The sequence below is a fragment of the Maribacter litoralis genome (assembly GCF_902506355.1).
Classification (GTDB): Bacteria; Bacteroidota; Bacteroidia; order Flavobacteriales; family Flavobacteriaceae; genus Maribacter; species Maribacter litoralis.
In genome coordinates this window covers 2,452,133-2,509,803 of sequence record NZ_LR733271.1, presented here as the reverse complement: position 1 = coordinate 2,509,803, position 57,671 = coordinate 2,452,133, and the positions used below count along the sequence as shown (strand labels likewise).

The window sequence follows — 57,671 nt, the reverse complement described above, 5'->3', positions numbered from 1 at the left end:
ACCTGCCATTATACTGACCACTTTTGGCACTACTATGACAGAGGCAAAAGATGATGTATCTGAAGTAAAAAGAATTTTAAAAAAACTGGCTATTCAAAATCACTATATTCATTGTGATGCTGCCTTGGCAGGTTCTTATGGACCATTTATTGAACCGCGTATTCCCTTCGATTTTCAAGACGGGGCAGATAGTATTTCCATTAGCGGCCACAAATTTATTGGGTCGCCATTTCCTTCAGGAGTAATTATTGCAAAGCGTTCCTTAAGGGATAGAATTGCACGAGGCATATCTTATATTGGTTCTTTAGACACCACCATAACCGGTTCTAGAAACGGCCATAGTCCTTTATTTTTATGGTACGCCGTTAAGAAAATGGGAGTTAAAGGATTAGAGGAACGATACCGCCATAGTTTGGAAACCGCTGAATACTGCAAAACAGAACTACGAAAAATCGGTATCAAAGCATGGACTAACCCTGGGGCTATCACCGTAGTTTTACCTAAGGTCGCAAATCGCATCAAAGAGAAATGGCAATTGGCTACAGATGATATTACACACGTAATCTGTATGCCCAATGTTACCAAGTCTCAAATCGATGAATTTATTAAAGACATCATTGAAGAGAAAGAACATGCTGATCTAAACACAGAAAACAAAGAACTTCAGTTTCAAGACTAAAAAGTAATTAGAAGATTATTTTTAAAGCGCCCTACCTTAGGAAGACAGGGTGCTTTTTTTATTGAATTCTTCTGCTTTCTAATTATAAAAAATCGCATATTGCCATCAACGGAAAACGATATATAGGTAAGTAAGTGCCACCACAAATTTATAAGTTTGATATTGAATTAATCTATAAATAACAGTAGATTAATACCGTAAAAAATTAAACGCTTCATCTTGCTAGTTCAACCAAAAACACTAGTTAAGATGAAAAAAAATGCAATTAAAATGATAGGTCTATTACTATGTGCAATCTTTTGCTCATGTGAATTTTTAGAAGAATATACAGGCGGTAACATTGGTAACGACCCCAACCAAATAAAAGAAATTTCCTTTATTGACGAATTCGTAATTGCCGATGGAATGCTCTTTGAAAATACTTTGATCGGAGGCTTATCTGGAATTGACTATGAAAACGGAAAGTGGTATTTAATAAGTGATGACCCCACTGCACCCATTCGTTTTTATACCGCTAATATTGAATTTAACGAAAGTGGCTTTAGAGATGTATCTATCAACGGTGTTACTGAATTAAAAGATAAAAATGGCAATTCTTTTTCAGAAGACACTGTTGACCCCGAAGCAATACGTGTAGCAGCTAACGGAACCATTGTATGGACCAGCGAAGGCAATATCAACAACGGTATAGATCCATTCATAAGATTTTCTGACCAAGCAGGTAATTTTCTATCTGAAGCTTTAGTTGCCCCCAAGTATAAGTTCAACACAAATGAGAATATTGGACCTGTGCACAACGGAACTTTCGAAGGATTATGCAAGGCTTACGGTAGCAACGGATATTGGGTCAATATGGAATTGCCCTTAAAACAAGATGGTGTTGAGCCAACTATTGAAGATACCGAATCTCCCATAAGAATTTCATACCTCTCTCAAAACGGAACATTTGGAAAGGAGTTTGTATATGAATTAGATCCAGTAGTAAGAAAAGCATCGGAAACAGCATTTACCATAAATGGTGTTGTTGAAATACTGGAATACAGCACAGACCAATTCTTATTCTTAGAAAGATCCTTCTCTACCGGATTTACAGATGGAGGAAACAATGTAAAGATTTACAAGGTTGACGCATCCAATGCTACCAATGTAAGGAATATGGATTCTTTGGAAGGAGAAACATATATAAAGGCTACAAAAGAACTTCTATTCGATTTTGAATCTATTCGAGGAGAACTGACCGACGGTATTGTTGACAATATCGAAGGGATCACCTTAGGCCCGGTATTGGAAAATGGAAACCGTTCTTTGGTTTTGGTGGCCGATAATAACTTTAGTGCCTTTGGACCACAGTTAAATCAATTCATATTGCTAGAATTGATAAACTAGTATCGATTGAAAATAAAAATGCCATGGTAATACATGGCATTTTTTTACCTAAGCACTTAACTTTTTAATTGGTGGTCAATTCGATTTTTTCAAAAAAATGAAGCTTTATAAAATAATGCAAACAAAATTTGGAATAACCATTCCAATCAATGTACATTTGCATTGTGAATAAAAAGGAATCTATCATATCATCAGCTTTACAATTGCTAACTGAAAAAGGAGTACACAATACACCAATGTCAGCCATTGCAAAAGCTTCGGGTACGGGAATGGGAACTATTTACAACTACTTTCCCAACAAGGATGCTTTGATCAATGATATTTACACTAAAATTAAAAACGAAGAAAAAGATGTCTTTTTGAATTTTGAATCGGGAAATCCTATCAAAACTCAATTCGAAAACTATTTTACTTCAGTCATTGCTTTTTTTGTACAAAACCCCTCCTATTTTCAATTTATGGAGCAATTACAGGCTTCACCTATAATTACCGCCGAAAGTAAAGAAGTAGGTAAAATTGCGATAGCACAGGTTGTTGAACTTTTAGAAAAAGGCAAGCAAGATCGCATTATAAAAGACATTGAGGTAGAAGAATTACTAATGTTCATTGGCGGAGCTATTCTTTCTTATTTACGTTATTATTTTAATCAGTCGCAAAACACCTCTCCAAAGCATCAAATGAAAATGGTTTGGGATGCTATCAAAGAATAAAAAAAATTATTTAAGAATTGGAATGAACATTCACTCCAAAAATAATTCGATATCATGAAAAAAAATGTATTAATTACCGGAACCTCAACGGGAGTAGGCTTTGAAAGTGCCATCTTATTCGCCAACAACAATTATAAGGTATACGCTACCATGCGTAATCTTAACAAAGCGGATAAACTGAAAGAGAGAATAGCTCAAGAAAGCCTTGATATAGAGATTTTATCGCTAGATGTTACAAAAATAGATTCCATCAAATCTGCTGTGGAGACTATTATCGCAAAAGATGGAAAATTAGATGTATTGGTCAACAATGCCGGTGCAGGTTTTGCAAAAACCACCGAACAAGCCAGCGAAGAAGAAATCAGGTGGGTAACCGAAGTAAACTACCACGGTGTAGTTTTTTGTACTCAAGCGGTATTACCTTATATGAGGAAGCAAAAGAGCGGACAAATTATTAGTATAACTTCAGTTGGTGGTCTAGTTGGCCAACCATTCAATGAATTGTATTGCGGAGCCAAATTTGCAGTAGAAGGCTTTATGGAAGGGCTTGCCGCCTATGTAAGCGATGCCTTCAAAATTAAAATTAGCTGTGTAGAACCCGGGGGGATATCTACTGAATTCATGACCTCAGCTATAGAAAAAACAGCCGTAGAAGGTCAGTTTACAACAGGAGAATACTTACCCATATTTGAAAGATATATGGCAGGCAACCAAAAACGTGCAAGCGAAAGCAAAGAATCTGTTTACCAAACCGGTCTAGAAGTTGCTCAAGTAGTTCTAGACGTTGCTAAAAATGAAAATCCGCCTTTACGTATACGTACTTCTCAATGGGCAGAGAAGTTTTGTGAACTAAAAACAAAAGCAGATCCAGATGGCACAAAACTAGTACAACAGATTAAGGAATCTTTCCTTTAATCTCTGCCTGTTTAAAGGTTATAAATCAAAAAGCACAGACTATTTTGGTTTGTGCTTTTTAGTTATAAATTATACTCATGCATTATATCTGAAAATCTTAAGAAAAAGCTTTATGGTAAAACTGCGTTGAACTTAAACATTTTGCCAACTACTTTTTAGTTCCAAATAATAAAAATCAGCCCTAAAAAGCCGTGGAGGAATTAGGAAGAATCACTGAAAACTTAGTACCCTTGCCCGGTGTACTTTCTATACTTAACCTGCCGTTGTTTTTCTTCAAGTAATCAATGCAAGCATTTAAGCCAAACCCCGTGCCTTTCTCGTCGGACGTTCCTAATTGGGTAAAAAGTTTTTCTCCCTCAAATATGGTATCTATTTCTTCCTTGTTGAGTCCCACACCGGTATCTTTTACAATTGTATGTACCTCGTTTCCCTTAACTTTTAAACAAATATGGATTTTTCCATTTTTAGGAGTAAATTTAATTGCATTGTGCAGAAGATTACGAATTACAAAGGCGTAATTCTGTTTATCGGCATATATAGCACTGTCCAAATCGCCAATAGTAAAATCAATTTGTTTTTCCATCAACAAGCCTTCAAACAAACCTCCTACTTGAGTTAGTATATCATTGCATTTAAAAAGGGTGAAATTAACCGGTTTATTCTGAATTTGATCTTGAGACCACTGTAGTAAATCTGTCAAAAACATATCGAGATTGGCAATATGTTTAGATAACTGCCCTAAATATTCCTTTTCGGTTTTTCTATCAAAATCATTGAAAGCCATAGAATATACCAAACTCTGCAATGTTGCAATAGGACTTCTTATATCATGAGAAATCAAAGTGAAGAGCTTTTTATTGATTGTATCCAACTTAACAAGTTCTTGCTTTTGTTTCTTAATTTTTTGCGTGTAACCAATTACAACCAATGATATGGGATAAGATATGATAATGGGTAGTATTATAGACATACCTAAACCGTATCCAAAATTGGCAACCTTAAAAAAGAAGGAAGAAATTAAAAAGAGAAGAACTGCCATCAAAACGGCAACAACAACTATTCTATGTGGTTTACTTAATAAATTTTCTAATTTTTCTATTGGTTTAGGCATTATATATTATGTTTCAAAACACTAAAATTAATCGCATAGCCATGCAAAATAGAAAATAATGCGTAAATGAAATATGACATTGACTCAATTCTTCAAAAAACCACCAAGTATACCATAAACTTACCTGTTCTCACTAACCGAAAAGTAGATTACACTCATTTTTCATTGTATATAAAATTACCTTGGCACAGTTTTGTATTGTAATTTTACTATGATGAAAAAACTATATTTAATTTTAACCGTATTCATGTTTTCACAATTTGGTAATGCCCAGCAAAATGATTCTTATGATCAACTTTGGAAGCAAGTTGATGCACATGAGCAGGAAAAAAGAACCAAATCTGCCTTAAAACTGGTAGAAAATATATTTACCCAGGCAAAAGAGGAGAGCAACAGTGTACAGACCATTAAAGCGTTACTTCACAAGTCTAACTACGCCATGACGCTTGAAGAAAATGCCAAATTAAATATCATCAATGAATTCAAATCTGAAATTGAAATTGCAGATTCGCCTACTAAACAAATTCTACACAGTCATTTAGCTAATTTATACTGGCAACATTTTCAAAACAACAGGTATAGGTTTTACAATAGAACAACTACAGAAAACAAGGTAGATTCCGTAGATTTTAGAACCTGGGACCTAAATACAATATTTAAGGAAATAGATGTACATTTTTCTGCATCGTTAGATGATGCGGAGAAAACCCAAAGTTTACCAATTTCAGATTTTGATGAAATACTAAATACTGAAGAAGAAAGCAGAATATATAGACCCACCCTATATGATCTATTGGCACATACCGCTTTAAAGTTTTATACCACTAGCGAAAATAGTATTAACAAAGCTGCCAATGCTTTTGAAATTGAAGACGAAGCGATTTTATGTGAAGCATATACGGCTAGTTTTTTAAGAATTGATAAAACGAAAACACTATCGCTACAAGCAAAAGCATTAAATATTTACCAAGCATTAGTGGCATTTCACTTTGGCAATCCAGATATGAATCCTTTAGTATTCGTTGATATTGAAAGGCTAAATTTCATTCATAGTAATGCAACATTTGGTAATAAGGACAGCCTGTTCTTAGAGGTACTTGAAAACTCCGCAGAAAACATTAAGCATAGTCCGCTTTCTGGGTTATACACCTATGAAATTGCTAAATACTACCAAAAATTAGGGCAAACTTATGAGCCTTTAACCCAAACGGACCATCAATGGAAACTTAAAGAAGCCGTTGATCTTTGCGATAGTGTCATTGCACGTTTTCCCAAAAGTTTAGGAGCTGAAAAATGTATGGCTTTAAAATCTCAAATTCAAGAAGTATCAATACATCTAAAAGCGGAAGAACATATACCAACACAAACTACCAGCAGGCTTTTGGTCAATTACAAGAATATTGAAAACCTGAGTTTAAATGCGTACAAAATCACACAGAAGCAACTTAAATCACTAAATGAGTTGTATCCGAACGCCAAAAGGGAATCCTTTATCAAAAAACTACCGGTATCCAAATCATGGTCTGCAGACTTAAAAACAGCGCATGATTACCAATTACATAGTACAGAGATCAAGCTTCCTGCTCTAGAAAACGGAGTATACATATTGGCAGCTGAATCTACAAATGAGAAAAAACCGGTTTTTAGCTACACTACGGTACAAGCAACTGATTTCGCCATTGTAGAAACCCAAACCAATACACATCAATATTACCAAGTAATCGATAGAAACAATGGAAAACCTATTGCCAATGCCGCCATACAATTAAGCTACCGTAAAAACTATCAAGACGGATTAAAAAGTGAATTTTTTGTATCTGATAAAACAGGATTTATTTCAATTGAAAAAAACAATAACAATTGGAACAACGTAAACATCATTGTCAAAAAAGATAAAAACACTGCATTTTTTGGCGATTACTATATTAGAAGAAACTATGAACAGAATAGAGCCAACATAAATTATTCTTGTTTTCTATTTACCGACCGCAGTATTTATAGACCAGGTCAACCCGTATTTTTTAAAGGAATAGCCATTAGTCAAAATAACGGGAAATCCAGTATTTTAGAAAATACCAATGTTCAAGTAACATTGAGTGATGTAAATGGTCAAGAAATTGAAACACTTCAATTAATGACCAATGAATATGGTTCTGTTTCAGGTGAATTCATGCTCCCAACTTCCGGACTAACAGGTCAGTTTTCAATTCGCGCATATTCAAATAAATTAAATGTTAACGGATATACCAATATATCTGTAGAAGAGTATAAACGACCAAAATTTGAAACGAATTTTGAGCCGATTACAGAGACATACAAAGTAAACGACAGTATCAGTGTAAAAGGTAAAGCAACAGCATATGCAGGTAGCGTTATTTCAGATGCCAAAGTAGTTTACCGTGTAAAACGTGTGGTGAATTTACCTCGCTGGTATTATTGGTCCAGACCATATTTTAATGGTTCTTCTCAAGAAATTGTACAAGGGGAAACAGTTACAGATGCATCCGGTAATTACGAAATCACTTTTAAGGCGATACCTGAAAATAGTATCGAAAAAGAACAACTACCCACATTTAACTACGAAGTTACCGCCGATATTACCGATATCAATGGCGAAACACGAAGCACCGTTACCAATGTAGCCGTAGGTTATCATGCATTGAACGTAGATGTAATAGTCCCCAATACAATAGACAAAACTCTAAAAAATAACGGCTTCAACATTGAGAGTACAAATTTAAATGGACAATTTGTGCCAGCCAATGGCGAAGTAAGTTTATACAAGCTACAGGCACCAGATCAGGTTTTACGCCAAAGACCTTGGGCAGCACCAGACTATGCCGGTTTTACCCAAAAAGAGTTCAAAACCCTTTACCCACATGACGCTTTTAAAAACGAAGACGACCCTAACCAGTGGGAAAAAGGAAAAATGGTCTGGTCATCTAAATTTAATACAGGCGAATCAAAAGAAATGAGTTTCGGGAAAACCAAAAATTGGGAGTCTGGAAAATACAAGCTAGAACTGACCTCAAAAGATAAATTTGGACAAATAGTGAAAGATGTTGCCATCATTACTTTTACCGGTAATGAAAATACCCTAATAGATAATCAATTGTTCCATATAAAAACGGATAAGCAGCAATACCAAGTTGGAGACAAGGCACAGGTAACCTTTCTTTCCAGTGCCGATAACCTGAATATTACCGTTGTGGTAGAAAAAGACCATAAGGTTTATAAAGAGAAAGTAATTACACTCAACGATAATTCCCAAACCATTACTGTACCTGTTACAGAAAACGATTTAGGCGGATTCTTGGTGTCCTATAGCTATGCATTTGCCAATGACTTTGAGGCGAGCAATTATATGGTTGCCGTGCCCTACCCTTCCAGCGATCTTCAAATAGAAACCATGACATTTAGGGACAAAATTGCCCCTGGTGCAGAAGAAACTTGGTCATTTAAAATAAAAGGACCTGAAGGCGAAAAAGTAAGTGCCGAACTATTAGCAAGCATGTACGATGCTTCTTTAGACCAGTTTAAACCCCACGCTTGGTATTTTAATCCTTTAAGCAAGCCAAATTATTATACGCAAAGAAGAGCTAATGCCAATAGAAGTTTTTCCACTATTGACTTTCAAACATTTGCACAAAATACCAACCATAACTACCCAAGCATACAATTTGATGCCTTCGATATGTTCGGACTAAATTTTGGGAGTTTTGGATATTTCAATGAATCACGAAGATTGTATAAAACAGCCGCACCAACGGCTATGATGACGGATAATGCCATGTTAGAAGAAGTGGTTACTGTTGGTTATGGAGCTAATGATATTGAAAGTGAGTTATCCGGAAAAGTTGCGGGGATTGAAATTACTGATTCCGAAGCAGAAACAGAAGAAACAGTACAAACAGATTTTGAATCAGTAAAAATTAGAAAGAATCTTCAAGAAACCGCTTTTTTCTTTCCACAATTAAAGACTGATAAAGAAGGAAATGTTTCGTTCAGCTTCACTTCTCCCGAAGCATTGACCCGTTGGAACGTACAACTTTTGGCGCATACCAAAGAACTGGAAAGTAGCATTACCAACCTGAATACAGTAACCAAGAAAGAGTTAATGGTCATACCAAATGCTCCTCGCTTTTTACGTGAAGGGGACACCATTACCATAAGCACCAAAATTTCCAATTTAACACAAAAATTATTATCCGGTCAGGCAAAGTTAGAACTGACAGATGGACTAACAGGTACAGATATTACTAAAGAATTGATGGAATCGTCAGATATTCTTAAAGCAAAATCCTTTGAAGTAGACACTATGGGAAACACCCAAGTTTCTTGGCGTCTTAAAATACCTGAAGGATTGCAAACTGCTCAATACAAAGTCATTGCAAAAGCTGGTGATTTCTCCGATGGTGAACAAAATATGTTGCCCGTTTTGTCTAACAGAACATTAGTAACCGAAACCTTACCCATGTGGGTTCGTAGTAATCAAACCAAAACGTTCACTCTTGATAAATTGAAGAACACGAATTCGGCGTCATTAAAACATCACAAACTGACTTTGGAGATGACTTCCAATCCTGCGTGGTATGCAGTACAAGCCTTGCCTTACTTAATGGAGTACCCTTATGATTGCAACGAGCAAACGTTCTCAAGATACTATGCTAATTCACTAGCAAGTTATATAGCCAATAGTAACCCAAGAATACAAGAAGTGTTCGATCAATGGGCAAGTTCTGATGCTTTATTGAGCAATCTTGAAAAGAATGAAGAATTAAAGTCTTTATTAAATCAAGAAACACCTTGGTTACGAGATGCACAATCTGAAAGCGAGCAAAAGAAAAGAATAGGCTTGTTGTTCAATATGAACAAAATGAAAAACGAGCAGCAATCGGCTTTGAACAAGCTTATTCAGAATCAGAATTCAAACGGAGCTTGGGCATGGTTCAACGGTGGACCAGATAACAGATATATTACCCAACATATCGTTACGGGCATGGGGCATTTGAACAAATTAACTACCTCTGAAGACACCAATACAGATGATTTATCAATTTCATTCAATTCTAAATCAGAAATGATTAAAAAAGCAATTGACTATCTCGATAACGAATTCGTAAAGGAATATGAAGTAATGAAGAAACATACCTCTAATATAAATGATGATCATTTAAGTGCAAATCAGGTTCATTACTTATACATGAGAAGCTTCTTTAAAGACATTGAAACGTCTAAAAATGTGGACAAAATCATTGCTTATTATATTGAACAAGCCAAAAAATACTGGACAAATAGAGGTTTGTACGCCCAAGGAATGTTAGCGTTAACATTACAAAGAATGGATGATACAAAAACAGCTTCAAAAATAATTCAGGCTTTAGAAGAAAATAGCATTACCAATGATGAATTGGGCATGTACTGGAAAAGTAATACCAGTTCTTGGTTTTGGTATCAAGCACCTATAGAAACACAAGCTTTATTGATCGAAGCATTCTCCGAAATTCGTCCTACCGATATTGAGACTATAGATAATCTTAAAATCTGGTTATTAAAAAATAAGCAGACCAACCAATGGAGCACCACCAAAGCAACTACCGAAGCGGTGTATGCATTGCTATTGCAAGGAAGCGATTGGTTATCGGTAACCGATGCAGTCGATGTCTTGATTGGAGGGGAACAATTGGAGTCTTCTACATTAGAGGATGTTAAAGTTGAAGCAGGTACAGGATATTTTAAAACTTCTTGGAATACTGCCGAAGTAACCCCTAAAATGGGCGAAGTACAAATAAGTAAAAAAGGAAACGGTATAGCTTGGGGCGCATTGTACTGGCAATATTTTGAGGATTTGGACAAAATAACCAGTGCCGAGACTCCACTACAATTAAAGAAAAAAATCTTTTTGAAGAAGAATACCGATACTGGCGAAGTGATTTCCGAAGTAACGGATAATACTGCTTTAAAAGTAGGAGATTTGGTTAAAATAAGAATAGAGCTACGATCGGACAGAGATATGGAGTTTATACATATGAAGGATATGAGAGCGGCAGGTTTTGAGCCCGTTAACGTAATTTCTAGATATAAATGGCAAGACGGATTGGGGTATTACGAAAGCACGAAAGATGCCAGCACCAATTTCTTTTTTGACTATTTACCAAAAGGCGTCTATGTCTTTGAATATGATGTACGGGTAAACAATTCAGGTAATTTCAGTAACGGTATTACAACAATTGAAAGCATGTACGCCCCAGAATTTACTAGTCATAGTGAAGGAGTACGAGTTTCTGTAGAAAATTAACGTCATTACGAACGTAGTGAAGTAATCTGTTTGTTAACTGACTAAAAATTTATTCTTGACCATTAACAGACAGATTGCTTCGTCGCGAAAAACTCCTCGTAATGACTAACTAAAACAAAAAAAGGGCGCTACAATGTAGCGCCCTTTTCTATTATACTAAAAATAGTTTACCAAATATGAACTCTCTTTTCTGGAGCAAGGTACATTTCATCACCTTCTTTGATATCAAAAGCATCGTAAAACGCTTGAATGTTCAATAATGGCTGTGTAGCTCTTACCATACCAGGAGAATGCGGATCAGTTTTGATCTGTGTTCTCAAAGCCTCGTCTCTACTTTTTGTTCTCCAAACCGTAGCCCAAGACATAAAGAAACGCTGCTCTGCGGTGAAACCATCAATATCCTCCGGACGACCGTTTTCTTCATAGTATTTCTGTAACCCATCATAAGCACCTAACAATCCGCCTAAGTCACCAATATTCTCACCTAAGGTAAATTTACCGTTCACGTAAACATCTGGCAATACCATAACACTATCGTATTGTACAGCTAATGCATCAGCTCTTTCTGTAAAAGCTTTTAAATCCTCTTCTGTCCACCAGTTTTTAAGATTTCCATCAGCATCGAAACGAGAGCCACTATCATCAAAAGCGTGAGAAATTTCATGACCGATAACAGCACCTATACCTCCATAATTTACAGCTTCATCAGCGGTATAGTTATAGAAAGGAGGTTGCAAAATTGCTGCAGGGAAAACAATCTCATTGTTCAATGGGTTAAAATATGCATTTACGGTCTGTGGAGACATTCCCCATTTAGTTTTATCAACAGGCTCACCAATTTCTGAATAGTTCTTTAATTCGCCCCATTTACTAACTGCAGTCATATTTTCAAAATAAGACTTATCTCCAGATACTTCCATAGTAGAATAATCTTCCCATTTATCGGGATATGCAATTTTAACGGTAAACTTATCTAACTTTTCAATTGCTTTTGTTTTAGTAGAATCGCTCATCCAATCCAAAACAGAAATACGTTCCTTAAAAGCATCTATAACGTTAGCGATCATCAGCTCTGCCTTTGCTTTTGCCTCTGGGGGAAACTTGGCATCAACATACAACTGTCCAAGTGCTTCACCTACAGTACCATTTACCGTAGCCAACGCACGCTCATCTGCTGGGCGTTGTTCTTTAGCACCTCTTAAGAACTTGCTATAAAACTCCCAATTGGCAGTTTCAATATCTGTTGTTAACCTACCGGCAGCATTGTTGAACGTATCCCATCTAATCAAAGTTTTAATATCCTCGATCGGAGTTGTTTTTAAGAACTTGTCCAAATACTCCGTATATCTCAATTGCGTTACCAAAAGCGTATCGAATTTTTTAGTGATTCCCAGGTCAGAAATCAACTTATTCATATCAATGGTAGACAACATTTTATCAACCTCGGCAATAGTTCTTGGGTTGTTGTAATTTCTAGCATCTCTACGCTCAACCTTGTTTAAACGTGGTTCTGCCAATTGTGTTTCCAAAGCAAGAATTTTATCGGCTGCCTTAGTAGCCTCTGCTTCAGAATCTCCAAGTTTCTGCAACATTCTAGATACGTGCTTCTTGTATTCTTCACGAATTTCTACAGATTTTTCATCTTCATCAAAGTAGAAATCACGATCTGGCAATCCTAATCCATTCGCTCCTAAATACACGGCGTTCATGCTACTGTTATTTAAATCTGCACCTGCACCAATACTTATAAACGGTGTAGAAACTGCAGCATTTTTAGCGATAACAGTTTGTAGGTCATTTAAATTTTTAACAGAAGCGATAGCCTCAAAAGCCTCATCTAACGGAGCAACACCAGCTTTATTTCTAGCAGCAGTATCCAATTTCGTATCAAAAATTGCCAATGCCTTGGCTTGATCGGTATCTGCGGCGTAATTTCCACTTTCCTTTGCCGTGGCTAAAATCTTCAATACATCGTCATCCGTAGATTTACGAAGTACGCTAAAACCTCCCCAACTGGTTCTATCATCTGGTATTTCTGTAAACTTCATCCAATTTCCATTCACATAATTATAGAAATCTGATTTCGGGTTTTGAGTGGTATCCATATTGGCGAGAACGATACCAGGAATTTTTTCTGCCTCGGCAGTTGGTTTAGCCTCTTCTTTACAAGAAGCCAAGGCTACCAAACCGGCAGCCAATAAATAAACTTTTTTCATTTGTGAGTTAATTTTAAACGTGTCGGTCTATATGACGCTCGTTTTGAGTTTTGTTACAAAAATAACAGGATTTTATTCTAAACATATTTATTTCACTATTTACCACCATCCTTAACCTCTGATATTTAATCATTTGCATCCAAAATAATTGACCAATAAAACAGCACTATATGTTGTTAACTCACTGAAATCACTCATTCACTCATTTTTCATTTTAAAAGACCGGGTTCCAACATACTTTAGAGATATAGATATAAAACCATAACATTATGAAAAGTACATTCACCCTTGTCGTAAAAGAACCATGCAAAGAAAAATTTAGTAATTTTAGTAAAACCGAAAAAGGAAGATTTTGCCAAAGCTGTGAAAAGGAAGTTATAGATTTCACCAAGTTATCTGACCCTGAGCTTATAAAGCATTTGAGCTCTAATAAAAATACTTGTGGCATGTTCAAGGCATCACAACTTAAAACGTATGAAACTAACGCATTACACACTATGAACAATTCTATACTACACAAAGGAATAGCAATGATGGGCTTTTCATTATTGGCACTTAGCGCGACGAATGTATCGGCACAAGAAATAGTAAGCACTGAAACACCGATTGAAATAACCTCTTCTAATATTATGGGCGATATCTCGTATGTTGAAACCGTACAGAAAAAATACACTGTAACAGGTAGCATTGTAGATGAGGCGAACGAACCCTTACCCGGTGTAAATGTTGTTTTAAAAGGAACAGCCATTGGTACCCAAACCGATTTTGATGGTAAGTTTGAATTTCCCCAACATTTGGCAGAAAATGACATTTTAGTCTTTAGCTTCATTGGTTACGAAACCAAAACATACAAGGTAGAAGCAAGCGGAAATTCAAACATTGATATCAATATTTCCTTTGACACTTACGATGTGGAGTTAATGGGCGAAGTTGTAATTACAGGAGCTTACACCAGCAAAAGAAACATTTTTCAAAAAATCGCAGACATTTTTAAAAAATGAAAATTGTTCTCTTAGCAGCATTATTAATTTCAATTTCCTGTTTTGCCCAACGATCAGATTTCCCTGAAATAGATTTTAAAAAAGCGGATAGTATTGCACAGTATTATACAGGTGCAAGCCTAACAAACTTACCTGTGCTTACCTATAATCTAACAGCATCGTTACCAACCGATGTTGAAAAAATAAGGGCTATTTATACTTGGATCGGCACTAACATTGAAAATGATTATTCGTCTTACCAAAAAATAAGCCACAAAAGAAAAAGGCTTGCTAAGGACCGGCAAGCTTTTTTAAATTGGAATACAGACAGAACTCCGAAGGTATTTAAAGCTTTATTGGAAAATAAAAAAACGGCTTGTACAGGCTATGCCTACTTGGTAAAGGAAATGATAAATTTAGCAGGATTTGAGTGTGATATTATAGATGGTTATGGACGAACGCCTACAATACGTTTAGAAGAAGATAGTGCACCCAATCATTCTTGGAACAGAATAAAAATCAACAATACTTGGTACTGGTGCGATGCAACTTGGTCTGCAGGAGAAACTGTCATCTTAAACGCTGAGCCCATGTTCAATGCAGATTACTTTGACGGCTATTTTCTTGCGGATCCTGCACTATTTGCAAAAAACCATTTTCCAATTGAGAAAGATACTACCCACAGCGCTAACGATGATGCATTTAAGACTTTTATCAATGCACCGGTAGTTTATAAGGAAGCATTTTTAGAGCCTATTATTCCTGTAGCACCAGAGCGCATGCATCACCAAATTACAAAAGGAACTGCGGTAACGTTCAAATTAAAAGTCCCTGATACGTTCAATGATGATATTCATTTATTACTAAATAAGGGAGGCGGTCAAAAAGTGGTTACCCCTAAAAATAGTAGAAAAAAGAACGAGATTAGCTTAGCGCAAACGTTTACTAAAAAAGGACTTTATGATGTTCATATTTCGACCAAAGACCATCTTATAGCCACTTATGTCATTAAAGTAAAGTAAACCTATTCAGGTGGGTATTTGCTAAAAATCTTATCAACTACAGCTCTTAGTTTTTCCGATTTTTCTTGTGGAGTATCCCCTTCACGAAATGGGCTTTCGCTTATGGCTTGCCATATAAGCATGTCTTTATTGGCATCTACAAAATCAATTTGGAGTTCACGGGTCAATTTAGGTCCACCAACAGGAATACCAATTGATACTCCGCCACCAACATTACCTCCGCCACCGCCGAGTCCTACTCCAACATTATTACCTCCTTGAGATTGAAAAACAGTGCTTTTAATATTAATGAAAAGATCGGGCTCTTCGGCAAACATATATCCCTTCTCCCCAAGAGTGGCATCTAGGGCATCCATAAGTCTTTTCTCGTCCAATTCACTTAGACCGGTTTCCATATCGGCATAATAATTAAAAGTGGAGTAAGAAGAGAAATCGGTTTTGCTATCATAATCATAATTGACCCTTGCCACACCGCAAGAAGACAATACAACCAACAAAGCACCAATTAAAAATGTTCTCATAACAACGTATTTTCTTAAAATTAAAGAAAATCTAAGAGTAAACTATGTTTTTACAAAGGTATTCGACTAAGCGTTTAGCATAGCCCAAAGTTTATCTTTTAGTTCTACTATACCCATTTGGGCAACTGAAGATATGAACATAAACGGAGTATCGCCAAACTCACTATTGAGCTCTGCCTTCATTTCATCCATAAGTTCCTCGTCTAGCATATCACTTTTTGATATACAAATAAGTCGTTCCTTATCTAACAATTCCGGGTTATAACGACGTAGCTCATCTAACAAAATCTCATATTCTTTACTGATATCCTTACTATCCGCAGGAATTAAAAACAACAAATTGGCATTACGCTCAATATGTCTTAAGAAGTAGTGCCCTAAACCTTTGCCTTCTGCAGCACCTTCTATAATACCAGGAATATCTGCCATCACAAAACTCTTAAAATCTCGGTATTCTACAATACCTAAGTTCGGTTTTAAGGTTGTAAATTCATAATCGGCAATTTTAGGTTTTGCAGAAGTAATTACACTTAGCAACGTGGACTTACCTGCATTTGGAAAACCTACAAGACCAACATCTGCCAGTACTTTAAGTTCTAAAAGAAACTCTCCTTCCAGACCGTCCATACCAGGTTGTGCGTACCGTGGTGTTTGGTTTGTGGCCGTTCTAAAATGCCAGTTACCTCTACCGCCCATACCACCTTTAAGCAGTATTTTTTCCTCACCATGTTCGGTGATTTCAAAAAGAACCTCTTTCGTTTCAAAATCTTTTACAACGGTACCTAACGGCACATCTAAATAAACATCTTCACCATCTGCCCCGGTACTTCGGCTCTTACTACCGTGCGCACCATGACCGGCCTTAAAATGTTTCTTGTATTTGAAGTTTACTAATGTCCACAGATTTTCATTACCACGAACTATAATATGACCTCCACGACCACCATCTCCACCATCAGGACCACCTTTGGTAATAAATTTTTCACGGTGCAAATGCACAGATCCCTTGCCTCCTTTACCAGAAGCCAAACTTACCTTAACGTAGTCTACAAAATTCCCTTCGGTCATTATTTTCTATTCAGTTCAAAAATTTACATCAAAACTAGTTGAAGCAAACTTTATATTATTTTAAGCCTTCGATTACTTCGGTTAGGCGTTCGGTAATTTCGGCAATAGTACCGATACCGTTTACACTATAAAACTTATTTTGAGCCTCATAAAATTCTTTAACAGGAGTAGTTTTCTCATTGTACTCATCAAAACGATTTCTGATTTTGGCTACGTCTTGATCATCTGTTCTACCACTAACTTTACCTCTTTCCAAAAGACGTTCTATTAAAATTTCATCGTTTGCTTCTAAAGCGATCGTCGCATTAATGCCCATGTCCTTAGATTCCAAGAAATTATCTAGAGCTTCTGCCTGTGCAGCCGTTCTTGGAAAACCGTCAAAAATGAATCCGTCCGCATCAGGATTCTTCTCCACCTCTTCTTGTAACATTTTTATGGTTACCTCATCTGGAACCAACTCCCCTTTATCAATATACGACTTAGCTAGCGTACCTAGCTCCGTACCGTTCTTGATGTTGAATCTAAAGACATCTCCAGTAGAAATATGATTTAAATTATATTTTTCCTTTAGGAATTGTGCTTGTGTGCCCTTGCCGGCTCCTGGCTTACCAAAGAGTACAAGATTGATCATATGTTTTTGGTTTAATTGGTATACTTCTTTTAAATTTCTTCCCTGTTCGTTGTAATCCAGTCCGTAACCCACAATAAAATTATCGGGTATTGCAAGTCCAAAATAATCTATGGCATATTCCCCTTTGTAAACATCTGGCTTATAAAAAAGACTGGCTATTTTAAACTCCTTCACCTTCGTCTTAGAGAATAGATGCACAAGTTGTTGCAAGGTACGCCCAGTATCAATGATATCCTCTAGAATAATAACACTGCGACCTTCAATATTTTCTGGTACATCTAACAAGGTTTCAACAATGCCCGTTGACGTAAGGCCTTGGTATGAACTCAATCTTACAAATGACACTTCGCAAGGGTGCTGATAAGCTTTTAACAAATCTGAAACAAACATAAAAGACCCGTTCAATACACCAACAAAAATAGGTGTCTCATCTTTATAGTCTGCCGCTATTTTATCGGCAACCGATTTAACCGCCTGTAGAATTTCAGACTCGCTTAAAAAAGGTTTAAAAAACTTATCGTGAATTTGTATCAATTGTCATGGATTATCAAGGTTTGCAAAGATAAGGTATTGCCTTGTGTTTTTGAATAGAAAGGAATTGGTTTCTAAGATTTAACCGTATTTTTGTAACACTTAAGGCATTTTTTCAACTGCCAAAAGCAACAATTATATGGATTATTTTTCTTCAGATTTTAAATTAGGCATCTTAGGAGGTGGTCAATTAGGCAAAATGATGCTTTACGAAACCCGAAAATGGGATGTCTACACCAAGGTTTTAGACGCTTCGCCAGATGCACCAAGTAGCATGTCATGCAATGAATTTGTACAGGGCAGTCTTTTAGATTATGATACGGTCTATAACTTTGGTAAAGATGTAGACATACTAACGATAGAGATTGAAAATGTAAATTTAGATGCGTTAGAAAAATTAGAAGACGAAGGGGTAAAAGTGTATCCGCAGCCAAAAGCACTACGCATTATTCAAAATAAGGCAAAGCAAAAATTGTTTTATGTTGATAACGATATACCTACCGCAGATTTTCAGCGGTTTGCCTATTTGAGCGAAATTGAGGATAGTATTGCAAACGGCGGATTAAAATTTCCTTTTGTTTGGAAAGTAGCACAATTCGGGTATGACGGGCAAGGCGTTAAAGTGGTTCGTAGTTTAGCCGATTTAGAAGGATTACCTACCGGCGAATGTATTGCAGAAACCATGGTGCCGTTTAAAAACGAATTAGCCGTAATTGTTTCTAGAAATGCGGAAGGTGAAATAAAAACCTACCCTGTGGTAGAAATGGAATTTCACCCTGAAGCCAACCAAGTGGAATATGTAATTTGCCCGGCACGTATAGATGATAAAGTGGCTGAAAAAGCAAGAGCACTCGCATTAAAGGTAGCGAATAAAATAGGACTGACCGGGTTGTTAGCCGTTGAAATGTTCCAAACCGAAGACGATCAAATTTTAGTGAACGAAGTAGCGCCAAGACCACACAATAGCGGTCACTACAGTATTGAAGCTAGTTACACCAACCAGTTTGAACAGCACATACGTAGTATTCTAGGATTACCTTTAGGAAGAACAGATAGCAAGGTTGCCGGTGTAATGGTAAACTTGGTGGGTGCCGAAGGACATACAGGTAATGTTGTCTACAAGAACATTAATGAAATTTTAGCGATGGAAGGTGTTACTCCGCATATTTACGGAAAAGCTCAAACAAGACCATTTCGTAAAATGGGTCATGTAACCATAGTTAACGATGACTTAGGCAAGGCAAGAGCCATTGCCGAAAAAGTAAAAGAAACAATACAAGTGATTTCAAAATAATAAACATGAGTAAAGTAGCCGTAGTAATGGGTAGCACTAGTGATATGCCCGTAATGCAAGACGCCATAGATATTTTAAAAGGTTTTGACATTGAGGTAGATGTAGATATTGTATCTGCCCACAGAACACCTGAAAAACTTTTTGATTTCAGTAAAAATGCACACACCAATGGTTATTCAGTCATTATAGCAGGTGCCGGTGGGGCAGCCCATTTGCCGGGTATGGTAGCATCAATGTCTCCGTTACCCGTTATTGGGGTTCCTGTAAAAAGTAGCAATTCTATTGACGGATGGGACTCTGTACTCTCTATACTTCAAATGCCAGGCGGTGTACCGGTTGCTACCGTAGCATTGAACGGAGCAAAAAACGCAGGAATATTGGCAGCTCAAATTATAGGTAGCTCAGATAAATGTGTTTTAGACAAGGTTATTTTGTATAAAGAAGGTCTAAAGCAAAAAGTTATCGATGGCGCTAAAGCTGTAAATGGCAAATAATCATCTACAAGAAATTTCAATTCTCAAATCTAATTTCTCAATAATAGAAATATGAATCCATTATTATCCCCTTTTGATACTGCTCCATTTTCACAAATTAAAAACGAGCATTTTAAGCCAGCATTTTTACAATCTATAGAAGATGCAAGAGCAGAAATAGATTCTATTACGAATAATACGGAAGCACCAACTTTTGAAAACACCATAGAAGCATTAGAATTTTCAGGTCAGCAATTAGACCGAATTTCAAGTGTGTTTTTTAACTTGAATTCTGCCGAAACCAATGAGGAGATTCAGAAAATTGCACAAGAAATTTCTCCGTTATTATCAGAATTTGGTAATGATATTACCCTAAATGAAGATTTGTTCAAGAGGGTAAAAGCAGTTTATGACCAAAAGGATAAATTAGACCTTACCGTAGAGCAAAATACCCTTTTAGATAAAAAATATAAGAGCTTTAGCAGAAACGGCGCTAATTTATCCGAAGAGAAAAAGAAGCGATTACGTGAGATAGATGCTAAACTGGCAAAGCTAAAATTAACATTTGGCGAAAACGTACTTGCCGAAACCAATAAATTTCAACTACACCTTACGGATGAAGCAGATTTAGACGGATTACCAGAAGGTGAAAAAGAAGCTGCCGCACAATTGGCGATTTCAAAAGGCAAGGAAGATGGTTGGATGATTACCTTAGATTACCCAAGCTATATACCCTTTATGAAGTATGCTAAAAACAGAGCATTACGAAAAAAGCTTTCATTGGCTTTTGGAAGCAAAGGGTTTCATAATGATGAGTTGGACAATCAAGAAAATGTTCTTGAAATTGCTAAACTACGTTTTGAAAGAGCCAACTTATTAGGTTATAAAACGCATGCCGATTTTGTATTGGAAGAGCGTATGGCAGAGACGCCAGAAAAAGTACATTCTTTCTTAAGTGAATTGCTAGAAAAAGCGAAACCAGCCGCAGAACGTGAGTTTAAACAACTAGAAGATTTCGCTAAAAAAATAGATAATATTGACCGTTTAGAAAAATGGGACAGTAGTTACTATTCTGAAAAATTAAAGCAAGAGTTATTTAATTTAGATGATGAGAAACTGAAGCCATATTTCAAGCTTGAAAATGTAATCAATGGAGTTTTTAAAGTTGCCGAAAATTTATTCGATTTACAATTTGAAGAGGTTCATGACATTGAAAAATATCATGACGAGGTAAAAACCTATAAAGTTTACGATGCCGATAAAAACTTTATTTCATTATTCTATGCCGATTTTCACCCAAGAGCAGGTAAACGCGGTGGTGCTTGGATGACCTCCTTTAAAAGTCAATGGAAAAGAAATGGAGAAAATGTACGTCCGCATATATCAAACGTGTGCAATTTTACTCCGTCCACAAAAAGCAAACCTTCATTATTGACTTTTAATGAAGTTACGACCCTATTCCATGAATTTGGACACGGTTTGCACGGTATGCTGGCAAACACCACTTACCCTAGCCTATCCGGTACATCTGTATTTTGGGACTTCGTAGAATTACCTAGTCAGGTTTTAGAAAACTGGTGTTATGAAAAAGAAGCGTTAGAATTATTTGCCAAACATTACGAAACCGGAGAAATCATACCAATGGAATTGGTTAAAAAGATAAAGGAATCCGCCACTTTCCAAGAAGGAATGCAAACGCTACGACAGTTGAGTTTTGGATTATTGGATATGTCTTGGCACGGAATTGACCCAACGAGCATCACCAATGTGAAAGCACATGAAGATGAAGCTTTTAAAGACACCAGTCTTTACCCAGAAACTCCAGAAACCTGTATGAGCACCGCATTCTCACATATCTTTCAAGGAGGTTATTCTTCTGGGTACTACAGCTACAAATGGGCAGAAGTGTTGGATGCAGATGCCTTTGCCTATTTTAAGGAAAAAGGAATTTTCAATAAAGAAGTAGCAACCAAATTCAAAGACAACGTGCTTTCACAAGGTGGCACTGAAAACCCTATGGTACTTTATAAAAGATTTAGAGGTGCTGAACCTAAAGTTGAGGCTTTATTAGAACGTGCCGGTTTGCTTACTAGCTAATATAGATAGAGCTTGAAAGCAATTGTAGGAGTTTAAATAGGCGGTAATCAAAATCAAAGATTACCTCTTACACGGAGATTGAATTATTGGAAAACTAATAGTATTGAAAAGCTAAAAGCTATTCCACTAATTAAATAGGTGATCATTAAATTTTGAGTCAAGAAAAGCATTCAATATACTATTAGTGACGTCACTTTTTATCGGTGTTTTTCTTGTAGCTCATTGTTAAAAATAACATTGCAAAAAATCAAAATTAAAACGTGAAAATCTTATTTAGGCGATTTTAATTTTCAAAAACCTACTGTCAATCAAATATTTAAACATTATATTGTAGTAATATAACTACAGCACAAACCATTACAACTAGTAGTTTATTCTTTCTGCCTTTGGCGTCAATCATTAAACACTTTTGACTATGGAAAAAGGGAATACTCTTTTACATCATGATCAACTATTAGTAACAAGCAATAAGGTTCCATGCATTGGTATATTTCAACTAGACATCAAATCCAACCATATTTATTGGAATAGCGATTTAAAAGAAATTCACCAAGCACCTTTGAATTTCACACCTCGAACAGAAGATTTATATGGCAATTGCGACAACTTAAATCAGAAAGATTTAATTACTAAAGCTCATAAGAAAGCAATAAACGAAGGCATTCCATTTGAGCTAACTTACGGCATTCTAACCCAAAAAGGTGAAAAACGTATAGTAAGAACTACGGTGCAACCTGCTTTAAAAAACGGATATTGTACTAGGCTTCATGGCACCACTATAGAAATTTCGCAGTTTAACAATTCACAAGTTGAAACAGTACAGCAACTAGAGCAATTAAATGCCGCAGAAATTCTGGCAAATTCCGGATCATGGAAATGGAATCTTATTACCGACAAATTAATATGGTCCGATAATTTCTATAACATTTTTGATCATGACCCAAATAGTCCAATCTCTTATGAAGTTTATTTAAATTATGTTCACCAAGAGGATAAAGAAAAAATTGCCGCAAAATTTGAACGTGCATTAAAAGATAGAATATTTCCAGAATCTGTTTACCGTATTCAATTATCCAACGGCACTATTAAAACCCTAAGGTCTTCGGGCAAGGTTATTATCAATGATGAAGATAAAATTGTTTCACTAATGGGAACTTGCCAAGATATTACAGAGCAAGTAGCAAAAGAACAAGAGCTGTTTGAAAAAAAACAACAATTAGAATTATCCGAAAGTATTAATCAAGCAGGTTCATGGCAATTTTCACTTGTAAATGGAGAATTCAAATGGTCAGATAATCTTTATACCATTTTCGACTTAGAAGTAGGTGTTCCAATGAATTTTGAAAAATTCAAAAAAATCATTCATCCAGCCGATGTTGAGCTCGTAAATAAAAAACTTGAAGAAATAAAGAGAGAAAAGAAATCTCACACTTTTACACATCGCGTCCTGTTAGAAAATAACACTACTAAAACGGTAAGAGTCGTCTCCGATGCCATAACAGATTTAAACGGTAACGTTATTGAGTTAATAGGTACGACTCAAGATATTACTAAAAAACTGGATATTGAAATAGAATTAACGAAGAAAAATCAACTTTTAAATTTTGCGGAACATTTAACCACCATGGGGTATTGGAGGTACAAACCTGCCACAGATGAAGTGTTTTGGTCGGATAACGTTTATATCATTTTTGACCACCCAAAACACAAAAAGATAACTTTTGACACTTACTTTCAAAAAATTCACCCAGAAGACAGGGAGGTCACAAAATTAAAAATAGATCAATCTAGAAACGACCACAAGCCCTACAATTTTACACACAGAATTATTACGGACAATAATGTTATAAAAATCATTCAAATTATCGGAAAGGTCACGTATAACAATGAGGATGGTCTACAAGAACTTTTAGGCACCTGTTTAGACATTACCGAAAACCAAACCAAAGAGTTAGAACTTGAGCAAAAAAACCATCAATTGAACAGCGCCGAAAAAATGGCGATGATCGGTTATTGGCAGTGGAATACCGCGACCAATGAAGTTTTTTGGTCAGATAATTTACGTGCCATATATGGTCATGACAAAAACAAACCGCTAACTTTTGAGACGTACATAAATTATATTCACGAAGACGACCGCCAGACAATTACCACAAAACTCTCTAATGCTATGCAAGAGGGTGATTTTCCTAGTTCCACGTATAAAATTCAATTGGATGACGGTACAATTAAGATAATAAAATCCATCGGTAAAATTGTAAGAAACAGCAAAGGGGAAGTTGTTGAAATGTCTGGTACTTGTCAAGATATCTCAGAAGCCAGACATAGGGAACTAGAGCTCATACACAAAAACCATCAATTAAGTTTAGCCGAAAGAATGGCCAATTTAGGTTCTTTTCAATGGCAACCCAAAAATGAAATTTTCAAATGGTCTGATAACCATTACAGAATATATGGCTATGAACCCGGGGAACATATTGATTTAGAAAAATCTTTGGCAAAGATTTATCCACCAGATTTAGAAAAAGTTAAACAAGTTTCAAGTGAAATAGTAGAAGGAATAGAACACAATCATATAAATTATCGCATTCAATTAGACAAAGATACTATTAAGACATTAGAGGTTAGAGGAGTCACTAGTATTAATGAAGATGGCGATTTAGAAATTACAGGAACAACTCAAGATATTACCAGCCGAGTCAAAACCGAGCAAGAAATCAACGAAAAAAACCACTTACTTTCCGTATCCGAAGAAATGGCGATGATGGGATCCTGGAAATGGAATCCTGGAACCGGAGTTTCAACTTGGTCAGATAACCTTTATAAGATATATGGGATTGAATTACACACTCCTATTACTATTGAGGTGTTTTTATCTAAAGTACACCCTGATGATGTTGATTATGTAAATAATCAAATTAAAAATATTTTAGACTCCCACAAAAGTGATGAAACACTAGCATTTCGCATTTTAAGAGATGACGGCTGCATAAGATCATTAGAATTACTGGCTGAAGTTATTGAAGATCAAAATGGAAATATTGTAGAATTAATTGGCTCAACTCAAGACGTAACCGAAAAGGTAAAAGCCCGCGAAGAAATTAAAGAAAAAAACCAACTTCTATCCTTCGCAGAAGAAATGTCCAATATGGGGTCGTGGCATTTAGACATAGAAAGTGATATTTTAAAATGGTCGGATAACTTATATAAAATTTTTGGTTTTAATGTAGGTTCTGTTATCAATATGGATAAGTTTTACTCACTTATACATCCTGGTGATATCGAAAATGTAAAAACCCAAGTTAAAAAATCAGTTGAAGGGGACGACAGTATAAAATCATTGTCTTTTCGTATCATTTTAGACGATGAATCAATTCGTTCTATACAATCACGGGCAGAATACAAAAAAAATCATTTAGGAAAGGTTATCGAATTAGCCGGTACAGCGCAAGACATTACCGAAAAATTAAAAATCGAAAAAGATATATTAGAGAAAAACCACATGCTAAATCTTGCTGAAGAGCTGACGATGATAGGATATTGGCAATTAAATGTCTCTAATGGTTCTTTTATTTGGTCTAATAATATGTATCGAATTTATGGGTTTGATCTCGGTATTGCCATGAATTTTGATTTATTCCTCACCCATACGCATCCAGACGATCGAGAATTTTTAATACACAAAAGAGAAAACGCCATTATCACCAAAAAGGTCGATAAATTCACCCAACGCATTTTACATGAAAATGGTGATATACGCTTCTGCGAAATTGTCGGTAAAGTAATTACCGACAGAAACGGAAATGCCACAAAAATTATTGGCTCTAGTAGAGATATTACAGAAGAAATTCTATCAAAGCAAAAGATTTTAGAAACTAATAAAAACCTAGAGAAATCGACCAACAAACTAACATCACAAAACAAACAATTAGCAGAGTTTAATCAAATTACCTCTCATAATTTAAGATCACCAGTAGGCAATTTAAATGCGTTACTTCAAATGTATAAAAATGCTACTTGTGAGGATAAGAAAGTAGAAATATTTGATAAGTTTGAAATAGTTATTAAACACCTTAACGAAACATTGAATGCCTTGGTTGAGATGATTACCATAAAGAAAAATGGTGTTGAAATAAAACCTCATTTAGATTTCGAAGACGTTTTACTGAAAACAAAGCAAACATTAGCTGCGGAATTAATAGAAACAAAGGCTATAATTAATTTTGATTTTTCCCAAGTAAAAAATGTAAATTACAACCCTATTTATTTAGAGAGTATATTTCTGAATTTAGTTAGCAATGCCATAAAGTATAGATCACCTGATAGAGTACCGAAAATTTTCATTTCTTCAAAACAAGAAAATGAGAAAACACTATTAGAATTTAAAGATAACGGGGTGGGTATTGATTTAAAGAGTCATGGTCATAAACTATTCGGGCTCAACAAAGTATTTCATAAACACCCAGAAGCTAAAGGTATTGGGCTATTTATTACAAAAGCGCAAATATTGGCCATGGGCGGATCGATAACAGTAGAAAGTGAAGTTAACGTAGGATCAACATTTTTTGTAACCCTAAATTAAAACAAGATGAACAACAATATTAATGTTTGCATTATAGATGACGATGATGTTTTTCAATACACTATTCTACACACCTTACAAGTTCATAAATCTGTAAATAATATTATACCGTTTACCGATGGAGCCGAAGCAATGACCTTTTTAAAAGCCAATATCAATAACGACCATGTATTGCCCGATATCATTTTCTTAGACATAAATATGCCCGTTATGGACGGTTACGGGTTTATGCAGCAATACGTAAAATTAATTCCCGAAATGGTCAAAAAGATAACCGTGTATATTTTATCATCTTCGGTAGATTTAGTAGATTTTGACAAAACAAAAGAAATAAGCGAAGTAAAAGATTACATAGTAAAACCAATAAGAGACAACCAATTGACCAAAATTCTTGCTGAACTTTAGAAGCAATCCCGTAATTCGTTTTAAAATGAAAACCGATTAATGCTTATTTAAATAAGCATCATAACCTCCTTGTAAGTCAACAACATTAGTAAAACCTAACTCCGCCAACCTTGCTTGAGATTTTAAGCTTCTACCACCTTTCTTACAAAAAACATATACTTTTTTATCTTTATCCAGCTTTGCAACCTTTTCATTAAACTCATTGGATAGCCAGTCAATATTTATTGCCCCATCAATACTACCTTGATTATATTCTTCGGGAGTTCTTACATCCAACAATAGCTCACTAGCATCATCAAATCCTTTAAATTCAGTAATTGGTTGTGAATCCATTTGAGCTAAAGCCAACTGACCGCTAATAATTAAAACAAATAACAGTATATTCCTCATGAGTAAAGTGTTTGTTATCAAAAGTAAACATAATACCTAAAATTAAATTACTTTTGAAATGCAGAAAAAAAATGGAAATACAAAACCTCAATCCAGACAAGTGGGTAGATCTGTATGCAGATTACCTTTTTAATTATGCCGTAACTAGGGTAAGTGATGCAGAAATTGCAAAAGACCTTGTACAGGATACCTTTATTGCAGGATTAAAATCTGCTAAAAATTTTAAGGGCGACGCTGCCGAGCGCACATGGTTAATCGCTATTCTTAAGCGTAAAGTCATTGATCACTACCGAAAAATAAATTCAAAAAAAGGAAAAGCAGAAGTACGTATGAGCTATAGCTCGCAGACCGACGCCGAAGGAGATTGGCTAGAAGAACGTATAGCAGACCCTAATAGCAATTTCGAAAATAGCGCTATTGAAAATGAAGAATTAGGATTGGCAATTCAAAACTGCATATCAAAATTACCCAAAAAACAAGCTCAAGTTTTCACTATGAAAACAATTGAAGGAATGGAAACTGAAGATATTTGTAATGCTTTAGGAATTAATGCGTCTAACCTTTGGGTAATGATACATAGAGCTAGAACTAGCTTAATGGGTTGTTTAAATCAAAATTGGTTTTAATTATGATGATTTCATGTGAGAAGGCTGCAAAAATTTGCGATAAGGCCCAGTACAAAGAAGCTTCTTTATGGGAAAGGATAAAATTGAAGTTTCATTTATTTATTTGTAAAACCTGTGCAAAACACAGTAAGGACAATACAAAATTAACATCGCTTTGTAATCAAGCCAGGCTAGCTGTTCTGTCTGATGAAGAAAAGAAAAGGATGAAAGAAACTTTTAACAAAGTTAAATAGTTAATTTCAAACTAATAACGAACATCAACCACCATAATAAAGGTATCGCCTCTACCCAAAAAGATGAGAAATATTTTCCTTGATCTTTTTTTGTATTGTATACCACTATAACTAAAAATAGACTCAACAAGGTTTTTACTACAATATGCTGAATATTAAAATCTGTTTTTAAGAACGTTGCGGCATAGAAAAGTACTATCCATCCATATCCTATATTTTTTGCACCTTTTACACCCACTCTTTGTGGTAAAGTTTTAAGAACTAAACTATCATATTTTAAATCCCTAATTTCAAAAGGCACCAAAAGTATAAGTACAAAAAGAAATCGCTGAACCGTTTCTACCTTTACGTTCCAGGTTATGGCGCCAAGCTCAGAAAGAACAGGTAAAATTACCGTAGTGCCAGCCCAAACGGCTGCTACAATCAAAATTTTCAAACCGCTAAGACTTCTAAAGTTTTTGTGTTTAGGCAAAACCGGAAGCGCGTACAAACCAGTAATTGCCGCTAAAATGAGTAACCCGAAAAATACTCTTTCCGACAAGAACAGCAATTGGTAACCAGCAACGAGCAAACATCCCAAGCTAAAAAATTGAATATTCTTTTGATATGTATTGGTAACAAGAAAATACTTCTCTGCCTCTACCCCAAACTTTACGAAGTTATAGCAGGCAATAGACCCAAAAAAGATAAAAAAATAAAGCTCCTTTGGTACATTAATGTTTAATGTCAACGCTGTAACGTGCGCTAAACTGAATATACCTAAAGACACGTGAATACTGGCATCCAAGTAAAAATCAAAAATCTTTTTGATTACGGTCATTAAACAAAAATAGGTAAAGTGTTTATAACCCCTTGTTTTGGTTAAAAACTTTCATCAATAGGTACCTTGGCTACCATAAATTAAACACATAAAAGTGGTAATTTTGCACTTTATATAACAATCGTATCTATGAAGACTGACGTGTTTGCTCTACGCCATATCGGCATAAGGGAAGAAGATTTAAACAGTATGCTCAACACGGTAGGTGTTGAAAATTTGGAACAACTTATTTTTGAGACCATACCAGATCATATTCGTTTAAAAGAGCCTCTACAACTTGATCCTGCCATGAGTGAGCATAAGTTTCTTGCCCACACGGAGGAGTTGTCAAAAAAGAACAAAGTTTTCAGAACTTACATCGGTTTAGGGTATCATGAAAGTTTGATTCCTTCGGTGATCAAAAGAAATATTCTAGAAAACCCAGGTTGGTATACTGCATACACGCCATATCAGGCAGAAATAGCACAAGGTAGATTAGAAGCACTTCTAAACTTTCAGACCATAGTTTCAGATTTAACAGGGATGGAACTGGCAAATGCTTCGTTGTTAGATGAAAGTACAGCTGCTGCAGAAGCTATGACCATGCTTTTTGATGTTAGAAGTAGAGATCAGAAAAAAAACGGAGTGGTCAAATTTTTTGTTTCTGAAGAAATATTACCACAAACATTATCCCTTCTTAAAACACGCTCACTTCCTTTAGGTATAGAATTGGTAATTGGCAACCATGATGAGTTTGATTTTGACTCCGGGTTTTATGGTGCACTTTTACAATATCCTGGCAAATTCGGACAAGTATACGATTATTCAGGTTTCGTTGCCAAAGCAAAGGAAAATGACATTAAAGTGGCGGTTGCCGCAGATATTATGAGTTTGGTCTTGTTGACGCCACCAGGGGAATTTGGTGTTGATGTAGTTGTGGGAACCACGCAGCGTTTCGGAATTCCATTAGGCTACGGAGGTCCTCACGCAGCCTTCTTTGCAACCAAAGAGCAATTTAAAAGAAATATTCCCGGTAGAATTATTGGTGTTACCAAAGATACCGATGGTAAGCCTGCCTTAAGAATGGCACTACAAACTAGGGAACAGCATATAAAAAGAGATAAGGCTACCTCAAACATTTGCACCGCTCAAGTTTTATTGGCGGTTATGGCAGGTATGTATGGAGTATACCACGGTCCAAAAGGACTTAAATATATCGCCTCTAAAATTAATGCTACTGCCGTTACATTGACAGATGCACTTGAAAATTTGGGGCTTTACCAACTGAATACTGCTTATTTTGATACAATTACCGTAAAAGCAGATGCAAAAAAAGTACGACCAATTGCCGAGGCAAACGAGGTCAATTTTTACTACGTTGACCATGATACCATTTCAATAGCGGTAAATGAGGCAACTTCTATTAAAGACCTCAACCAGATTATTGAAATCTTTGCCGAAGCTTTAGGCAAAAAATCATCTGAGGTAACGGAATTATTGAATACCACTTCTATACCAGAAAACATTGAACGTTCCAGTTCATTTATGGAGAACAAAGTATTTAATTCTTACCACTCGGAAACGGAATTAATGCGCTACATTAAAAAATTAGAGCGTAAGGACTTGGCACTGAACCATAGTATGATCTCTTTGGGTAGCTGTACCATGAAATTGAATGCAGCTAGTGAAATGTTACCTCTAAGCTCAGCAAATTGGGGCAATATACATCCCTTTGTACCGGTTGACCAAGCGGAAGGCTACCAAATAATACTGAAAGAGCTTGCCAAAGACCTATCTACAATTACAGGTTTTGCCGACACATCATTACAACCTAATTCAGGAGCTCAAGGTGAGTATGCTGGGCTTATGGTTATTAGAGCTTATCATGAATCTAGAGGAGAATCAGAAAGAAATATCTGTTTAATACCTTCATCTGCACATGGTACCAATCCTGCTTCTGCAGTAATGGCAGGTATGAAGGTTGTGGTTACAAAAACCGATGAAAAAGGCAATATTGACGTTGCTGATCTAGAAGAAAAAGCAAAACTACATTCAGATAAGTTAGCTGCGTTAATGGTTACATACCCATCTACCCATGGTGTCTTTGAATCATCGATTAAACAGATCACCAAAATAATACATGATCATGGTGGTCAGGTTTATATGGATGGTGCAAATATGAATGCACAGGTTGGGTTGACCAATCCTGCAACTATTGGGGCAGATGTTTGTCATCTAAACCTACATAAAACTTTTGCCATACCTCACGGTGGTGGCGGTCCAGGCGTTGGCCCTATATGTGTTGCTCCTCAATTAGTTCCTTTTTTACCCTCAAATCCGGTAATAGAAACCGGAGGTGAAGATGCTATAACGGCTATTTCAGCAGCCCCTTGGGGAAGCTCATTAGTTTGCCTTATTTCATACGGATATATTAAAATGCTAGGAGAACAAGGCCTGACCCACTCCACAAAAATCGCAATTTTAAATGCCAACTATATCAAACATAAGCTTGAAGGTAAGTTCGATGTTCTATACACAGGGGAAAAAGGGCGTGCAGCACATGAAATGATTTTAGACTGTAGACCATTTAAGAAAAATGGCATAGAAGTTACAGATATTGCCAAGCGCCTTATGGATTATGGTTTTCACGCACCAACCGTATCTTTTCCGGTAGCAGGTACAGTGATGATAGAGCCTACAGAAAGTGAAAATCTTGCGGAATTAGATAGATTTTGTGAAGCTATGGCGTCCATTCGTGCAGAAATAGATGAATCTAGTGCAGACGAACCCAACAATGTACTTAAGAACGCTCCACACACCTTAGAGATGACCACTACAGATGAGTGGAATTTTCCTTATTCAAGACAAAAAGCATCTTTTCCATTACCCTATGTAGCCGAGAATAAATTTTGGCCTTCGGTACGAAGAGTTGACGATGCATATGGAGACCGTAATTTAATTTGTACATGCGCTCCAATTGAAGCCTACATGGAAACGGAATAACCCGGATAAACCCATACTACAAAGCCTTTTCAGCATTTTGAAAAGGCTTTTTTATTTCAAATAATTCAAAGAAAACCGTATTGAGCATCGTAAAATTTATTATGCATGCATATAAAATAATTTTCAATTTCACTACATTTCGATTACAATACAATTTTTTAAAATGAGCATATCAATTACAGGAACAGGAAGCTATATTCCCGAACTAAAAATTTCCAATAAAGATTTTAACGACCATCATTTCTTAAATCTTGACGGTACTGCATTTAAGCAAGATAATGAGGTTATTATAAAGAAATTCAAAGCCATAACAGGTATTGAAGAAAGAAGATATGCCCCCAAAGAGTATAACACATCCGACCTTGCTTACTTTGCCGCAGAAAAAGCAATCGACAATGCACAGTTAGACAAAGAAACCCTGGACTATATCATTGTAGCCCATAATTTTGGAGACCTAAAAGACGGTTATATTCAAGGGGACACACTGCCTAGTTTAGCCACAAGGGTTAAACATAAATTGCAGATCAAAAACCCTAAATGTGTCGCTTATGATTTAATTTTTGGTTGCCCAGGTTGGCTAGAAGGTATGATCCAGGCCAATGCTTTTATAAAAAGTGGTATTGCCAAAAAATGTTTGGTTATAGGTGCCGAAACATTATCTAGAATAGTTGATGACTATGATAGGGACTCCATGATTTATGCTGATGGTGCAGGTGCTACCATAGTTGAAAAATCTGATGATGGCGGTGAAATTATTGCGCACGAATCTGCCACTTTTGCCAATGATGAAGCAAACTTTCTATTCTTTGGCGATACATATAACAAAGAGGATGAAAAGAAAGCCTATTACATAAAAATGTTCGGTAGAAAAATTTATGAATTTGCCGTAACCAACGTACCGTCGGCAATGGCATCTTGCCTTGATAACAGCGGAGTAAAAATTGACGAGGTGAAAAAGATATTTATTCACCAAGCCAATGAAAAAATGGACGAGGCCATTGTAAAACGCTTCTACAAAATTTATGACAGGGAGATGCCAGAAGGTATTATGCCCATGAGTATTTCAAAGCTTGGCAATAGCTCGGTTGCTACTATACCCACTTTATTCGACATGGTAAAAGAAGGTAAATTAGAAAATCAGGAAATTAAAAAGGGAGATGTTGTTATCTTTGCTAGTGTTGGCGCCGGAATGAACGTCAATGCAATGGTATACAGAATTTAAACATGTACGAAAACAGCTTTCCGAACAAACGCTACAAACATACGCTTCAGTTTTTACGAAAACATATAAATACTTCTGAGTCAATTTTAGATTTAGGAGTAGAAAATCCGTTTACGGATATAATGCGACAAGACGGTTATAAAGTAAGCAATACCAATGGTGAAGATTTAGATTTTGATTTCAGCGCTGTTACCTCTACCGATGCAGAAGTGCTAACCGCCTTTGAAATATTTGAACATCTTTTAGCCCCATTACATCTTTTATCTAATACAAAATCTAAAAAATTAGTGGCCAGTATTCCTTTAAAACTCTGGTTTTCCCCTGCATATAGAAGTAAAACCGATAAGTGGGATAGACATTACCATGAATTTGAAGATTGGCAGTTTGATTGGCTTCTAGAAAAAGCCGGTTGGGAAATTCAAGACACCATGAAATGGACCAATCCTGTAAAGAAACTTGGATTTAGACCGTTTTTAAGATTGTTTACACCAAGATATTATATTGTATACGCTACCAGAAAATAATGTATCTATAAGCATATGGATTACTACGTAGTTATTCCCATACACAATGAAGAGGACTTTCTGAAAAACACCTTAGACTCCATTCTGGAACAAACATTGGCACCGAAAAAAGTAATTCTTGTCAATGACAATTCTACTGATAATACCGAGAACATCATAAATGAATACGCCATTAAAAATAGTGTGTTCAAAAAACTAAATTCAATATCATCTACTCAGCATATGCCCGGAAGCAAAGTTGTAAATGCCTTCAACAAAGGGCTTGAACTGCTTGATGAAAATTTTGATTTTATAGTTAAACTTGACGCCGATTTAATTTTACCAAAAAATTATTTCGAAGTGATATCATCTCATTTTAGCAATGATAAATTCTTAGGAATTTGCGGTGGATTCATTTATGAACAGAATAGCCATGGTGAATGGATCCTCAACCACCCAATGGACAAAGACCATATAAGAGGAGCCATAAAAGCATATTCAAAAGACTGCTTTATAAAGATTGGTGGATTAAAGAGCGCTATGGGCTGGGATACCGTAGACGAGCTTTTAGCGAAGTTTCACGGCTACACCACACATACTGAAGACCGACTTAAAGTAAAGCATTTACGCCCCACAGGAAAGGCTTATAACGCAAAAGCTAAAAGACTACAGGGCAAAGCAATGTACAGCATGCGATATGGCTTTATTATAACCGCTATAGCCTCTTTGAAGATGGCCATGAAGAACAAGTCTATCAAATCTTTCTGGAACAACATGACCGGCTTTCTGAATGCAAGTCATAATCAAGATGAGTACTTGGTTACCGAAGAAGAAGGTAAGTTTATCAGAAACCTAAGATGGACAAATATTAGAAGAAAAATAGGGATATAAAAAAAGCCATCTAAATTAGATGGCTTTTATTTATTATCATGGTTTCTATTTAGAAACCTAATTGCTTTTTAACATCTGGTAAAAGATCTTTACCTTTTGCAACGATCAAACCACCACCAGCTTGCGCATCAATAACATAATCAAAACCTTGAGCAGCCGCTACTTGTTCAATAGCCGCTTTGGCCTTTTCTGAAATAGGAGCAAACAACTCAGCTTGTTTCTTTTGAAATTCTTGTTGAGCTCTTTGTTGAGCCTCACCAATATTCTTTTCGTAACCTTGCAATTCTATAGCTCTTTTTTCATTTTCTTCTTTAGACTTAGATGCTGCTTCATTTTGGTACTGCGTGTACTTGTTACGCAATTCTGTCATTGAACCTTCAATATCGGCATTATAAGTCTCTTGTAATTTTTTGAGCTCTGCTTCTGCTGCCTTCATCTCAGGCATTGCAGATAATAATTTAGTAACATCTATGTGAGCTACTTTACTTTGGGCATTTACAAAACTTGTCGTTGCTACAAACAACAATAAGGCTACCACAATTTGTTTTACTTGTTTCATGAGTGTAATTTTAATTCAATTTTGAGTGTTAATGTACGGTCGTTAAACCTATTTAAATAGTACCGTTATCATCTTTTTCGGTATCGCTATTTTCTTCTTCGTTATTATCTTCTTCTTTACTTTCGTTTCTTTCTTTCAATTTCGCTTGCCTTTTAGCTTCACGCTCCTCTAGTAATTTCTTTCTTCTTTCCTCATAAGCCTTCTTACGCTCTTCACGTAATTTTAGCTGCTCTGCTTTAGCATCTGCAGCACTTTTCTCTCTAGCTTCAGCTGCTTGATTTGCTTTATCTAATCGCTCTTGTAAGGCTTCACTTACCACCTCTTCTTCTTCACCTTCAAAATCATCTAATCTACTACGATCATTTGACTTTTTAGCAGGTTTGCTAATTTTTCTTGTTCTAGCAATACCCCTAAGCACTAAATCACTAATGTCGTGCCTTTTTTCGGAATACAACATTACAACATCCGCAGATTTATCAAAAATAAAATCATACTTTTTATTCGCTCCTATTTTTTGTACTTCATTGAACACCTGATCCTGTATAGGTTGTATCAGCCTTCTTTTTTGCAGTACTAGATCACCTTGCGGTCCGAAACGATCTTGTTGATACTCGATCATTTCACGTTCCAAAATCTGTATTTCTTCTTCACGTTCTTCTATAAGTTCTGGAGTCAACAACACTTTTTCAGCCATCAAATCCTTTTTCATTTGCTCAACGATACTTTGTTTTTGTTCAACTTCAATTTTCCAACGCTGTACTTTAGTTTCCAGTTGTTCGGTCGCATCTCTATATTCCTCGACATTTTCTAAAATATACTCCATGTCTACATAAGCCATTCTCACCCCTCTTTGGGCCAACCCTTGTAGTGTCATAAAAATGACCGAAACCAATAATAGAACTTTTGCTTTTGTACTCATTGTTAATGTCGTTTAATCCTATAGAAAATATCGTGCCAAAATTACTAAATCTTTTAAAATTAAAGGATTAGCATATTGAACGATTGTAATAATTCAATGAAAATTAAAACTGTTGACCAATGATGAAGTGTGTTTGCCATCCGCTTGGCCCTTGCCCTGCAGAAGTTGGTACAAGATCCTCGTCGAACCCATAACCAAAATCAATACCCAACAAACCAAATGCTGGCATAAAGATACGCAGCCCCACACCGGCCGATCGTTTTAATTCAAACGGATTAAACTCTTGAAAATTGTTGAAGGCATTACCACCTTCTAAAAATGCTAGTCCATAAATAGATGCAGAAGGTTTTAATGTTAACGGATATCTTAACTCTAAAGAGAATTTATTATAAATTAATGCACCATCGGGTGAAGTTGCTCCATCTGAATACGGAGTTATAGATTGGTTGTCGTAACCTCTTAATTGAACAACATCCCTACCATCTAATGTAAAGTTACCTAAACCGTCACCACCCACGTAAAACCTTTCGAAAGGCACATCACCAACGGCACTATTATAGTTACCCAAGAAACCGAATTCAGCATTACTACGAAGAACTAATTTATCTACCAAAGTAGTATACCAGTCTCCCTTAAATTTCACCTTATAATATTCTAACCATCTAAATCTCTCTTGATCTAAATCTTCTAATTCAGCTTGCTCAACTGATGTTAAACCAACAGAATTCTTTTGATCCTCTAACTCATCTGATCTATCTTTCAATTCTCTATAATCCTTATCACTGAATAAAGACCATGGTGGCGTAAACTTGGCACTAATCTCAAAATTAGAACCACCTCTTGGGAAAATTCTACCACCTTGTGTGGCGTTTCTTGAGATACCAAAAGTATACGCTAATGAATTTGCCTTACCATCACCAAAGTTGAATAGACCAATATTATAGTTCCTAAAATCATATAACTGGTAACTTAAGGAATGTGAAATGGTAAAGAAATCATCTGGCCATTGTACACGTTTTGCCAAACCAGCAGTAATACCCGTAATAGAAAATTGTTGATCTTTTTTAACATCTATATCTCCACTACTATCATATTGAGCAGCAAATTGCTGTGTTCTAGACATACTAAGGTTAAAACGTACCGGCTTTTTACCACCCAACCATGGCTCAGCAAAATTTAAGCTATAGACTCTATACGTTTGACTTGCCTGTAAACGCAGTGCAAAGGTTTGTCCATCACCCATTGGTACCGGTTTATACTTTTCACCATTAAATAAGTTCTGAATAGAGAAGTTACTGAATGACAGCCCCAAAGTACCAATGAAGCCACCGCCACCATAACCACCTTGTAGTTCAATTTGACTTGATCCAGATTCTACCAAGCTCCAAGCTAAATCTACAGTACCTTCATTTGGGTTGGCATTCAATACATCTGGTGTAATTTGTTCCGCATCGAAAAAGCCTAACTGACCCAATTCACGAATACTTCTAATTATATCTGCCTTATTGTATTTTTGACCTGGTCTTGTACGAAGTTCACGATAGATTACGTGGTCATTGGTTTTATCATTTCCGGAAACAGTTACGTGATTTAAAAATGTTTCTTTACCTTCTATAATCCTAATTTCAAAATCAATAGTATCATTAGCGGCAGAAATTTCTACAGGATTAATGGTCGAGAACAAATAACCATTATTTTGATACAAACTAGTGACATCATTAGGGTCCGGTTTAGAATTATCGGCAATTCTTTCACGCATTAATACACCGTTATATGTATCGCCCTTTTTAATACCAAGCACTTGGTTTAATTGACGATCAGTGTATACGGTATTACCAACAAAATCAATATCACCAAAGTAGTATTTATCACCTTCCTCTACTGTTATCTTTAAATCGATATTATTTTCATCTACCCTTATTACAGAATCTGATATAACACGAGCATCGCGATAACCGTTTTCAGCAAATTTATCGATCAACAAATCAAGATCCTCTTCATAGTCCTCTTGAATGTATTTCGATTTTTTCCAGAATCTACCTAATTTCTTCTGCTTTGTATTTTTTAATGCTTTGCGTAATTTCTTGTCGGATAATTGTTCGTTACCCTCAAAATCAATACTTCTAATTTTTACTTTATCACCCTTTTTAACATTAACAACCATATATTGGGTGTTATTACCTGTCGTATCTTTAGAAGTGGCAATATTAACTTCGGCATTTAAGTAGCCTTGTTTTTTGTACTTATTGGTGATGTAGTTTTTAGAGTTGGAAATTAAGCTTTCAGTGATCTTTTTTCCTTTTTTAAGGTCTGTATCTTGAATAAGACTCTCAAGCTTACCTTTTTTAACCCCATAAAACTTAACATTACTAAGGGTAGGTCTTTCTATAATATTCAGTTCTAAGAATACAGTATTCTCCTCAATATTGGTAATAAAAATGTCTATTTCACTAAAAAGTTCAAGACCCCATAGTTTTTTAATGACCTCACTAATTTGTTCTCCTGGTAAAGTAATTGGTTGCCCTACTCTTAAACCTGTGTAAGTTTTAACCGTTTGTTCGTTATAACTTTGAAGACCAGTTACATCTAACCCTCCCAAAATATAACTTTTGCCATCTTCATAGGAATCCTGTGCAGCGGCGATAAAGGTGGTTAAAAATAAAAGGGTGGTTAAAAATTGGTTCAAGGATATGAACCTAGTCATATCTTTAAGTGAGTTGTTCGCTAGTTTTTCCAAATCTTCGTTCTCTGTTCTGGTAGTTCTTGATGGCCTCCACTAAGTGATGCTCTCTAAAATCAGGCCAATATACATCAATAAAATATAACTCCGCATAAGCTATCTGCCATAATAAAAAATTACTGATCCGATGTTCTCCACTAGTACGGATAAGTAAGTCTACGTCTGGCAAATCATGCGTGTAAAGATGGCTATTTATAATGTCTTGGTCAATGTTTTCAATTGAAATTATATTATTTTTAACTTTGGTACTGATCTCTTTCACCATAGATTGCAGCTCTTCGCGAGCCCCATAACTAAGGGCAAGAGTCAATGTCATCCCTGTGTTTTGCTTAGTCTGTTCCATTACATCAACCAACTCTTTATAAGCTTTTACAGGCAAGGCATCTATATTACCAATGGTATTTAAACGTATGTTATTTTTGTTAAAAGTTTTAAGTTCTTTCTTTAAAGATGAAACCAAAAGGCGCATAAGTGTTTGCACCTCTACCTTTGGTCTGTTCCAATTTTCAGTTGAAAAAGTATATAATGTAAGAAAATCTATTTTTAATTGAGCGCATTGTTCTACAACAATTCTAACGGTTTTTACGCCATGCTCATGACCAAAAACCCTAAGTTTACCACGTTCCTTTGCCCATCTACCATTACCGTCCATAATAATAGCAAGGTGCTTTGGAACATTCAACTTATCAATTTCGTTACTATCGCTCATCTTTATAATTACTCAAAACAATCCATACAAGGCTTTCTGCCAAAAGTATAGGTTAAGGTTAAACCCGAAAAAACATACCAGTCATCACTAAATATGTTTCCAAACTGGAATTCTTCAAAGTTAGAACCTTCTGGATTACTACCATCTAAGTTATCCGTAAAGGTATACCTAGCCCCTATTTCGCCACCAAAAATAAGAAACTGATTGATACGATACTTAAAACCGACCGTCATTGGTACGGCAAAGCTTCCTTCTTTTTGATTAATTTCTTGTAACACCCCACCATTAAAATACTGGTAATCATACCTAAAATAGGTAAGACCCGTATATAAGTATGGTGTAAATGCAGGACCTAGTTTATGTAAATTATATTCAACAAAATTAAATTCCAAACCTACCGAGCCTTCTAAAATAGAATTATCGACCACATACCCTCTTTGCTGTCTTGCTGTAGAGCTAGATTTGTTGTCATCTGCGGTAAATTGCCCATAAGTTAGGCTACCCCGCCACGCATATCTTTTACTAATATTCCATTTGAACAATCCCCCAAAAGCAATATCAGAAGGTAAAATATAGTTAGTTCTACCCACATCGCTAATAGTATTGGCTCCACCTGCAAAAATACCCACTTCATATGTCTGCGCTTGCAAACCGGAAAATAAAAAAAGTAGTATTAATAACGTTATATAACGCATAGAATAGATTTTATAATTAACGGCACCAAAGCTTTAAAAACCGGCACAGTAATTTTTGTGTTCTCAAAGGATAAACAGCGATTGAAGTCATTTATTGTTTAAAAGCGGACTCAATTTCTCCTATCCTCACCCCAAAGAAGCTTATTTCTTAAGGTCTTTAAAAAACTTTCTGAAGTATATTCTATCATTTTTATAGTGTAGGGAGCCTTGCTAATGGTAATCTCCTCTCCATTTTCCAAAGAAGCAATTCTTGAGTCTAACGACACCAAATGATTATCTTCTCTTCCTGACACTTTTAATCTAATTTCCGTATCATCTGAAATAACCAATGGCCTCGCATTTAAATTATGTGGTGCTATAGGTGTCAACACCAATGACTTTGCCGTAGGAACAATAACCGGACCCCCACAACTTAGTGAATAACCCGTTGACCCGGTTGGGGTAGAAATTATAAGTCCGTCTGCCCAATACGAAGTAAGGTATTCATTATTCAAATAGGTTTCAACCGTAATCATAGAGGTCGTTTCCTTTCTACTTACTGTAATTTCGTTTAGCGCAAAATTCAAATCACCAAATTCCGCATCCAATTTCTCGGTATTCAGCTGAACCAAACTACGCTCAACAACGGTATAGGCACCTTGTTTAAACTCTTGCACCACCTTACGAACATCTTCTTTTTTAAAGGTCGATAAAAAGCCTAGTCTACCGGTATTTACACCGACAATAGGAATACCTAAATCTCGAACAAAAGTTGTAGCTCTTAATATAGTACCATCACCACCAAAACTAACGAACATGTCAAAAGTGGAATCCAAACCCTGGTTCAATGTAAAAACCGGAAATATCTCTGAGTTATCCCTAACGCTGTAGAGTTCGTAAAAATCTTTCTCTATAAAAACTTTGGCAGATACCTTTTTTAACTCATCTAACAGTTCAATGAGGTATTCAATAGCATTATCTTGATAAGTTTGACCGTATACAGCTACTTTCATATTATACATTAAGGTATTTATCCAAGTAGTCCGATCGTTTTTTTAGGTCTTCAAGAAACTCGTCATCACTATTACCGAATAAAATATGATAATTGTAACGTCTAAAAGTTTGCACTACCTTATTATAGTTATTCGTCGTAATCTTTAAGGTTACTTGAACTATATCATTTTGGGTATCGGTAATAAAACCACCGATTAGCATTGCATTATTACTTTCTACAATCTGTGCAATCTCACTAAAGGAATAATCTTTAATGCCCGTTGCTACAACTAGTATACTACCTGGGTCGGTAAAAAAAGGTGTATCAATAAACTCTGCAACAATATCGGTAAGACAATAATACCCTACCACCTCTTCTTTCTCGTTTAAAATAGGCAACAAATTAGCTTCATTGCGTGCAAAAACCTCTAAAACATCTAACCAATTGGTCTCTCTACGAGCAAAGAAACTTTGAAGCTCATACCTAAAATCCTCTATTTTCGAGTCAGGCATAAGTCCGTCAGCATCAATCTCTGAGAACAGCCCCAAAAATCGCCCTTCTTCTAAAATGGCAATATGGGAATAGGTAGTATCGTGAAAAAATTCCAATATTTTTTCAGAAGTATCCTTAATGTCGAATACCGGTAAGTTCGTAATGATATGTTCTTGAATATGCATAAGCCTATTTATAACGCAAAATAACAATTAATAATATCAAAAGGTGTGCCTTATTTGTATTTTTGAGGCTCTTAAAAGCTAAATAAGACATAATGACAAAACTTAGCGTAAACGTTAACAAAATTGCAACACTTAGAAATGCCCGCGGTGGTAATGTTCCAAATTTACTTAAGGTAGCTACTGACATAGAAAGTTTTGGAGGACAAGGCATAACCATACACCCAAGACCCGATGAAAGGCACATAAGGTATCAAGATGCCAGGGACTTGAAGAAAATTGTTAAAACGGAATTCAACATAGAGGGTAACCCTATTTCAAAATTTATTGAGTTAGTACTTGAGGTCAAACCAGAACAAGTAACCTTAGTACCAGATTCAGTTGATGCAATAACCTCAAATGCAGGCTGGGACACTATAGCACATAAAGAATTTTTAACCGACGTTATTAAAACTTTTAAATCTGCCGGAATTAGAACCTCAATTTTTGTAGACCCAGACCCGAAAGTGATCGAAGGAGCTAAAGCTGTAGGCACCGATCGTATTGAACTTTACACCGAAAGCTACGCCACCGATTATGAAAATGACAAGGAAAAAGCTATTCGACCATTTATTGAGGCCGCAAAAAAAGCAAACGAGCTAGGTTTAGGCATCAATGCAGGTCATGACCTTAGCTTGGACAATATTAAATATTTTGCTCAAAACATACCTAACTTACTAGAGGTTTCCATTGGTCACGCATTAATTAGTGAAGCTCTTTATTTAGGATTGGACAATGTGGTAAACATGTACTTACAACGATTAAAATGAAACAGATCTTACATTCGGTAATTTTAGGGCAAGGAAAACCACTGTGTATTTTACACGGGTTTTTAGGTATGTTGGATAATTGGAAAACTTTAGGCGCACAATATGCGGAACATGGTTTTTGTGTTCACTTAATAGACCAAAGAAATCATGGTAAAAGTTTTCATTCTCCAGATTTTAATTATGACATTTTAGCCAACGATTTTCTAAATTATTTAGACGCACATAATATTGAAAGCACCGCTATAATTGGTCATTCCATGGGGGGCAAAACCGCCATGCAATTTGCTTGCAGTCATCCCGAGCGTGTAAATCAATTACTGATTGCAGATATTGCACCTAAATATTACCCGCCTCATCATCAAGACATCATCAATGGCCTAAATGCCATTGACACCACCAATTTAAAATCAAGAAAAGATGCCGATGAGCAGTTAAAAAAACATCTATCAAACCCGGGAATACGTCAGTTCTTATTAAAAAATCTTGATAGGGATGAAAATAAAAAACTGCGCTTTAAATTTAACCTAGAGGTGTTAAGTGAAAAAATGGAAGATATTGGCGACAATATCAACAGTACGGATAGTTTTGACGGACCTACCCTATTTTTAAGAGGAGATAAATCTGAATATGTAACTCAAAATGATTTTGAAATTATTCACAGACATTTCCCAAAGGCTAGCGTAGAAACTATCGATAATGCCGGGCACTGGTTGCACGCTGAAAATCCAAAACAATTCTTTGAAAAATCGCTCAACTTTTTTAATAAAGACTAAACGCTTATCTTATTATCATCTAAAACCAACACTATGAAACTAATATTAAGAATTTTATTAAGCGCACTTGCCGTAATCATTTTAGCAAATGTATTGCCCAACGTATCGGTAGACGGTTACATGACCGCAATTATAGTTGCCGTTGTACTGAGCATTCTAAATTTATTGGTAAAACCCATACTGGTAATACTAACATTACCCGTAACGGTAATAACTTTTGGTCTTTTTTTACTGATCATAAACGCTTTAATGATTCTTTTGGCAGACAACCTTATAGATGGTTTTGCCGTAGGAAATATTTGGTGGGCATTGATTTTTAGCCTCTTGCTATCTTTTTTACAATCAATCTTTTTTTCACTGTTAAAAGAAGACAAGTCATAGTTGCTTGTGATTTGAAATTCAATACTTTAAAAAATTGGTTGACTTTGTAAAATGTAGTATTTTTGCATCCCATTTTACACATGCAAATAGATATTAAGGAATGAATATTACGAAAGAGCAGATAGACGATTTAAATGCAGTAGTTAAAGTTGCTATCACAAAAGAAGATTACCAAGATAAGGTAGACACCATTTTAAAGGATTATAAGAAGCAAGCTAATATTCCTGGTTTTAGAAAAGGCCAAGTTCCTATGGGACTTATAAAGAAGCAATACGGTAAAGCTGTATTGGTAGATGAGGTCAACAAATTATTACAAGACAATCTTAACAAATATCTTACCGAAGAAAAATTAGATGTTCTTGGTAACCCTTTACCAAAACAACAGGATAATTTTGATTGGGATCAAGACGAATTGGCATTTGAGTTTGAATTAGGTCTTGCTCCGGATTTTGAAGTTTCTTTAAAAACAAAAAAAGCCATTACACAGTACAAGATTGTAGCTGACGACAAAATGGTGAACGAACAAGTTGAGCGTATTCAAAAACAATACGGTAAGCTTGTAAGTAAAGATGAGGTTAGCAAAAACGACGAAGTAAGTGGTACTTTCGTTAATGAAGCCGAAGAGATCGATAGTAAAACTATGATTGAAACCGATAAATTAAAAAGCAAAAAAGCTTTAGATGCCCTAAAAGGCAAAAAAATCGGTGATGAAGTTACTCTAAAGACCAAAGGTCTTTTCAAAGAAGACCATATGCTTTCTAGTGCTTTAGGTATAGACCAACAGAAAGCAGAAGCATTGGATATAGAGGTAACCTTTACTATTTCTGAAATTAACGAAAGAGAAGCAGCTGAATTAAACCAAGAGCTTTTTGATAAACTTTTTGGACCTGATAGTGTAAAATCTGAAAAGGAATTAAAAGAACGTATCAAAGAAGATTCTGAAAAACAATTTGAGCAACAGGCCGATCAAAAATTATTGAACGACGTTACTGAATACTTTATAGAAAACACCAAGTTTGAACTACCTACCGGATTCTTGACCAAATGGATTCAAATGACAGGTGAAGAGCCATTATCTGAAGAACAAGCAGCTGAAGAGTATGCTAAATCTGAAAAAGGCTTACGTTACCAACTTATTGAAGGTAAAATAATTCGCGACAATGAACTACAAGTTCAGTTTGACGAGTTGAAAGAATTCTCAAAAGGATTTATTCGTTCTCAAATGGCACAATTTGGACAGTTAGACCCAAAAGAGGAAGAATTGGATACGATCGCTGCCCGTGTTTTAGGTAACCAAGATGAGGTAAAAAGACTATCAGAACAATTGATGAGTCAAAAATTATTGAATCTTTACAAAGAAAAGGCAAACCTTAAGACTAAGGAGGTTACCTATGAAAATTTCGTGAAAGAAGTTTACGGATAATTCCAAACAATAAATTAAGTATCTTTACGGTGCCGGAAATATAATTTTCGGCACCTTTTTTTACTCTAAAATATAGACATACAATTTATGGATTACGGAAAAGAATTCAAGAATTTCGCTATAAACGACCAAGGGATCAGCAGTACATACTACGATACTATAATGAGCAGCATGTACCCTACGAACATGACGCCTAACATTATAGAAGAACGTTCTATGAATGTTGTGGCAATGGACGTTTATTCGCGTTTAATGATGGATCGCATCATTTTTATGGGAACCGGTATCAATGATCAGGTTGCCAACATTATACAGGCACAGTTATTGTTTTTGGCGAGTGTAGATGCCAAAAAAGATATTCAAATCTACATTAACTCTCCAGGAGGTAGTGTTTATGCCGGTTTAGGTATATATGATACAATGCAGTTTATTTCTCCAGATGTAGCCACCATATGTACTGGTATGGCAGCTTCAATGGGTGCTGTTTTACTATGTGCCGGCGAGAAAGGAAAACGTAGTGGTTTGCAACATTCTCGTGTTATGATACACCAACCGTTAGGTGGCGCACAGGGTCAAGCCAGTGATATTGAAATTACAGCTAGAGAAATCTTGAAGTTGAAAGATGAACTTTATCAAATCATTGCAGAACACTCTGGTACCGACATCGAAAAAGTACGTGAAGATAGTGACCGCGACTACTGGATGAAGGCTGATGAAGCACTTAAATACGGAATGATCGATGAAATTTTGGTAAGGGAGAAGAAATAAATTCGACTAACTTATTCAAATTAATAGATGATTTTTAAACCAAAAACGATTTTAGATCGTTAAGGAATAGAATTGAGAAGATAGATAATGGCAAAGGAAAATTTAGAATGTTCATTTTGCGGTAGAAAAAAACCAGAAACAAATTTGTTGATTGCTGGTCTAGACGCACATATTTGCGACCGTTGTATTGAACAAGCGCATGGAATTGTAGCAGAAGAGTCAAAACAAACAAAGACCAACGATCTTTCTTCTGAACTTGTTTTAAAAAAACCGCAAGAGATCAAAGAATTTTTAGACACTTTTATAATTGGTCAAGAACGTACCAAAAAAGTGATGTCTGTTGCTGTTTACAATCACTATAAAAGATTATTACAGCCATCATCAAAAGAAGATGATGTAGAGATACAAAAAAGTAATATTGTAATGGTCGGTCAAACCGGTACCGGTAAGACGCTTATGGCAAAGACCATTGCCAAATTGCTTAACGTACCATTGGCTATTGTAGATGCTACCGTATTAACAGAGGCAGGTTATGTTGGTGAAGATGTAGAAAGTATATTGACCCGTCTTTTGCAAGCAGCTGATTACAATCTTGAGAAAGCAGAAAGAGGTATCGTTTTTATAGATGAAATTGACAAAATTGCCCGTAAGAGCGATAATCCATCTATCACTAGAGATGTTTCCGGTGAAGGAGTTCAACAAGGTCTTCTAAAACTTTTGGAAGGCACAACGGTTAACGTACCGCCTAAAGGAGGAAGAAAACACCCAGATCAAAAATTCATTGAGGTAAATACAGAGAATATTCTGTTTATTGCCGGAGGAGCTTTTGATGGTATAGAACGTGCGATTACCAAAAGATTGAACATGCAAGCAGTTGGTTATAGTGCTTCAAAATCTGACAGTTCTTTAGATGATGATAATTTATTACAATACATCATCCCAAAAGATTTAAAGGATTTTGGTTTAATTCCTGAAATCATTGGTAGACTTCCGGTGCTTACACATATGAATCCGCTAGATAAGAAAACCCTTAGGGCTATTTTAACGGAACCAAAAAATGCAATCATCAAACAATATGAAAAATTGTTTGCGATGGATGACATTACTTTTAGCATTACAGATCAAGCGTTAGATTACATTGTAGAAAAAGCCATAGAGTACAAACTTGGAGCTAGAGGTCTACGTTCTTTGTGCGAAGCAATTTTTACCGATGCAATGTTTGAAATGCCAAGTTCTGGTGAAACAAACTTTAAGGTTACAAAACCATATGCCGAAGAAATGTTATCTCATGATACCATTAAAAAATTGAAGGCAGTTTCATAACCACTATTATATAATAGCAAAACATAAAAAAAGCGAAGATTTACATCTTCGCTTTTTTTATATTCTTAAATCTTATATTGAAAGGCTATACCACTTTCTTTTTAACCTGTGGTGCAATCTGCGTTACTTCTTGCAATAAATCCATACAGACCTTTTTAATTATTTTTTCATCTGTATATAAAGTATGACCATAGTTAGGTAAAACATTCATTTCTACACCTAATTTATTTGCCCATTCTTCGCTTGGTCTAAATTCATCATTAGCACCATAAACAAGTGTATAAGGAATATTAGGTCTCTCGTTCTTTTTACGTATTCTGGTTGGAGATACACCATATAAAGACTTCACAGGTAAACCTCTCTTAGCGGCCTCCCAAACAATTGTAGCACCGGTACTAAAGGCTAAATAATAACAAGCTTCTGTTTCTTTCTTTAATAAATGAGAAACAGCTGTATCTGTACCACCTTCTAAAAAGGCATTATGTACATTTTCTTCAGTCTGAATTAAAATATCCAAATTCGCCAATTGTTGGCTATCATAAAAAGTAATATCAAAGTACTGTTGCAGATACCCTAAGTAAGAAGTAATCCACAATCCTTTTTTAGCGCCCCACATATCTGAAACGATCACTAATTTTTCTGCCATAATAATAGTATTTATAGTTTTGGTTAAGTTTTGCTCCAGCAAGTTGTATTAATTATCCTACCAATCACTATTTAATTGTTTACAGGTTAAAATTTATCGATGTAGACCCCATTATTCAAAATAGGATATATGAAATAATAACATAGTACCTGTAGGACAAAAACTACATGAACCTCAACAAATGTATGGCAATGATTATGAAAATATCAAATAATGTTGTGATTAGGTCAATATTTGGTGTGTATAGAGCAAATTACTTGTTCATTAGTAAAAGCTCATCTAAATAATCCCTTTTATTAGATAGTCTAGGAATTTTATGCTGCCCACCAAGTTTATCATTTTTCTTTAACCAGTCGTAAAAAAGATTCTTACGAGCCTCATGAACAATAGGAGCATTTAATGTAATGTTATGAAGCCTCTTAGCCTCATAATCAGAATTAAGGGATTTTAAAGCATTGTCAAAAATTTCGACAAAAGCACCAAAGTCTTTAGGCAAGTTTCTAAATTCCATGATCCACTCATGTGCCCCTTTATCCTTATTGACCATAAAAATGGGTCCGGCGGTATAGTCCATAATTTCAGCACCGGTTTTAGCGCAAGCTATTTTTAACGCTTCTTCTGCATTCTCAATTATAAGTTCTTCCCCAAACACATTAATATGATGTTTTGTACGACCAGTAACTTTAATACGATAAGGGCTTTTAGAAGTAAAACGTACCGTATCCCCTATTTTATATCTCCATAAGCCTGAATTTGTAGTTATAACTATAGCATAGTTCTTACCTAATTCAATATCCCATAATGGTATAGCCTCTTCGTTTAAAGCACCATAGACATCCATGGGAATAAACTCATAAAATATACCGTAGTCTAACATCAACAACAAATCGTCTGCACCATTTCTATCTTGAATTGCAAAGAAACCTTCAGATGCATTATAAATTTCATAGTATTGAAAGTTATTCTTTGGAAGTATTTTTTTGTATTGTTCCTTATACGGATTAAAATTTACCCCACCGTGAAAGTATACCTCCAAGTTTTCCCAAACCTGAAATAGATTATCCTTACCGGTCTCTTCTAGAACTTTATTCATTAATACCAACATCCAAGAAGGTACTCCTGCTAAACTAGTTACGTTTTCCTGTACGCTTTCATGAATAATAGCCATTAGCTTGCTTTCCCAATCGCTCATTAAAGAGACCTTATTACTAGGCGTGCTACTATATTCTGCCCATAAAGGCATATTATCGATTAAGATTGCAGATAAATCGCCGAACAAAGAACCATTATCCTCATAGAGCTCTTTACTACCACCTAAACGTAGACTCTTACCTGTAAATAGTTGAGAATTTTCGTTGTTATTCAAATAAAGACACAAAAGGTCTTTACTGGATTTATAATGACAATCTTCTAAAGCCTCTCCACTAACCGGAATAAATTTACTTTTAGCATTGGTGGTACCACTGCTCTTGGCAAACAACTTTACTTTGGTAGGCCAAAATAAGTTTTGCTCCCCTCTTCTAGTACGTTCAATAATGGGTTGAATTTCTTCATAAGAAACAATAGGCAGCCTTTCTTTAAAATCTTTGTAAGACTCAATTGACTCAAAATCATATGTTCTACCCACCTCGGTATCTTCTGCAAATTCTAGCAATTGCAACAGCACCTCTTCTTGAACTTCTTCTGGATATTTTAAAAAAAGTTCTATTTGATGAAATCGTTTTTTCAGCAACCAAGAGGCAATAGAATTAAATAGGGTAATTGGCATTTATGGGTATCTTTGTGCTGCTAAAAATAGGGTATCTAATTATCATTTTCAAATTACAAATCAATAAGCTACATTAACATGCAATACGAAGGAGTACTAAGAAAAATGCAGACAGAAATAGGAAGTCCAATTCAATATTTTATGTTGTTCGAATCAGATTTTTTGAATGTAAACCAAGTACTTGACAAAACGTTAAAAATAGAATTTATTAAATGCGAATGTCTAAACTGTGGCAATGACAGACCTATTTATAGACAAGGCTTTTGCAGAACCTGCTTTTTTGAAATTCCTTCTGCTGGTGATTGGATCATGCGACCAGAATTAAGCAAAGCTCATTTAGATCAAGAAGACCGAGATCTGGCGTACGAGAAAAAAGTACAGTTACAACCACATGTAGTCTATTTAGCCAACTCAAGCAATGTAAAAGTAGGTGTTACTAGAAAAGCCCAAGTACCCACAAGATGGATCGATCAAGGTGCACATGAAGCTATAGAAATCGTAGAAGTACCAAATCGCTATTTGGCGGGAATAACCGAAGTTGCCCTTAAAGATCATGTAGGGGACAAAACCAACTGGCGAACCATGCTCACCAATAATGTCGTAGATGAAAATCTACAAGAATGGCGAGAAAAACTCAAACAATATATACCAGAGGAAGCATTGCCGTATTACCTAGAAACCAACCAAGAGACAGAATTGGAATTTCCGGTGTTGCAATACCCTGCCAAGGTAAAAAGCCTTAACCTTACCAAAACACCTACATTTGAAGGTAAATTGAAAGGTATAAAAGGTCAGTATCTAATATTTGAAGACAACACGGTATTCAACGTTAGAGGTAGCGAAGGTTTCTATGTTGGCCTAACCATTAGTTAGTACTATCTTTTTTCTTATTACCGAAGAGTCCACCTAAGATATCCTTGGCCTTTTCTTTAACAGCTTCTTTCTGTGTATTTGCTGGTGTAGAATCGGTCTTTGTGGAAGTTGCCGATGTTACGGTATCTTTTTTTGTTCCTAAAATTCCGCCTAAAATATCTTTAGCACTGGTATTCGTGGTAGAGGTTTCATTACTCACAGAATCTTGGGCCGCTTTATTACCGGTAATTAAACCACCTATTAAATCTTTAGCCTTGTCAGTACCTTTGTTGATGAGCTTTTGCTTTTCGATCTCAACTAATTTGCTTGTTAACTCCTTAACACCAGATGTTAAATCTGTTGTTACAGTAGGACTACTATAAACCCCACCAATATTTGCTACAACCGGTATAGTAAGGTCTGTTAATGAAGCATCATCAATTTTAGATATAAGTTTAGTAATATCTGACCCTAGATATTTTGCAGGCACCTGTAAAGATGCTTTGTAATTCAACTTTTGATCAAAAGAATGGCTACCATCTACATTGATGGCGATATCCTTATAATTCAAAGTAAAAGGTTTCACCGCCACAATACCATCTTTAAATGATAATGATGTTTTAATATCCTTTAAATTAAGTTGATCAACATCTATAAAGTTTAATTTTGAAACCAACGTATTTAGTACTGGTGCAGATTCTGTATTTACTTCCTCTGTCATGATATCTGCAAACAAATCTCCACTAAGCGATAACAAGTTCGGCATTAAATCATCTGTCAAATTACCCGATAAAGAAATATCTGAAGTTAATTTACCGTTTAACATTTGAGCAATTGGAGCCACCGCCTTAAATAAATCTACAGAAGCGAACGTCTCTTGAATACCCAACTGATTTAGATCTAATTTCATATTAAATGTAGGTGTATCGGTTTTAGTAGAAACCTGACCATTAAAGCCTATTTTACCACCGAACATACCTGCAGACATATTACTAAGTGTAGCTGTCTCATCTTTAATTTTTAAAACCCCGGTAACATCGCTTAGTACAATATCATCGTAAATTACCTTTTTAGCATCGGCATTAATAGTGGCATCCAGAAATGATGGAATCTTAATCTTTTCCTCCGTATTTTCGCCTGTAGTTTCATTTTCACCAGTAGTAGATGGTGTTTCCGTTTCGGCAACCATAAAATCGTTAAGGGCAAAAGAGTTGGACTTCAAGTTGAAATTACCTTCAACCTTTTCATCGTTAAACATAAAACCCAACAAATTATTTATAGTACCCGTAGCATCAAAGTCTGTAGTACCAGTGGTACCATTTAAACTATTTAATGTCACCGTCTTTGGATTGAAAGTTAAGCGTGCAGATTTAAATACAACCGGATTGGCAAGTTCGTCTGAATTATATTCGAAATCGGTCAAACTTAAATCACCGGTAGTACTTGTTTTTTCGTATTGTTCTTTCTCTACCGAAGCCATATCAAAAGCAGTTGAGATATCCGCTTTCAACATCCCTTTTAAATTGTATTCAGCTGGCACAGGATAGGCTTTAGAAATATTTGCCAAATTCATATTACCATCCATATGGGCCTTAACCTTAGTATTACCCATAAGCTCCGTGATATTAGAAGTAAGGTTGAACTTATCTTCATCTATCATGAACGATGCCTTATTGACATTTACGTAAGTATCTTCAACAATACCCGTTTCATTATCTATCTGAACATCTAAAAAAACATTCTTAACCGCTTTTGGTAAATCTGGATATTTAAAAGACGCATTATCAGAATTTAATTCGATATGAAATTTTGGAATATGGGTTTCATCAACAACACCGTTAAAATTACCATTTACCGCAAAATTACCTGTTGTAGTTACATCTTCAATATTTTTTGAATACGCTTCGGGAATGACACCTAAGAAATTTTTAAAGTCAGATGATGGGGTCTTAAAAGTCAAATCTACTTCTTGACTTGTCTCATTCAATTTAACAAAACCATCAAACACTAATGGCAACTGATTGATCAGCGCTTCGTTTTTTAAAAATGAATACTTATTCTCGTTTAAATCTATACCGATAAGTGCATCTAATTTTATCTTGTTTTTATTCAGATAGTTTACACTGTCCATTTCCAAAGAAATTAGAGCGTTGGTATGCGTATCCAACTCCGAAGTAGCCAAAGACAAATCTCCTGTTCCTTTGTGCTCAAAATCGTCTAATTTAAAAGCTATACCGGTAGAATTATCGGTGTAATAGATTCTTGAATCTGTAATTTTATAAGACTGTAGGTCAAAAGAAAAACCATCGGTAGTACTTGGCTCTTCAACCGTTGTTGCAGCTTCAGAAGCCAAAGCAATATCATAGTTAGCATTTAATTCTTTATCCACCACAATATTCACCAAGGCTCCGTCCAAATTAATATCGTTAATGGCAATTGCATCGCCAGTACTTTTAAACAACTGCATTATACCCATGGTCAAATCCAAATTATTGGCTTTGAAGAGCGTATCGCCCTCAAAAGGCGCTTTGTTAATCAACACCACATCTTTGAAGCCTACTTCCGCATTTGGGAAGCTTTTTACCAAACTCAAGTTTGCCTCCGAAAAATCTAATGTAGCATTGACGTTGTTGTTAACGTTATTCTTTATAATGTCACCAATTTTTGCTTCCAAGAAAAAAGGTGCTGCAATTAAAACGATTAGTATCAATAAAAAAAGTACTCCTACAATTTTCAATATTTTCTTACCCATAGTAAATTTTTATACTGTTCTATTTTGTTTTTCTAAATCCATAATATCTAAGTCCAATTCTTCATTTGGCTTTAGATTAAAACGCTTTCTCATAATATATACGAAGAAATAGAGAAAAGGGGTGTCTATAAATGCTATAAAAATCTTAAAAATAAATCCGCTGACTACCAGTCCGAAAAAAAGCTCCCACGGCAATACTTTAAAGACACATAACAATGCCACAACGGTAAACGTATCTAGAAATTGTGATAGAAATGTTGAAAAATTGTTACGTAACCATAAGTACTTTCCTTTTGTCAATTTTTTCCAAAAATGATATATGGCAACATCTACATATTGCGCCAACAAATACGCGATCATAGAGGCCAAGACCGCTATTGGTGACAAAGCAAAAACCTGTGTAAATGTAGCATCATTTATGGGTGAAGAAGGTATAGCTGGGGCTACTTCTGCAACTAAAATGATTCCCATGGAAAAGAAAGAGGCAAATATACCGGCGGTAACAATTTGGTTCGCCATTTTTCTACCGTAAATTTCAGATATGAGATCAGTAATTAAAAAAGTGATCGGGTAAGGCAAAATACCTACGGAAACCTCAAAAAGGGATACTCCAAAAACGGTGAAATCCCCGAAGGGATTCCAATAGAAAAATTTCTGAAAAATAAGATTAGAAACAACTAAGGAGGTAATAAACAAAGCCCCTAAATACAGATAAATACGGTGTGCTAATTTTCTATCTTTTAAGGTCATAAACTTATTTAATATCTAAAGCAAACGGCATTTTAGCTTGTATTCCACTTTGCTTTTTTAGAGATTTAAGTTCCTTAAGAACTTGGTAAGCCTCTTCCCCTATCTCATCTTTCAACAGATTTTCTTTAACCCTTACACTTGCACCTTCAAGATCTTCCATAAAACGCTCAAATCCGCTTTTATACTTCGGAAATTTCTTAACGCCATATGCACTTAACTCAGCCATTTCTGCAGCAGCGGCAATAGCATCATCTAAATTACCCAATTCATCTACCAGACCAATCTCCAATGCCTCTGTTCCACTCCAAACTCTACCTTGAGCAACACTATCTACCTGTGCCATTGTCATACCTCTACCTTGTGAAACCCTTTGCAGAAAAGTCTCATAGGTCTCTTCAATACTCTCTTGAACCTGATTTTTAAAACTATCTTGCATTGGCTCAAAAAGAGAATATTCCACAGCGTTTTTATTAGTGCCGACCTGTTCTGCATTTATACCTACATTATCTGCCAACTCGGTTAAATTGGGCACTGTACCAAATACACCTATAGAACCCGTTATAGTAGTAGGTTCGGCGTAAATCTTATCAGCACCGGCAGCAATATAATACCCACCAGAGGCAGCTACATTTCCCATGGAAACAATGACTGGTTTCTCCTTTTTTGTCAATTCTACTTCTCTCCAAATAATATCGGAAGTTAATGCACTACCTCCAGGAGAGTTAACCCGCAATACAATCGCTTTAACCTTATCATCTTCACGAGCTTTTATCAAAGCTTCGTTAATGATACCCTGACCTATAATATTAGGGCCACCTTCACCGTAAAATATTTCTCCCTGCGCAAAAACTACCGCAATTTTATCATCACCGGATTTCAGTGTCTTTTTATTAGAGTACTTTACGTAGTCATCTAAAGTGCTATAATTAATTTTCTCATCTTTCTTTAATTGTAATGCATTTGCCAATTTGTTTTCATATTCATCATAAAAAACAACATCATCTATTAATCCGGACAATTTTGCAAACTTAGGAGTTCTGCCGCCTAATGTATCTGCAATTACATTTAGGTCAGATTCAGAAATAGATCTGGTTTCAGACATATCCGTCACCATTGAATTCCATAAAGATTGCAATAATGAAGTCAATTGACTTCTATTCGCTTCACTCATAGTATCCTCTAAATATGGCTCAACCGCACTTTTATATTTACCATGGCGAATAACCTCCATCTTAATACCTGATTTCTCCTGGAGTTCTTTATAGTAAAGCACCTCTGTTGACAATCCTTTAAAATCTAATACCCCAACCGGATTTATAAAAACAGAATCGGCAACACTAGCCAAATAATAATCACGTTGCATAAAAAAATCTGCATACGCATAAATGAACTTCCCTTCTGCCTTAAAATCTTCAAGTGATTTTCTAATTGCCTGAGTTTGTGCCAAACCAGCAATAATGAAATTATTATTTATACTAATACCCTTTATACGGTCATCATTTTTGGCCACCTCTATAGCATGAATAATTTCATCCAATCCTTGCGACTCATCGAATATACCTGCAAATGGATCAAGCTCATTACTACCTGTATAATCAGAAATAGGTCTTTGAAGTTGCAGTTCAAGAATAGAGTTATCCTTAACAGAAACAGTGTCTTCACTACTACTAACAAGGCTTACGAAAATCAAAAACATTACGAACATGATTCCGAAGGCAAACAAGGAGCCTAAAATGGACGCTAGAAAATTTCTTAAAAATTTCATTTAAATCTTAATTTTAAATAGTTAACAAAGATAACTAATGTGAATATGTTTTAGTTATTTTGTTCTAAGATTATGGGAGTATACAAAACAGCATTATTATCTATAGGAAGCAATTTAGGCAACCGTCAACTATTATTACAAAAAGCCATCTTTGAAATAAGCAAAGTTGCCGGTGAAATTAGACAAGTATCTGCCACTTATGAGACCCCGTCATGGGGTTTTGAAGGCGAAGATTTCCTAAATGCTTGTTTAGAACTACAAACCTTACTGTCACCTAATGACCTTCTAAAAGAACTATTGGATATTGAAACCGCCTTTGGAAGAGAAAGAAACCATAGTGAAAGTTACCAGAGTAGAACTTTGGACATTGACATTATTTATTATGACAAAGAGGTTATAAATACTGATGCGCTTACCATACCGCACCCAAAAATGCAAGAGAGAAAATTTATCTTAAAACCACTTGCTGATATATCGCCGCAATTCTACCACCCTATTTTTAACAAGGATACGCGAAACTTATTACAGGAGTGCAAAGATAAAAGCAGCATTACCAAACAAATACAAAGACTGTTCAAAAACAGACATACTTTTTTTGCCAGTTTGCAATATGTTGCAATTGAAGGTAACATTGGAGCAGGAAAAACAACCCTTGCCACCAAAATTGCAGATGATTTCAATGCAAAATTGATTTTAGAAAGATTTGCCGAAAATCCGTTTTTACCAAACTTTTATATCGACCAATCTAGATATGCTTTTCCTTTAGAAATGTCATTTTTAGCAGATCGTTATCAACAATTTACAGAAGACACCAACCAGTTAGACCTTTTTAAAAGTTTTATGGTCAGTGATTACGATATTTATAAATCTTTGATTTTTGCTAAAGTCACCCTTCAACAAAACGAATTTGACCTTTATAGAAAAGTGTTCAACTTTATGTACAAAGAAGTTAAAAAGCCAAAAATTTACGTTTATCTATACCAAACTACAGAACGGTTATTACAACAAATTAAACAACGAGGTAGAGATTACGAGCAGAATATAGAGCTAACCTATCTAGAGAAAATCAATAGAGGTTACTTTGACTTTTTGCGAACTTACCCCAAAGAGAACCAACTAATTATGGATGTTAGCGAGTTAGATTTCGTGAGCAGAAAAAGTGATTATGAAACCGTTTTAACCAAGATCGAAGACTTTGCCCTATCCAATTTATATCAATAATAAATTGCACGATTTCTTGCGTAAATGAAAAGAAAATCTTTTATTGTGAAGGCATACGTGCGACTAACTAACTCAAACTATACTTAAAAACCTGGTCTATGATCAGGTTTTTTTATGCGTTAATTTTACTCCAACAATCCCAAACCACAATACCGACACTGACCGAAATATTCAAGGAATGTTTAGTACCAAATTGAGGTATCTCTAAAACTTGATCACTGGCAGAAACAACGTTCTGTGTTACGCCCTTAACCTCATTACCAAAAACAAGTACTTGCTTTTTTTCATTTATGGGTGCATAGTCATTTAGCTGGGTAGCATTTTCTGCCTGTTCCACAGAAATAACATGGCAGCCTTCATTTTTTAGCCTTTCGACCAATGTAATCGTTTCTGGAACATGCTCCCAATCTACACTATCGGTAGCACCCAAAGCAGTTTTATGTATATCTTTATGAGGAGGAGTAGCCGTAATACCGCACAAATAAATCTTTTCTACAAGAAAGGCATCCGCAGTTCTAAAAACAGAACCAATATTATTTAAACTTCTAATATTATCAAGTACAATTATAATTGGCGATTTACCGG

General features: G+C 35.6%; 45 protein-coding genes (2 of these 45 running past the window's edge). 25 read left to right on the top strand and 20 right to left on the bottom strand.

Annotated elements, in window-relative coordinates:
- The 4 genes from EXIGUO8A_RS10435 to EXIGUO8A_RS10420 all read left to right on the top strand — a co-directional run.
- On the top strand, positions 1–679 hold the 3' portion of the coding sequence (locus EXIGUO8A_RS10435; protein ID WP_159303083.1) for a histidine decarboxylase. It extends 470 nt beyond the left edge of the window; only the last 679 of its 1,149 coding nucleotides appear in the window; its start codon lies off the left edge, out of view; it ends in the stop codon at positions 677–679.
- A gap of 249 nt (positions 680–928) precedes the next feature.
- Positions 929–2,065, top strand: a complete 1,137-nt coding sequence (locus EXIGUO8A_RS10430) for an esterase-like activity of phytase family protein (RefSeq protein ID WP_159303082.1) — start codon at positions 929–931, stop codon at positions 2,063–2,065.
- A gap of 164 nt (positions 2,066–2,229) precedes the next feature.
- Positions 2,230–2,775 (top strand): TetR/AcrR family transcriptional regulator, encoded by a 546-nt coding sequence (locus EXIGUO8A_RS10425; RefSeq protein WP_159303081.1) that lies wholly within the window; start codon positions 2,230–2,232, stop codon positions 2,773–2,775.
- 54 nt (positions 2,776–2,829) lie between these two features.
- Positions 2,830–3,690, top strand: a complete 861-nt coding sequence (locus EXIGUO8A_RS10420; RefSeq protein ID WP_159303080.1) for an SDR family oxidoreductase — start codon at positions 2,830–2,832, stop codon at positions 3,688–3,690.
- 181 nt (positions 3,691–3,871) lie between these two features.
- On the opposite strand, the gene EXIGUO8A_RS10415 is transcribed toward EXIGUO8A_RS10420, so the two are convergent.
- A complete protein-coding gene (locus EXIGUO8A_RS10415; RefSeq protein WP_159303079.1) occupies positions 3,872–4,801 on the bottom strand; it encodes a sensor histidine kinase in 930 nt (309 codons plus the stop codon).
- A 214-nt stretch (positions 4,802–5,015) separates the two neighbouring features.
- Between EXIGUO8A_RS10415 and EXIGUO8A_RS10410 the strand changes: the two genes are divergently transcribed.
- Entirely contained in the window at positions 5,016–11,099 is a 6,084-nt protein-coding gene (locus tag EXIGUO8A_RS10410; protein WP_159303078.1) for an alpha-2-macroglobulin family protein, read from the top strand.
- A gap of 167 nt (positions 11,100–11,266) precedes the next feature.
- On the opposite strand, the gene EXIGUO8A_RS10405 is transcribed toward EXIGUO8A_RS10410, so the two are convergent.
- Complete coding sequence (locus EXIGUO8A_RS10405; protein WP_159303077.1) at positions 11,267–13,315, bottom strand: M13 family metallopeptidase; 2,049 nt, start codon at positions 13,313–13,315, stop codon at positions 11,267–11,269.
- A gap of 269 nt (positions 13,316–13,584) precedes the next feature.
- Between EXIGUO8A_RS10405 and EXIGUO8A_RS10400 the strand changes: the two genes are divergently transcribed.
- Together EXIGUO8A_RS10400 and EXIGUO8A_RS10395 are read left to right on the top strand one after the other, a co-directional pair.
- A complete protein-coding gene (locus EXIGUO8A_RS10400; RefSeq protein ID WP_159303076.1) occupies positions 13,585–14,316 on the top strand; it encodes a carboxypeptidase-like regulatory domain-containing protein in 732 nt (243 codons plus the stop codon).
- The gene (locus tag EXIGUO8A_RS10395; protein ID WP_159303075.1) at positions 14,313–15,317 is read left to right on the top strand and encodes a transglutaminase domain-containing protein; all 1,005 of its coding nucleotides are present in this window, start codon (positions 14,313–14,315) and stop codon (positions 15,315–15,317) included. The genes EXIGUO8A_RS10400 and EXIGUO8A_RS10395 overlap by 4 nt, the downstream gene beginning before the upstream one ends.
- A 2-nt stretch (positions 15,318–15,319) precedes the next feature.
- Here the strand turns inward: EXIGUO8A_RS10395 and EXIGUO8A_RS10390 are convergent, their stop codons facing one another.
- From EXIGUO8A_RS10390 to EXIGUO8A_RS10380, 3 genes are all read right to left on the bottom strand, one after another.
- Positions 15,320–15,838 carry a DUF4136 domain-containing protein gene (locus EXIGUO8A_RS10390; RefSeq protein ID WP_116770389.1) on the bottom strand — a complete coding sequence of 173 codons (519 nt, stop codon included), beginning with the start codon at positions 15,836–15,838 and terminating at the stop codon, positions 15,320–15,322.
- Positions 15,839–15,904: 66 nt separating this feature from the next.
- A complete protein-coding gene (obgE, locus tag EXIGUO8A_RS10385) occupies positions 15,905–16,906 on the bottom strand; it encodes a GTPase ObgE (RefSeq protein WP_116770388.1) in 1,002 nt (333 codons plus the stop codon).
- 55 nt (positions 16,907–16,961) lie between these two features.
- Entirely contained in the window at positions 16,962–18,071 is a 1,110-nt protein-coding gene (locus EXIGUO8A_RS10380; RefSeq protein ID WP_159303074.1) for an adenylate kinase, read from the bottom strand.
- Positions 18,072–18,207: 136 nt separating this feature from the next.
- On the opposite strand from EXIGUO8A_RS10380, the gene EXIGUO8A_RS10375 reads away from it, so the two are divergent.
- From EXIGUO8A_RS10375 to EXIGUO8A_RS10355, 5 genes are all read left to right on the top strand, one after another.
- Complete coding sequence (locus EXIGUO8A_RS10375) at positions 18,208–19,362, top strand: 5-(carboxyamino)imidazole ribonucleotide synthase (protein ID WP_159303073.1); 1,155 nt, start codon at positions 18,208–18,210, stop codon at positions 19,360–19,362.
- Positions 19,363–19,367: 5 nt separating this feature from the next.
- Complete coding sequence (gene purE / locus EXIGUO8A_RS10370; RefSeq protein WP_076547358.1) at positions 19,368–19,856, top strand: 5-(carboxyamino)imidazole ribonucleotide mutase; 489 nt, start codon at positions 19,368–19,370, stop codon at positions 19,854–19,856.
- 51 nt (positions 19,857–19,907) lie between these two features.
- Positions 19,908–21,932, top strand: coding sequence for a M3 family metallopeptidase (locus tag EXIGUO8A_RS10365; protein ID WP_159303072.1), 2,025 nt, complete (start codon positions 19,908–19,910; stop codon positions 21,930–21,932).
- Positions 21,933–22,347: 415 nt separating this feature from the next.
- Positions 22,348–26,514 carry a sensor histidine kinase gene (locus EXIGUO8A_RS10360; RefSeq protein ID WP_159303071.1) on the top strand — a complete coding sequence of 1,389 codons (4,167 nt, stop codon included), beginning with the start codon at positions 22,348–22,350 and terminating at the stop codon, positions 26,512–26,514.
- Positions 26,515–26,520: 6 nt separating this feature from the next.
- Positions 26,521–26,919 carry a response regulator gene (locus EXIGUO8A_RS10355; protein WP_159303070.1) on the top strand — a complete coding sequence of 133 codons (399 nt, stop codon included), beginning with the start codon at positions 26,521–26,523 and terminating at the stop codon, positions 26,917–26,919.
- A 36-nt stretch (positions 26,920–26,955) separates the two neighbouring features.
- On the opposite strand, the gene EXIGUO8A_RS10350 is transcribed toward EXIGUO8A_RS10355, so the two are convergent.
- Complete coding sequence (locus tag EXIGUO8A_RS10350) at positions 26,956–27,309, bottom strand: rhodanese-like domain-containing protein (RefSeq protein WP_159303069.1); 354 nt, start codon at positions 27,307–27,309, stop codon at positions 26,956–26,958.
- Positions 27,310–27,380: 71 nt separating this feature from the next.
- Here EXIGUO8A_RS10350 and EXIGUO8A_RS10345 point away from each other — a divergent pair, with 71 nt between their 5' ends.
- Positions 27,381–27,935: a sigma-70 family RNA polymerase sigma factor gene (locus tag EXIGUO8A_RS10345; protein ID WP_116770381.1), complete on the top strand. Its 555-nt coding sequence runs from the start codon at positions 27,381–27,383 to the stop codon at positions 27,933–27,935.
- A 225-nt stretch (positions 27,936–28,160) separates the two neighbouring features.
- On the opposite strand, the gene EXIGUO8A_RS10340 is transcribed toward EXIGUO8A_RS10345, so the two are convergent.
- Entirely contained in the window at positions 28,161–28,988 is an 828-nt protein-coding gene (locus EXIGUO8A_RS10340) for a UbiA prenyltransferase family protein (protein ID WP_159303068.1), read from the bottom strand.
- Positions 28,989–29,117: 129 nt separating this feature from the next.
- On the opposite strand from EXIGUO8A_RS10340, the gene gcvP reads away from it, so the two are divergent.
- The 4 genes from gcvP (at position 29,118) to EXIGUO8A_RS10320 (ending at position 34,586) form a co-directional block, all read left to right on the top strand.
- Positions 29,118–31,970, top strand: coding sequence for an aminomethyl-transferring glycine dehydrogenase (gcvP, locus tag EXIGUO8A_RS10335; RefSeq protein WP_159303067.1), 2,853 nt, complete (start codon positions 29,118–29,120; stop codon positions 31,968–31,970).
- Between the two features lie 163 nt (positions 31,971–32,133).
- Positions 32,134–33,192, top strand: coding sequence for a 3-oxoacyl-ACP synthase III family protein (locus tag EXIGUO8A_RS10330; RefSeq protein ID WP_116770378.1), 1,059 nt, complete (start codon positions 32,134–32,136; stop codon positions 33,190–33,192).
- Between the two features lie 2 nt (positions 33,193–33,194).
- Positions 33,195–33,716: a methyltransferase gene (locus tag EXIGUO8A_RS10325; RefSeq protein WP_159303066.1), complete on the top strand. Its 522-nt coding sequence runs from the start codon at positions 33,195–33,197 to the stop codon at positions 33,714–33,716.
- A 15-nt stretch (positions 33,717–33,731) separates the two neighbouring features.
- Positions 33,732–34,586, top strand: coding sequence for a glycosyltransferase (locus EXIGUO8A_RS10320; RefSeq protein WP_159303065.1), 855 nt, complete (start codon positions 33,732–33,734; stop codon positions 34,584–34,586).
- Positions 34,587–34,635: 49 nt separating this feature from the next.
- On the opposite strand, the gene EXIGUO8A_RS10315 is transcribed toward EXIGUO8A_RS10320, so the two are convergent.
- From EXIGUO8A_RS10315 to EXIGUO8A_RS10285, 7 genes are all read right to left on the bottom strand, one after another.
- Positions 34,636–35,145 carry an OmpH family outer membrane protein gene (locus EXIGUO8A_RS10315; protein WP_159303064.1) on the bottom strand — a complete coding sequence of 170 codons (510 nt, stop codon included), beginning with the start codon at positions 35,143–35,145 and terminating at the stop codon, positions 34,636–34,638.
- 52 nt (positions 35,146–35,197) lie between these two features.
- Positions 35,198–36,064, bottom strand: a complete 867-nt coding sequence (locus EXIGUO8A_RS10310; protein ID WP_159303063.1) for an OmpH family outer membrane protein — start codon at positions 36,062–36,064, stop codon at positions 35,198–35,200.
- Between the two features lie 103 nt (positions 36,065–36,167).
- Positions 36,168–38,768 carry a BamA/OMP85 family outer membrane protein gene (locus tag EXIGUO8A_RS10305; protein WP_159304436.1) on the bottom strand — a complete coding sequence of 867 codons (2,601 nt, stop codon included), beginning with the start codon at positions 38,766–38,768 and terminating at the stop codon, positions 36,168–36,170.
- A 4-nt stretch (positions 38,769–38,772) separates the two neighbouring features.
- Positions 38,773–39,513, bottom strand: a complete 741-nt coding sequence (locus EXIGUO8A_RS10300) for an isoprenyl transferase (protein WP_159303062.1) — start codon at positions 39,511–39,513, stop codon at positions 38,773–38,775.
- Between the two features lie 8 nt (positions 39,514–39,521).
- Positions 39,522–40,208 (bottom strand): type IX secretion system protein PorG, encoded by a 687-nt coding sequence (gene porG / locus EXIGUO8A_RS10295; RefSeq protein WP_159303061.1) that lies wholly within the window; start codon positions 40,206–40,208, stop codon positions 39,522–39,524.
- Positions 40,209–40,318: 110 nt separating this feature from the next.
- Entirely contained in the window at positions 40,319–41,200 is an 882-nt protein-coding gene (locus tag EXIGUO8A_RS10290) for an NAD kinase (protein ID WP_159303060.1), read from the bottom strand.
- A 1-nt stretch (position 41,201) separates the two neighbouring features.
- Complete coding sequence (locus EXIGUO8A_RS10285; RefSeq protein ID WP_159303059.1) at positions 41,202–41,858, bottom strand: CBS domain-containing protein; 657 nt, start codon at positions 41,856–41,858, stop codon at positions 41,202–41,204.
- A 92-nt stretch (positions 41,859–41,950) separates the two neighbouring features.
- Here EXIGUO8A_RS10285 and EXIGUO8A_RS10280 point away from each other — a divergent pair, with 92 nt between their 5' ends.
- The 6 genes from EXIGUO8A_RS10280 to clpX all read left to right on the top strand — a co-directional run bounded on the left by EXIGUO8A_RS10280 (position 41,951) and on the right by clpX (position 47,332).
- Positions 41,951–42,664, top strand: a complete 714-nt coding sequence (locus EXIGUO8A_RS10280; RefSeq protein ID WP_159303058.1) for a pyridoxine 5'-phosphate synthase — start codon at positions 41,951–41,953, stop codon at positions 42,662–42,664.
- Positions 42,661–43,437, top strand: a complete 777-nt coding sequence (locus tag EXIGUO8A_RS10275; RefSeq protein WP_159303057.1) for an alpha/beta fold hydrolase — start codon at positions 42,661–42,663, stop codon at positions 43,435–43,437. The genes EXIGUO8A_RS10280 and EXIGUO8A_RS10275 overlap by 4 nt, the downstream gene beginning before the upstream one ends.
- A gap of 33 nt (positions 43,438–43,470) precedes the next feature.
- Positions 43,471–43,818, top strand: a complete 348-nt coding sequence (locus EXIGUO8A_RS10270; RefSeq protein WP_159303056.1) for a phage holin family protein — start codon at positions 43,471–43,473, stop codon at positions 43,816–43,818.
- Between the two features lie 100 nt (positions 43,819–43,918).
- Positions 43,919–45,241 carry a trigger factor gene (gene tig / locus EXIGUO8A_RS10265; protein ID WP_159303055.1) on the top strand — a complete coding sequence of 441 codons (1,323 nt, stop codon included), beginning with the start codon at positions 43,919–43,921 and terminating at the stop codon, positions 45,239–45,241.
- An 87-nt stretch (positions 45,242–45,328) separates the two neighbouring features.
- On the top strand, positions 45,329–46,009 hold the full coding sequence (clpP, locus tag EXIGUO8A_RS10260; protein ID WP_159303054.1) for an ATP-dependent Clp endopeptidase proteolytic subunit ClpP: 681 nt from the start codon (positions 45,329–45,331) through the stop codon (positions 46,007–46,009).
- A gap of 87 nt (positions 46,010–46,096) precedes the next feature.
- Entirely contained in the window at positions 46,097–47,332 is a 1,236-nt protein-coding gene (clpX, locus tag EXIGUO8A_RS10255) for an ATP-dependent Clp protease ATP-binding subunit ClpX (protein ID WP_116770365.1), read from the top strand.
- An 85-nt stretch (positions 47,333–47,417) separates the two neighbouring features.
- Here the strand turns inward: clpX and EXIGUO8A_RS10250 are convergent, their stop codons facing one another.
- Together EXIGUO8A_RS10250 and EXIGUO8A_RS10245 are read right to left on the bottom strand one after the other, a co-directional pair.
- Complete coding sequence (locus EXIGUO8A_RS10250; RefSeq protein ID WP_116770919.1) at positions 47,418–47,978, bottom strand: dienelactone hydrolase family protein; 561 nt, start codon at positions 47,976–47,978, stop codon at positions 47,418–47,420.
- 253 nt (positions 47,979–48,231) lie between these two features.
- Positions 48,232–49,746 (bottom strand): GH3 auxin-responsive promoter family protein, encoded by a 1,515-nt coding sequence (locus tag EXIGUO8A_RS10245; RefSeq protein WP_159303053.1) that lies wholly within the window; start codon positions 49,744–49,746, stop codon positions 48,232–48,234.
- Positions 49,747–49,824: 78 nt separating this feature from the next.
- Between EXIGUO8A_RS10245 and EXIGUO8A_RS10240 the strand changes: the two genes are divergently transcribed.
- The gene (locus EXIGUO8A_RS10240; RefSeq protein ID WP_159303052.1) at positions 49,825–50,619 is read left to right on the top strand and encodes a DUF2797 domain-containing protein; all 795 of its coding nucleotides are present in this window, start codon (positions 49,825–49,827) and stop codon (positions 50,617–50,619) included.
- Here the strand turns inward: EXIGUO8A_RS10240 and EXIGUO8A_RS10235 are convergent.
- From EXIGUO8A_RS10235 to sppA, 3 genes are read right to left on the bottom strand one after another with little or no spacing between them, the layout of a single operon-like run.
- A complete protein-coding gene (locus tag EXIGUO8A_RS10235; RefSeq protein ID WP_159303051.1) occupies positions 50,612–53,350 on the bottom strand; it encodes an AsmA family protein in 2,739 nt (912 codons plus the stop codon). The two genes, EXIGUO8A_RS10240 and EXIGUO8A_RS10235, sit on opposite strands and share 8 nt — an antisense overlap.
- 9 nt (positions 53,351–53,359) lie before the next feature.
- Positions 53,360–54,100 (bottom strand): queuosine precursor transporter, encoded by a 741-nt coding sequence (locus EXIGUO8A_RS10230; RefSeq protein WP_159303050.1) that lies wholly within the window; start codon positions 54,098–54,100, stop codon positions 53,360–53,362.
- Positions 54,101–54,104: 4 nt separating this feature from the next.
- Positions 54,105–55,865 carry a signal peptide peptidase SppA gene (gene sppA, locus EXIGUO8A_RS10225; protein WP_159303049.1) on the bottom strand — a complete coding sequence of 587 codons (1,761 nt, stop codon included), beginning with the start codon at positions 55,863–55,865 and terminating at the stop codon, positions 54,105–54,107.
- A 72-nt stretch (positions 55,866–55,937) separates the two neighbouring features.
- On the opposite strand from sppA, the gene folK reads away from it, so the two are divergent.
- Positions 55,938–57,086 carry a 2-amino-4-hydroxy-6-hydroxymethyldihydropteridine diphosphokinase gene (gene folK / locus EXIGUO8A_RS10220; RefSeq protein ID WP_159303048.1) on the top strand — a complete coding sequence of 383 codons (1,149 nt, stop codon included), beginning with the start codon at positions 55,938–55,940 and terminating at the stop codon, positions 57,084–57,086.
- 112 nt (positions 57,087–57,198) lie between these two features.
- On the opposite strand, the gene EXIGUO8A_RS10215 is transcribed toward folK, so the two are convergent.
- Positions 57,199–57,671, bottom strand: the 3' portion of a protein-coding gene (locus EXIGUO8A_RS10215; RefSeq protein WP_159303047.1) for an RNA methyltransferase. It continues 58 nt past the right edge of the window; 473 of the gene's 531 nt are visible here — the last part of the coding sequence; its start codon lies beyond the right edge, outside the window — the gene reads right to left on this strand; it ends in the stop codon at positions 57,199–57,201.

Excerpts from the sequence above, each read along its gene's own strand:
- EXIGUO8A_RS10430 (WP_159303082.1), top strand. The coding sequence starts at position 929 with ATGAAAAAAAATGCAATTAAAATGATAGGTCTATTACTATGTGCAATC.
- EXIGUO8A_RS10420 (WP_159303080.1), top strand. The coding sequence starts at position 2,830 with ATGAAAAAAAATGTATTAATTACCGGAACCTCAACGGGAGTAGGCTTT.
- EXIGUO8A_RS10415 (WP_159303079.1), bottom strand. The coding sequence starts at position 4,801 with ATGCCTAAACCAATAGAAAAATTAGAAAATTTATTAAGTAAACCACAT.
- EXIGUO8A_RS10410 (WP_159303078.1), top strand. The coding sequence starts at position 5,016 with ATGAAAAAACTATATTTAATTTTAACCGTATTCATGTTTTCACAATTT.
- EXIGUO8A_RS10405 (WP_159303077.1), bottom strand. The coding sequence starts at position 13,315 with ATGAAAAAAGTTTATTTATTGGCTGCCGGTTTGGTAGCCTTGGCTTCT.
- EXIGUO8A_RS10400 (WP_159303076.1), top strand. The coding sequence starts at position 13,585 with ATGAAAAGTACATTCACCCTTGTCGTAAAAGAACCATGCAAAGAAAAA.
- EXIGUO8A_RS10395 (WP_159303075.1), top strand. The coding sequence starts at position 14,313 with ATGAAAATTGTTCTCTTAGCAGCATTATTAATTTCAATTTCCTGTTTT.
- EXIGUO8A_RS10390 (WP_116770389.1), bottom strand. The coding sequence starts at position 15,838 with ATGAGAACATTTTTAATTGGTGCTTTGTTGGTTGTATTGTCTTCTTGC.
- obgE (WP_116770388.1), bottom strand. The coding sequence starts at position 16,906 with ATGACCGAAGGGAATTTTGTAGACTACGTTAAGGTAAGTTTGGCTTCT.
- EXIGUO8A_RS10375 (WP_159303073.1), top strand. The coding sequence starts at position 18,208 with ATGGATTATTTTTCTTCAGATTTTAAATTAGGCATCTTAGGAGGTGGT.
- purE (WP_076547358.1), top strand. The coding sequence starts at position 19,368 with ATGAGTAAAGTAGCCGTAGTAATGGGTAGCACTAGTGATATGCCCGTA.
- EXIGUO8A_RS10365 (WP_159303072.1), top strand. The coding sequence starts at position 19,908 with ATGAATCCATTATTATCCCCTTTTGATACTGCTCCATTTTCACAAATT.
- EXIGUO8A_RS10360 (WP_159303071.1), top strand. The coding sequence starts at position 22,348 with ATGGAAAAAGGGAATACTCTTTTACATCATGATCAACTATTAGTAACA.
- EXIGUO8A_RS10355 (WP_159303070.1), top strand. The coding sequence starts at position 26,521 with ATGAACAACAATATTAATGTTTGCATTATAGATGACGATGATGTTTTT.
- EXIGUO8A_RS10350 (WP_159303069.1), bottom strand. The coding sequence starts at position 27,309 with ATGAGGAATATACTGTTATTTGTTTTAATTATTAGCGGTCAGTTGGCT.
- EXIGUO8A_RS10345 (WP_116770381.1), top strand. The coding sequence starts at position 27,381 with ATGGAAATACAAAACCTCAATCCAGACAAGTGGGTAGATCTGTATGCA.
- EXIGUO8A_RS10340 (WP_159303068.1), bottom strand. The coding sequence starts at position 28,988 with ATGACCGTAATCAAAAAGATTTTTGATTTTTACTTGGATGCCAGTATT.
- gcvP (WP_159303067.1), top strand. The coding sequence starts at position 29,118 with ATGAAGACTGACGTGTTTGCTCTACGCCATATCGGCATAAGGGAAGAA.
- EXIGUO8A_RS10330 (WP_116770378.1), top strand. The coding sequence starts at position 32,134 with ATGAGCATATCAATTACAGGAACAGGAAGCTATATTCCCGAACTAAAA.
- EXIGUO8A_RS10325 (WP_159303066.1), top strand. The coding sequence starts at position 33,195 with ATGTACGAAAACAGCTTTCCGAACAAACGCTACAAACATACGCTTCAG.
- EXIGUO8A_RS10320 (WP_159303065.1), top strand. The coding sequence starts at position 33,732 with ATGGATTACTACGTAGTTATTCCCATACACAATGAAGAGGACTTTCTG.
- EXIGUO8A_RS10315 (WP_159303064.1), bottom strand. The coding sequence starts at position 35,145 with ATGAAACAAGTAAAACAAATTGTGGTAGCCTTATTGTTGTTTGTAGCA.
- EXIGUO8A_RS10310 (WP_159303063.1), bottom strand. The coding sequence starts at position 36,064 with ATGAGTACAAAAGCAAAAGTTCTATTATTGGTTTCGGTCATTTTTATG.
- EXIGUO8A_RS10305 (WP_159304436.1), bottom strand. The coding sequence starts at position 38,768 with ATGACTAGGTTCATATCCTTGAACCAATTTTTAACCACCCTTTTATTT.
- EXIGUO8A_RS10300 (WP_159303062.1), bottom strand. The coding sequence starts at position 39,513 with ATGAGCGATAGTAACGAAATTGATAAGTTGAATGTTCCAAAGCACCTT.
- porG (WP_159303061.1), bottom strand. The coding sequence starts at position 40,208 with ATGCGTTATATAACGTTATTAATACTACTTTTTTTATTTTCCGGTTTG.
- EXIGUO8A_RS10290 (WP_159303060.1), bottom strand. The coding sequence starts at position 41,200 with ATGAAAGTAGCTGTATACGGTCAAACTTATCAAGATAATGCTATTGAA.
- EXIGUO8A_RS10285 (WP_159303059.1), bottom strand. The coding sequence starts at position 41,858 with ATGCATATTCAAGAACATATCATTACGAACTTACCGGTATTCGACATT.
- EXIGUO8A_RS10280 (WP_159303058.1), top strand. The coding sequence starts at position 41,951 with ATGACAAAACTTAGCGTAAACGTTAACAAAATTGCAACACTTAGAAAT.
- EXIGUO8A_RS10275 (WP_159303057.1), top strand. The coding sequence starts at position 42,661 with ATGAAACAGATCTTACATTCGGTAATTTTAGGGCAAGGAAAACCACTG.
- EXIGUO8A_RS10270 (WP_159303056.1), top strand. The coding sequence starts at position 43,471 with ATGAAACTAATATTAAGAATTTTATTAAGCGCACTTGCCGTAATCATT.
- tig (WP_159303055.1), top strand. The coding sequence starts at position 43,919 with ATGAATATTACGAAAGAGCAGATAGACGATTTAAATGCAGTAGTTAAA.
- clpP (WP_159303054.1), top strand. The coding sequence starts at position 45,329 with ATGGATTACGGAAAAGAATTCAAGAATTTCGCTATAAACGACCAAGGG.
- clpX (WP_116770365.1), top strand. The coding sequence starts at position 46,097 with ATGGCAAAGGAAAATTTAGAATGTTCATTTTGCGGTAGAAAAAAACCA.
- EXIGUO8A_RS10250 (WP_116770919.1), bottom strand. The coding sequence starts at position 47,978 with ATGGCAGAAAAATTAGTGATCGTTTCAGATATGTGGGGCGCTAAAAAA.
- EXIGUO8A_RS10245 (WP_159303053.1), bottom strand. The coding sequence starts at position 49,746 with ATGCCAATTACCCTATTTAATTCTATTGCCTCTTGGTTGCTGAAAAAA.
- EXIGUO8A_RS10240 (WP_159303052.1), top strand. The coding sequence starts at position 49,825 with ATGCAATACGAAGGAGTACTAAGAAAAATGCAGACAGAAATAGGAAGT.
- EXIGUO8A_RS10235 (WP_159303051.1), bottom strand. The coding sequence starts at position 53,350 with ATGGGTAAGAAAATATTGAAAATTGTAGGAGTACTTTTTTTATTGATA.
- EXIGUO8A_RS10230 (WP_159303050.1), bottom strand. The coding sequence starts at position 54,100 with ATGACCTTAAAAGATAGAAAATTAGCACACCGTATTTATCTGTATTTA.
- sppA (WP_159303049.1), bottom strand. The coding sequence starts at position 55,865 with ATGAAATTTTTAAGAAATTTTCTAGCGTCCATTTTAGGCTCCTTGTTT.
- folK (WP_159303048.1), top strand. The coding sequence starts at position 55,938 with ATGGGAGTATACAAAACAGCATTATTATCTATAGGAAGCAATTTAGGC.